Origin of the sequence: Agromyces sp. Root1464 (genome assembly GCF_001427265.1) — a bacterium.
GTDB lineage: Bacteria > Actinomycetota > Actinomycetes > Actinomycetales > Microbacteriaceae > Agromyces > Agromyces fucosus.
In genome coordinates this window covers 1,317,009-1,374,679 of record NZ_LMFU01000002.1, presented here as the reverse complement: position 1 = coordinate 1,374,679, position 57,671 = coordinate 1,317,009, and the positions used below count along the sequence as shown (strand labels likewise).

At 71.1% G+C, this 57,671-nt stretch carries 46 protein-coding genes and 1 riboswitch (2 of these 47 cut by a window edge); of the genes, 27 read left to right on the top strand and 19 right to left on the bottom strand.

All coding sequences use genetic code 11. The features are described from left to right. Positions 1 to 592 carry the 3' portion of a succinate--CoA ligase subunit alpha gene (sucD, locus tag ASD23_RS11960; protein ID WP_056010699.1) on the top strand. It extends 317 nt beyond the left edge of the window, so 592 of the gene's 909 nt are visible here — the last part of the coding sequence; its start codon lies off the left edge, out of view; its stop codon occupies positions 590 to 592. A 79-nt stretch (positions 593 to 671) separates the two neighbouring features. Here the strand turns inward: sucD and ASD23_RS11955 are convergent, their stop codons facing one another. Then, positions 672 to 2,645, bottom strand: coding sequence for a prealbumin-like fold domain-containing protein (locus ASD23_RS11955; RefSeq protein WP_056010695.1), 1,974 nt, complete (start codon positions 2,643 to 2,645; stop codon positions 672 to 674). A 412-nt stretch (positions 2,646 to 3,057) separates the two neighbouring features. On the opposite strand from ASD23_RS11955, the gene ASD23_RS11950 reads away from it, so the two are divergent. From ASD23_RS11950 to ddaH, 7 genes are all read left to right on the top strand, one after another. Then, on the top strand, positions 3,058 to 3,585 hold the full coding sequence (locus tag ASD23_RS11950) for a hypothetical protein (protein WP_056010692.1): 528 nt from the start codon (positions 3,058 to 3,060) through the stop codon (positions 3,583 to 3,585). Positions 3,586 to 3,668: 83 nt separating this feature from the next. Further along, positions 3,669 to 5,153 (top strand): hypothetical protein, encoded by a 1,485-nt coding sequence (locus ASD23_RS11945; protein WP_056010689.1) that lies wholly within the window; start codon positions 3,669 to 3,671, stop codon positions 5,151 to 5,153. 31 nt (positions 5,154 to 5,184) lie between these two features. After that, positions 5,185 to 6,525 (top strand): cell division protein PerM, encoded by a 1,341-nt coding sequence (locus tag ASD23_RS11940; RefSeq protein WP_056010686.1) that lies wholly within the window; start codon positions 5,185 to 5,187, stop codon positions 6,523 to 6,525. Between the two features lie 53 nt (positions 6,526 to 6,578). Then, the gene (purN, locus tag ASD23_RS11935) at positions 6,579 to 7,172 is read left to right on the top strand and encodes a phosphoribosylglycinamide formyltransferase (RefSeq protein ID WP_056010683.1); all 594 of its coding nucleotides are present in this window, start codon (positions 6,579 to 6,581) and stop codon (positions 7,170 to 7,172) included. Then, positions 7,169 to 8,779: a bifunctional phosphoribosylaminoimidazolecarboxamide formyltransferase/IMP cyclohydrolase gene (gene purH / locus ASD23_RS11930; protein ID WP_056010680.1), complete on the top strand. Its 1,611-nt coding sequence runs from the start codon at positions 7,169 to 7,171 to the stop codon at positions 8,777 to 8,779. Before purN ends, purH begins: the two co-directional genes overlap by 4 nt. A gap of 263 nt (positions 8,780 to 9,042) precedes the next feature. After that, positions 9,043 to 10,137, top strand: coding sequence for a Glu/Leu/Phe/Val dehydrogenase family protein (locus tag ASD23_RS11925; protein ID WP_056010676.1), 1,095 nt, complete (start codon positions 9,043 to 9,045; stop codon positions 10,135 to 10,137). Positions 10,138 to 10,256: 119 nt separating this feature from the next. After that, the gene (ddaH, locus tag ASD23_RS19435; protein WP_279387798.1) at positions 10,257 to 11,510 is read left to right on the top strand and encodes a dimethylargininase; all 1,254 of its coding nucleotides are present in this window, start codon (positions 10,257 to 10,259) and stop codon (positions 11,508 to 11,510) included. Here the strand turns inward: ddaH and ASD23_RS11915 are convergent. From ASD23_RS11915 to ASD23_RS11900, 4 genes are read right to left on the bottom strand one after another with little or no spacing between them, the layout of a single operon-like run. Next, positions 11,482 to 12,180, bottom strand: a complete 699-nt coding sequence (locus tag ASD23_RS11915; protein ID WP_056010673.1) for an ABC transporter ATP-binding protein — start codon at positions 12,178 to 12,180, stop codon at positions 11,482 to 11,484. The genes ddaH and ASD23_RS11915 overlap by 29 nt on opposite strands. Then, positions 12,177 to 13,370, bottom strand: coding sequence for an ABC transporter ATP-binding protein (locus tag ASD23_RS11910; RefSeq protein ID WP_442854321.1), 1,194 nt, complete (start codon positions 13,368 to 13,370; stop codon positions 12,177 to 12,179). The genes ASD23_RS11915 and ASD23_RS11910 overlap by 4 nt, the downstream gene beginning before the upstream one ends. 4 nt (positions 13,371 to 13,374) lie before the next feature. Then, positions 13,375 to 16,128, bottom strand: a complete 2,754-nt coding sequence (locus ASD23_RS11905; RefSeq protein ID WP_056010670.1) for an ABC transporter permease — start codon at positions 16,126 to 16,128, stop codon at positions 13,375 to 13,377. Next, positions 16,125 to 19,166 carry a hypothetical protein gene (locus ASD23_RS11900; RefSeq protein ID WP_056010664.1) on the bottom strand — a complete coding sequence of 1,014 codons (3,042 nt, stop codon included), beginning with the start codon at positions 19,164 to 19,166 and terminating at the stop codon, positions 16,125 to 16,127. Before ASD23_RS11900 ends, ASD23_RS11905 begins: the two co-directional genes overlap by 4 nt. Before the next feature lie 495 nt (positions 19,167 to 19,661). Here ASD23_RS11900 and ASD23_RS11895 point away from each other — a divergent pair, with 495 nt between their 5' ends. The 4 genes from ASD23_RS11895 (at position 19,662) to ASD23_RS11880 (ending at position 25,975) form a co-directional block, all read left to right on the top strand. Further along, positions 19,662 to 21,515, top strand: a complete 1,854-nt coding sequence (locus ASD23_RS11895; protein WP_424220018.1) for an ABC transporter ATP-binding protein — start codon at positions 19,662 to 19,664, stop codon at positions 21,513 to 21,515. Continuing rightward, the gene (locus ASD23_RS11890; protein ID WP_056010661.1) at positions 21,512 to 23,317 is read left to right on the top strand and encodes an ABC transporter ATP-binding protein; all 1,806 of its coding nucleotides are present in this window, start codon (positions 21,512 to 21,514) and stop codon (positions 23,315 to 23,317) included. Before ASD23_RS11895 ends, ASD23_RS11890 begins: the two co-directional genes overlap by 4 nt. A 205-nt stretch (positions 23,318 to 23,522) precedes the next feature. Continuing rightward, the gene (locus tag ASD23_RS11885; protein WP_056010658.1) at positions 23,523 to 24,188 is read left to right on the top strand and encodes a response regulator transcription factor; all 666 of its coding nucleotides are present in this window, start codon (positions 23,523 to 23,525) and stop codon (positions 24,186 to 24,188) included. Continuing rightward, complete coding sequence (locus tag ASD23_RS11880; protein ID WP_056010655.1) at positions 24,188 to 25,975, top strand: sensor histidine kinase; 1,788 nt, start codon at positions 24,188 to 24,190, stop codon at positions 25,973 to 25,975. Before ASD23_RS11885 ends, ASD23_RS11880 begins: the two co-directional genes overlap by 1 nt. 22 nt (positions 25,976 to 25,997) lie before the next feature. Here the strand turns inward: ASD23_RS11880 and ASD23_RS11875 are convergent, their stop codons facing one another. Both ASD23_RS11875 and ASD23_RS11870 read right to left on the bottom strand, forming a co-directional pair. Next, positions 25,998 to 26,315 carry an MGMT family protein gene (locus ASD23_RS11875; RefSeq protein WP_056010653.1) on the bottom strand — a complete coding sequence of 106 codons (318 nt, stop codon included), beginning with the start codon at positions 26,313 to 26,315 and terminating at the stop codon, positions 25,998 to 26,000. A gap of 41 nt (positions 26,316 to 26,356) precedes the next feature. Continuing rightward, complete coding sequence (locus tag ASD23_RS11870; protein ID WP_056010650.1) at positions 26,357 to 26,809, bottom strand: GNAT family N-acetyltransferase; 453 nt, start codon at positions 26,807 to 26,809, stop codon at positions 26,357 to 26,359. 235 nt (positions 26,810 to 27,044) lie between these two features. Here ASD23_RS11870 and ASD23_RS11865 point away from each other — a divergent pair, with 235 nt between their 5' ends. The 9 genes from ASD23_RS11865 (at position 27,045) to ASD23_RS11825 (ending at position 38,282) form a co-directional block, all read left to right on the top strand. Beyond that, positions 27,045 to 28,262, top strand: coding sequence for an NADP-dependent isocitrate dehydrogenase (locus ASD23_RS11865; RefSeq protein WP_056010647.1), 1,218 nt, complete (start codon positions 27,045 to 27,047; stop codon positions 28,260 to 28,262). A gap of 162 nt (positions 28,263 to 28,424) precedes the next feature. Then, positions 28,425 to 30,305, top strand: coding sequence for a heavy metal translocating P-type ATPase (locus ASD23_RS11860; RefSeq protein ID WP_056010644.1), 1,881 nt, complete (start codon positions 28,425 to 28,427; stop codon positions 30,303 to 30,305). A 137-nt stretch (positions 30,306 to 30,442) separates the two neighbouring features. Further along, on the top strand, positions 30,443 to 31,615 hold the full coding sequence (locus ASD23_RS11855) for an ROK family transcriptional regulator (RefSeq protein ID WP_200941733.1): 1,173 nt from the start codon (positions 30,443 to 30,445) through the stop codon (positions 31,613 to 31,615). A 68-nt stretch (positions 31,616 to 31,683) separates the two neighbouring features. Beyond that, positions 31,684 to 32,928, top strand: a complete 1,245-nt coding sequence (locus ASD23_RS11850) for a sugar ABC transporter substrate-binding protein (RefSeq protein ID WP_056010639.1) — start codon at positions 31,684 to 31,686, stop codon at positions 32,926 to 32,928. A gap of 141 nt (positions 32,929 to 33,069) precedes the next feature. Continuing rightward, positions 33,070 to 34,059 (top strand): carbohydrate ABC transporter permease, encoded by a 990-nt coding sequence (locus ASD23_RS11845; RefSeq protein WP_056010636.1) that lies wholly within the window; start codon positions 33,070 to 33,072, stop codon positions 34,057 to 34,059. Further along, on the top strand, positions 34,056 to 35,015 hold the full coding sequence (locus tag ASD23_RS11840; RefSeq protein WP_327019800.1) for a carbohydrate ABC transporter permease: 960 nt from the start codon (positions 34,056 to 34,058) through the stop codon (positions 35,013 to 35,015). Before ASD23_RS11845 ends, ASD23_RS11840 begins: the two co-directional genes overlap by 4 nt. Continuing rightward, positions 35,012 to 36,547 carry a glycoside hydrolase family 3 protein gene (locus tag ASD23_RS11835; RefSeq protein WP_056010633.1) on the top strand — a complete coding sequence of 512 codons (1,536 nt, stop codon included), beginning with the start codon at positions 35,012 to 35,014 and terminating at the stop codon, positions 36,545 to 36,547. The genes ASD23_RS11840 and ASD23_RS11835 overlap by 4 nt, the downstream gene beginning before the upstream one ends. Next, positions 36,544 to 37,518 (top strand): ROK family protein, encoded by a 975-nt coding sequence (locus ASD23_RS11830; protein ID WP_056010630.1) that lies wholly within the window; start codon positions 36,544 to 36,546, stop codon positions 37,516 to 37,518. Before ASD23_RS11835 ends, ASD23_RS11830 begins: the two co-directional genes overlap by 4 nt. Beyond that, on the top strand, positions 37,497 to 38,282 hold the full coding sequence (locus ASD23_RS11825) for a glucosamine-6-phosphate deaminase (RefSeq protein WP_056010627.1): 786 nt from the start codon (positions 37,497 to 37,499) through the stop codon (positions 38,280 to 38,282). Before ASD23_RS11830 ends, ASD23_RS11825 begins: the two co-directional genes overlap by 22 nt. A gap of 173 nt (positions 38,283 to 38,455) precedes the next feature. On the opposite strand, the gene ASD23_RS11820 is transcribed toward ASD23_RS11825, so the two are convergent. Beyond that, entirely contained in the window at positions 38,456 to 39,046 is a 591-nt protein-coding gene (locus ASD23_RS11820) for a TetR/AcrR family transcriptional regulator (protein ID WP_056010620.1), read from the bottom strand. Positions 39,047 to 39,147: 101 nt separating this feature from the next. On the opposite strand from ASD23_RS11820, the gene ASD23_RS11815 reads away from it, so the two are divergent. Further along, on the top strand, positions 39,148 to 40,203 hold the full coding sequence (locus ASD23_RS11815; protein ID WP_056010617.1) for a hypothetical protein: 1,056 nt from the start codon (positions 39,148 to 39,150) through the stop codon (positions 40,201 to 40,203). A 45-nt stretch (positions 40,204 to 40,248) separates the two neighbouring features. Here the strand turns inward: ASD23_RS11815 and ASD23_RS11810 are convergent, their stop codons facing one another. The 9 genes from ASD23_RS11810 to ASD23_RS11770 all read right to left on the bottom strand — a co-directional run bounded on the left by ASD23_RS11810 (position 40,249) and on the right by ASD23_RS11770 (position 49,828). After that, positions 40,249 to 40,614, bottom strand: coding sequence for a YrdB family protein (locus ASD23_RS11810; protein ID WP_056010614.1), 366 nt, complete (start codon positions 40,612 to 40,614; stop codon positions 40,249 to 40,251). Positions 40,615 to 40,637: 23 nt separating this feature from the next. Next, positions 40,638 to 41,519, bottom strand: a complete 882-nt coding sequence (gene purU, locus ASD23_RS11805; protein WP_056010607.1) for a formyltetrahydrofolate deformylase — start codon at positions 41,517 to 41,519, stop codon at positions 40,638 to 40,640. Then, positions 41,516 to 43,690 (bottom strand): sigma-70 family RNA polymerase sigma factor, encoded by a 2,175-nt coding sequence (locus ASD23_RS19395; RefSeq protein ID WP_056010604.1) that lies wholly within the window; start codon positions 43,688 to 43,690, stop codon positions 41,516 to 41,518. Before ASD23_RS19395 ends, purU begins: the two co-directional genes overlap by 4 nt. A gap of 446 nt (positions 43,691 to 44,136) precedes the next feature. After that, positions 44,137 to 45,297: an N-acetylglucosamine-6-phosphate deacetylase gene (locus ASD23_RS11795; RefSeq protein WP_056010598.1), complete on the bottom strand. Its 1,161-nt coding sequence runs from the start codon at positions 45,295 to 45,297 to the stop codon at positions 44,137 to 44,139. After that, a complete protein-coding gene (locus tag ASD23_RS11790; RefSeq protein WP_056010595.1) occupies positions 45,298 to 46,083 on the bottom strand; it encodes a DeoR/GlpR family DNA-binding transcription regulator in 786 nt (261 codons plus the stop codon). 67 nt (positions 46,084 to 46,150) lie between these two features. Beyond that, positions 46,151 to 46,999 carry a class II fructose-bisphosphate aldolase gene (locus tag ASD23_RS11785; RefSeq protein WP_056010592.1) on the bottom strand — a complete coding sequence of 283 codons (849 nt, stop codon included), beginning with the start codon at positions 46,997 to 46,999 and terminating at the stop codon, positions 46,151 to 46,153. Beyond that, positions 46,996 to 47,988, bottom strand: coding sequence for a 1-phosphofructokinase family hexose kinase (locus tag ASD23_RS11780; protein WP_056010589.1), 993 nt, complete (start codon positions 47,986 to 47,988; stop codon positions 46,996 to 46,998). The genes ASD23_RS11785 and ASD23_RS11780 overlap by 4 nt, the downstream gene beginning before the upstream one ends. Next, complete coding sequence (locus tag ASD23_RS11775; RefSeq protein ID WP_056010585.1) at positions 47,985 to 48,959, bottom strand: ROK family protein; 975 nt, start codon at positions 48,957 to 48,959, stop codon at positions 47,985 to 47,987. Before ASD23_RS11775 ends, ASD23_RS11780 begins: the two co-directional genes overlap by 4 nt. Then, positions 48,959 to 49,828 carry an SIS domain-containing protein gene (locus ASD23_RS11770; protein ID WP_056013087.1) on the bottom strand — a complete coding sequence of 290 codons (870 nt, stop codon included), beginning with the start codon at positions 49,826 to 49,828 and terminating at the stop codon, positions 48,959 to 48,961. The genes ASD23_RS11775 and ASD23_RS11770 overlap by 1 nt, the downstream gene beginning before the upstream one ends. A 416-nt stretch (positions 49,829 to 50,244) precedes the next feature. On the opposite strand from ASD23_RS11770, the gene ASD23_RS11765 reads away from it, so the two are divergent. The 3 genes from ASD23_RS11765 to ASD23_RS11755 are packed head-to-tail and all read left to right on the top strand — an operon-like array spanning position 50,245 to position 53,445. After that, positions 50,245 to 51,489: an extracellular solute-binding protein gene (locus ASD23_RS11765; RefSeq protein ID WP_056010582.1), complete on the top strand. Its 1,245-nt coding sequence runs from the start codon at positions 50,245 to 50,247 to the stop codon at positions 51,487 to 51,489. 58 nt (positions 51,490 to 51,547) lie between these two features. Next, positions 51,548 to 52,534: a carbohydrate ABC transporter permease gene (locus ASD23_RS11760; RefSeq protein WP_082571394.1), complete on the top strand. Its 987-nt coding sequence runs from the start codon at positions 51,548 to 51,550 to the stop codon at positions 52,532 to 52,534. 2 nt (positions 52,535 to 52,536) lie between these two features. Further along, positions 52,537 to 53,445, top strand: coding sequence for a carbohydrate ABC transporter permease (locus ASD23_RS11755; protein ID WP_235507728.1), 909 nt, complete (start codon positions 52,537 to 52,539; stop codon positions 53,443 to 53,445). Positions 53,446 to 53,519: 74 nt separating this feature from the next. On the opposite strand, the gene ASD23_RS11750 is transcribed toward ASD23_RS11755, so the two are convergent. Further along, entirely contained in the window at positions 53,520 to 53,909 is a 390-nt protein-coding gene (locus tag ASD23_RS11750) for a VOC family protein (RefSeq protein ID WP_056010579.1), read from the bottom strand. Positions 53,910 to 54,009: 100 nt separating this feature from the next. After that, positions 54,010 to 55,662, bottom strand: a complete 1,653-nt coding sequence (locus tag ASD23_RS11745; RefSeq protein WP_082571393.1) for a family 20 glycosylhydrolase — start codon at positions 55,660 to 55,662, stop codon at positions 54,010 to 54,012. A gap of 117 nt (positions 55,663 to 55,779) precedes the next feature. Beyond that, a riboswitch (ZMP/ZTP riboswitch) is annotated at positions 55,780 to 55,860 on the top strand. A 68-nt stretch (positions 55,861 to 55,928) separates the two neighbouring features. Here ASD23_RS11745 and glyA point away from each other — a divergent pair. Together glyA and ASD23_RS11735 are read left to right on the top strand one after the other, a co-directional pair. Next, positions 55,929 to 57,203 carry a serine hydroxymethyltransferase gene (gene glyA, locus ASD23_RS11740; RefSeq protein WP_056010576.1) on the top strand — a complete coding sequence of 425 codons (1,275 nt, stop codon included), beginning with the start codon at positions 55,929 to 55,931 and terminating at the stop codon, positions 57,201 to 57,203. An 8-nt stretch (positions 57,204 to 57,211) separates the two neighbouring features. Then, on the top strand, positions 57,212 to 57,671 hold the 5' portion of the coding sequence (locus tag ASD23_RS11735; protein WP_056010572.1) for a bifunctional methylenetetrahydrofolate dehydrogenase/methenyltetrahydrofolate cyclohydrolase. The gene runs 425 nt beyond the window's last position; only the first 460 of its 885 coding nucleotides appear in the window; it begins with the start codon at positions 57,212 to 57,214; its stop codon lies off the right edge, out of view.

Here is a 57,671-nt window from a genome sequence, read left to right as displayed (position 1 = left end):
CGAGGGCGTGCCCGTGCAGGACTCCGCGGAGTTCTGGGCCTACGCGCAGGAGAAGGGCAACGCGACGCGCATCATCGGCCCGAACTGCCCCGGCATCATCAGCCCCGGTGAGGCGCTCGTCGGCATCACGCCGGCGAACATCACCGGCAAGGGGCCGATCGGCCTCGTGTCGAAGTCGGGCACGCTGACGTACCAGATGATGTACGAGCTGCGCGACCTCGGCTTCTCGACCGCGATCGGCATCGGCGGCGACCCCATCATCGGCACGACGCACATCGACGCGCTCGCCGCGTTCGAGGCCGACCCCGAGACGAAGGCGATCGTGATGATCGGCGAGATCGGCGGCGACGCCGAAGAGCGCGCGGCCGACTTCATCAAGGCGAACGTCACGAAGCCGGTCGTCGGCTACGTCGCAGGCTTCACGGCGCCCGAGGGCAAGACCATGGGCCACGCCGGCGCCATCGTCTCGGGCTCCGCTGGCACCGCACAGGCGAAGAAGGAGGCCCTCGAGGCCGCTGGCGTCAAGGTCGGGAAGACCCCGTCCGAGACCGCCCAGCTGCTTCGCGAGGTCTACGCGGCGCTGGGCGCATAAGCGCTCAACCCGTGGCGAAGGCCCCGTCGGCGATGCCGGCGGGGCCTTCGTTCATTCAGTCGTTCGACTCATCCTCCCGTCACGGGTCGATCACGATCGTGCACGTCACGGTCTGCGGCTCCAGGTTGTTGAGGGTCAGCGAACCGTCGCCGTTCGCACCGGTCGACGTGTCCGGGTCCGGCAGGCCGGGGACGCAGTCGATGGTCGATGCCGTGCCGCCGTCGATCTGCGAGTCGACCGAGACCGTCAGGTTCGTCAACGGCATGTTCTTGAACGACACCGTCGCGGCGGGAGTGATCGGATCGCAATCGCCCTCGCTCTCGACGACTGTCGCCGTCTTGCCGTTCGCGCCGACCAGGTGGTAACCGGTCGGTACGGTCTCCGTGACGGTGTAGTCGCCGGCGAACGCGCTCACGAGCAGCCCGGGGACGCAGGCGACGCCGTTCGCATCGGTCACGGCCTGCACGCCGGCGGGTGGCAGGCCACCACCGGTGACGGTGAACGTGACGCCCTGGTGCGGGTAGTCGCCCGATCCGGTCGCCGCGTGCTTGCGCGTCTTCACGATCTTGATCGCGCCGACCTCCCTGCTGTTGGTGAACGTGCAGGTCACGGTCTCACCCGCGGACACGGCGATCGCCCCGACGGCGGAGCCGTCACTGCAGGTCGCCGACTGGAGATTCCAGTTCGCTGGCACGGTCTCGGCGGCATCGTACGTTCCGGGAGTCAGCTCGGCGAAGGTCTTCGAGTCCTTGCCGGCGGCCCCGGGTGCCGTCGTGGTGAGCGTGAATGCGGCGGGCGTCAGCGAGCTCGACGTGAAGTCGAAGGCGCCCTGTCCGTCAGCGGTGACCTTCTCGATGATGATCGTGCCGCGTGGCCGGTTCGTGAACGTGCAGTCCACGGTGTCGGTTGCGCTCGCGAGGTTGAACGAGACCGTGCGTGTGGCGACATCGGTCGTCACGTTCGCCCCGGCCGAGCTCGCACTGCAGTTGATGCTGAGCAGATCCCATCCGTCCGGTGGCAGGTCTTCGGAGACCGTACCGGCCTGGCCCGTGAGCACTCCGGGGATGACCTTCACGCCGTCATCCGTCAGGTTGAACGTGTTCGGAACCACCGGCGAGGTCGTGAACGCCTTCGTGAAGCCGAACGACGTCACGTTGGGGTTCTCCTCAGGGAGCGTCTCCTTGCGGATCGTCACCGAGCCGCAGTTCGAGATGTTCGTCGGCGCGGGTGCGATGAAGTCCTTCATCGCCGCTGAGAAGGAGTCGGAGGACCGGCTCTTCAGGTACGCGCTGCCGAAGGAGACGCACGTTCCCAACCCGCCTGTCAGGGCGGTGAAGTTCACGGATGCCTCGCCGAAGGTGCGAGCCGAGATCGCTCCGAGGCCGTCAGCAGCGCCGGCGGAGATCGCCGTCGTGTTGATCGAACCGGTCGCGTTGCCCGCGGACGTGAGGTTGTTGCGCGTGCTCCAACAGGGAACCGCATTGCTCGCCGCACACTGGTTGCCAGCTCCCGTCGTGATCCAGCTCGATACCCAGAGCACGGGGTTCGTGCCACCCTGCGACAGGTCGTACTGGATGAGCAGGTCGCCCGCGGTGCGGACCGGCGTCACGTTGTTGGCCGAGATGGTCGACGACTGGTTGAACTCGAAGTCCATGTTGGTCGTGCCGCTCGGATCCTGAACGCGGTGCCAGAACATGTGCAGGAACTTGGTGCCGTTCGCGGTGGTCTCGAGGTAGGTGCCGAAGTTCTTCAGGTCGCTCTTGTTCGGCGGGATGCTCCCGTCGACGACCGAGGGCACCGGGGTGTCCTCCTTCGAGCCCTGACCGAACGAATCGTCGCCCGAGCCGGTCGGCAAGTCGGCCTTGCGGTTCTCGGTGACGCCGGCCCAGTCGAGCGACGGTGCCCCGTCGTCGACCACGAGGTTCGCGTTCGTGTCGATCTCGAAGTTGCTGCCGGCCAGGCTGACCTCGGGGTGGGACGCCTGCGCGGGGCCGGCCGCGATCACTCCGGTGAGAACGAGAGCGCCGGCGGCCGAGGCCGCGACGATGCGCATAGGCCTGCGCACGGGGTGATCTGGTGGTGTGGGGCTTGGCAGGGTGTGGTCGCGTCGAAACATCGTCGCCTCCGTTGGGGGGTGTTGCAAACTTCCGATCGGTCGGGATGGCCGATCGGGTCCCCTTTGGGCGTGATGGGCGGCGGTGTGCCGGCGCGCGCGAAGCGCGTAAGTGCCTGTCGTCAGTCCGGCCGCCTCGGGTAAGCGACGACCGGCAGCATCAAGACCCGAAGAGGAGTCTTACGCTTGTCAGGCGCAGGCTACACCCGGCGAGGAATGGCCGGGCGGAAAGATGAAAGATCCTCACCCTCCAGAACGGGGGGTGTCGCTCTGCCGGACTGCCGGAAGCCGATCCGCCGCAGCCGCGCGGGAGCCGTTCCGTGCGACCGGGCTCCCATGCCAGAGTTGGAGGATGAACGAGCAGCAGCCGTCGGCGAAGGGCATGAGTCAGGCCCACAAGATCGTCCGGGCCACCTTCGTCACCGAGGAATCCGTCTACGGAGTGCTCCTCGTCTCGGGAATGATCGTCGCCTCAGGCGGCCATGGGGAGAGCTCGTGGCGCGTGTTCTGGAGCGTCGCGATCACCGTCGTGGTCTTCTGGGCCGCGCACGTGTACGCGGGAACCGTCGCCCACCACGGTCTCGACAACGACCGGGTCGTCGGCCTCCGGGAGTCGTTCGGTCTCGCACTGCTCCGCTCGCGCGGGCTCCTGCTCTCGTCGGCGATCCCGCTCTTCATCCTCCTGCTCGGCGCGACCCGGGCGATCCCCGACCCCGTGGCGATCTGGACGGCACTCTGGGCGGGCGTCGTCGTGCTCGCGGTGCTCGGGTACATCGCCTTCCACCGACGAGGTGCGTCGTGGCCGGTGAAGGTGCTCGGCTCCCTCATCACCGCCGGGTTCGGTATCGCCCTCATCGTGCTGAAGGCCGTCATCCACTGAATGACGCGACACGACCCCTTCACGCGAATGGGACGATGCGCCAAGGAACGGGCGGGCGCTAGGGTCAAGGGCAGGGGTGCCTCATGGCCAAGAACGGTGACAACGAGCTCGAGGCGCGGATCGCCGCGCTCGAGTCCGAGAACGCAGCGCTTCGCGCAGGCCTCGAGCAGGGGGTCGAGGATGCCGCGGCATCCGCTGCGCCGAAGCCCAGGCGCAGCTGGGGCCGGAGCCTCACGGCCGTCGTGCTCATCGTGGTCGGCCTCCTGCTCGCGCCGGTCGCCGTGATCACCGCATGGGCTCGCCTCGAGCTCGCCGACACGAACCGCTTCGTGGCGACCTTCGCGCCGATCGCCGAAGACCCTGCGGTCCAGGCGTACATCGGCGACGAGGTGACGGCTGCCATCGAGGAGCAGGTCGACATCCCGGGGCTCACGTCCGACGTGTTCGACGGGATCCGCTCGCTCGGGCTGCCGCCGAAGGCCGATGCGGCGCTGGGACTGCTGGAGGGCCCGGCGACGCAAGGCATCCAGTCGCTCGTCTCCGACGTCGTCGACCGGCTGGTCACGTCCGAGGCGTTCGAGGACATCTGGGCGAACACGCTGCGCATCACGCACACGCAGTTCGTGGCCGCCATGCAGGGCGATCCCGACGCCGCGCTGGACATCGGCAGCGACGGCACGATCTCGGTGCAGCTCGGGCCCATCGTCGAATCCGTGAAGCAGCGTCTCGTCGACCAGGGCGTCGGTTTCGCGCAGGCGATCCCCGACGTGGATCGGAGCGTGGTCATCGCGCAGGACGACTCGTTCGCGCTCATCCGCACGCTCTACGCGCTCGCCGTCGGCGTCGGCACCTGGCTGCCCTGGGTGATGCTCGCGTTCCTCGTGATCGGTGTCGTCGTGGCACGCAACCGCACCCGGGCGCTCGTCTGGACGGCAGGGGGCTTCGCCCTCTCGATGGCGCTCCTCGCCGCCGGCGTCGGCATCGGACGCTGGTACTTCGTCGGCACGGTGAGCCCGTCGGTGATGCCGGCGAACGCCGCGGAGGCGATCTACTCGGGGCTCATCGAGATCATGATGTCGACGGTCGTGGCGCTCCTCGTGCTCGGCGTGCTCGTGGCCGTCGTGGCCTGGTTCTCGGGCCCGTGGCGTCCGGCCCGTGCAATGCGCGGATTCGCCGGTTCGGGGTTCGCGGCCGTTCGGCGCGCCGCTGCATCGCACGGTGTCACGACCGGGCGGTTCGGCATCTGGCTCGATCGCTGGCGGGTCATCGCGTACATCGCGATCGCGGTCGTGGCATCGCTCGTGGTGCTGTTCTCGCGCCCCGTCTCGACGGGCTTCGTCGTCACGACCGTGCTGCTCGCGCTGCTCGCACTGCTGGTCGTCGAGCTGCTCCGGCGACCGGAATCCGAGGTGGAGTCGGCCGGCGATGCGTCGATCGATGGCGTCGAGGAGGTCGACGAGGCCGTGCTCGTCACGGTCGGGCCCGACGGCGACGCCGTCGCGACGGTCGTCGACGAGGTCGAGGTCGAGTCGCCGAGTCGCGTCGACCCCGCACGTCCTGCCGACTGAGGGGCGCCGGGCGGGATAGGCTCCCGGTGGAATGAGACGCACGACGATCGCCCTGCTCGCCGGCCTCGAGGCATCCGTCGCCGCCCTCATCGGCCTCGGCATCGCGCTCGTGCCGCTCATGCTGCTGTGGGCGGTGCACTTCGGACTCGCGATCGACGCGACCCTCTTCTTCCGCGCGGCGGCCGACGTGTGGCTGCTCGGCCACGGCGTCGACCTCGTGCTGCAACTCGACCCGATGACCGCGGAGCAGACCGGCCTGCCGGGCGCGGGCGACCCGTTCCCGATCACGATCGCACTCCTCGGCTTCGCGCTCATCTCGGTGGCCTTCGCGCGTCGCATCGGCCGGCGCTCCGCCGCCGAGGGGCACTCGTTCACCGGCGGCATCGCCGCCGTCGCCGTCTACGCAGTGGTCGGCTTCGTGCTCGCGAGCGCAGCGGGCGTCGACGGCGCCAGGTCCTCGCTCTGGCAGGCCGCGCTGCTGCCGGCGTTCGTGATGGCCGTCGGCGTCGTGATCGGAGCGGTCCTGGAGACGCTCCGAGACGACCCGATGACGGATGCCGCGGGCGGCTTCGTGCGCCGCCGGGTCGCCGACCTGCCTCCGGTGCTGGTCGACACGGCGCGCATCGTGGTGCGCATCGGCGCCGGTGCGGCGTTCGGTCTTCTCGCGGTCGCCGGGGTGCTCGTCGCGGGGCTCATCACAGTCGACTACGCGACGATCGCAGGGCTGTACCAGTCGCTCGGCAGCGGGATCGACGGCGGTATCGCCCTGACCGTCGCCGAACTCTCGCTCATCCCGAACCTCGTCATCTGGGGCGCGGCGTGGCTGCTCGGGCCCGGATTCGCGCTCGGCGCAGGATCCTCCGTCGCTCCGACGGGCACGCTCCTCGGGCCGGTGCCCGGCATTCCGCTGCTCGGCGCGCTGCCGAGCGAGGCCCAGCCGTTCGGGGCGCTCTGGCTCATCGTGCCGGTGCTCCTCGGGTTCCTCGGCGCGTGGGTCGTGGTGCCGCCTCAGTCGTCGCCGGCGTGGAATCCGCGTGGTCGCGACGATGTGCGCGCCGCCTGGTGGTTCCCCGCCGTGATCGGCATCGGCTCCGGGGCGGTGGCCGGACTCGTGCTGGGCCTCCTCGCCTGGTGGTCGGGCGGCGCCGTCGGTCCGGGCCGGCTCGCCGAGGTCGGCCCCGATCCGCTGGCCGTCGGCGGCGTCGCCGCACTCGTGTTCGGCATCGGCGCCCTCGCGGGCGCGTACTCGGCGAGGGCGCGCGGCCGGTCGGAGGGCGACCACGAGGCATCCGCTCGACCGTCGTTCGACCGCGGCCTGGGCGACGAGCCGCCGCCCTTCGACCCGAACACGACCGAAGTGCTCGGCCGTTAGCCCGAAGGGACGCGGCGCGGTATCGAACCTTCGGCGGCCGGTAGGCTCGAAGGGTGCTGAAGCTCGTCGTCCTCATCTCGGGCACCGGATCGAACCTTCGTGCCCTGCTCGACGCCTCCGCCGACGCGGAGTTCCCGGCGCGGGTCGTGGCGATCGGTGCCGATCGCGACGCCGAAGGGCTCGCCCTCGGGGAGGAGTTCGGCGTGCCGACTTTCTCCGTTCCCTTCACGGCATATCCCGACCGCAACTCCTGGGGCGACGCCCTCATCGCCGAGGTGGCGCGCTGGGAGCCCGACGTGGTCGTGCTCTCTGGCCTCATGCGGCTCGTGCCGCCCGCCGTCGTCGACGCGTTCTCGCCGCACCTCATCAACACGCACCCGGCCTACCTGCCCGAGTTCCCCGGCGCGCACGGGGTCCGCGACGCGCTGGCCGCCGGCGTCACCCAGACCGGCGCGAGCCTCATCGTCGTCGACAACTCCGTCGACGGCGGCCCCATCATCGCGCAGGAGCGCATCCCGGTGCTGCCTGGCGACACCGAGTCGAGCCTGCACGATCGCATCAAGCCCGTCGAGCGACGCCTGCTCATCCAGGCCGTGCTCGACATCGCCAACCAGCACCTCGACCTGAAGGAACTCGCACGATCATGAGCGGCGCCACGCACGACCCGAGCCTCTACCGCGACCGCGATGTCGTGCCCGTGAAGCGGGCGCTCGTCGCCGTGAGCGACAAGCGCGGCCTGGTCGAGCTCGCCACGGCGCTCGTCGGCGCCGGCGTCGAGATCGTCTCGACGGGCGGCACGGGCAAGGCCATCGCCGACGCGGGCCTGCCCGTCACGCAGGTCGCCGACGTCACCGGCTACCCCGAGCACCTCGACGGCCGCGTGCGCACGCTCCACCCGGCCGTGCACTCGGGCCTCCTCGCCGACCTCCGCCTCGAGAGCCACGAAGCCGAGCTCGCGGGCCTCGGCATCGCACCCTACGAGCTCGTGGTCGTGAACCTCTACCCCTTCGCCGAGACCGTCGCGGCGGGCGCTGCCCCCGACGCGGTCATCGAGCAGATCGACATCGGCGGCCCCGCGATGGTACGCGCCTCGGCCAAGAACCACGCGAACGTCGCCGTGGTGGTCTCGCCCGATCGCTACGACGAGATCGCCGCCGCGGTCGCGGCGGGCGGCACGTCCCTCGCCCAGCGCACCGAGCTCGCGCGCGAGGCGTTCCGGCACACGGCGTCGTACGACGTCGCCGTCGCCTCCTGGCTGGGCAGTGTCGTCGCGCCCGACCAGCCCGCCGACGAGTCGCCGTTCCCTGCGTGGGTCGGTGGCACCTGGACCAAGGACGCCGACCTCCGCTACGGCGAGAACTCGCACCAGAAGGGCGCACTGTACGCCTCGAACGGCGGGCGCCCCGGCATCGCGCAGGCCGTGCAGCTGCACGGCAAGGAGATGTCGTACAACAACTACGTCGACGCCGACTCCGCGGTGCGTGCGGCATTCGACTTCGCCGAGCCGGCCGTTGCGATCATCAAGCACGCGAACCCGTGCGGCATCGCGGTGGCCTCGGCCGGGGCATCCGACCCCATCGCCGACGCCCACCGCAGGGCGCACGAGTGCGACCCGGTCTCGGCGTACGGCGGCGTCATCGCCGCGAACCGCACCGTGACCGTCGAGATGGCGCAGACCGTCTCGGGCATCTTCACCGAGGTGCTCATCGCGCCGGCCTTCGAGGCCGAGGCGCTCGAACTGCTCTCGCAGAAGAAGAACATCCGGCTGCTGACGCTCCCCGAGGGATTCACGCCGACGGCGGTCGAACTGCGCCAGGTCTCGGGCGGCATGCTGCTGCAGCAGGCCGACCGTCACTTCTCGCCGGCATCGGAGTGGACCCTCGCCGCGGGTGAGCCCGCCGACGAGGCGACCCTCGCCGACCTCGAGTTCGCCTGGACCGCGTGCCGCGCGGTCAAGTCCAATGCGATCCTCCTCGCCGCAGGCGGCGCCTCGGTGGGCGTCGGCATGGGCCAGGTGAATCGCGTCGACTCGTGCAAGCTCGCAGTCGAGCGCGCGGGGGAGCGGGCGGCGGGTTCGGTCGCGGCATCCGATGCGTTCTTCCCGTTCGCCGACGGCCTGCAGATCCTCCTCGACGGCGGCGTGCGCGCCGTCGTGCAGCCGGGCGGCTCGGTCCGCGACGAAGAGGTGATCGCGGCGGCCCGCGAGGCCGGCGTCACGATGTACTTCACGGGCGAGCGCCACTTCTTCCACTGAGCTGCGGCGCGGTTCCGCCGCAGCTTCGGAGATCTGCACCCATTCGGATGCATCAGCGCATGTGATGCCGAATCTGCGGCGATCTCCGCACCTGTGGTTGGCGGGCGTCGTGAGTGCGTGGAGCGGGGTGCCAGGGCGCGCCCGACGGGCGGATGCCGCGGCATCCGCCCGGCCCTGACGGCGGTACCCTTGAATCGAACCCGTGCTCATGAGGCGCAGGGAAGGTTCCGCCCACGAAGCGGATGATTCAAGGAGAACGATCGATGACGATCACCCACGCACCGGCGACCCCCGCGACCGGCGCAAGCGCAGCACTGCCGACGGAGGCACCCGACCACGAACGGGTGCTCATCACCCGGGGAGCCCGTTCCGGGCTCACGGTCATCGTCGCCGTGCACTCGACCCGGCTCGGCCAGGCCCTCGGCGGCGCCCGGCTCTGGCACTACGGCCAGTGGACCGACGCCCTCGCCGACGCCCTCCGCCTCTCGCAGGCGATGACCATGAAGAACGCCGCGGCGGGGCTCGCGCGCGGCGGCGGCAAGTCCGTCATCGCGATCCCGGCCGGCACGACGATCGACGCCGCGACGACCCACGACGCCATGCTCGACCTCGGCGACGCCATCGAGTCCCTCGGCGGTGCCTACATGACCGCCGAAGACGTCGGCACGAGCGCCGAGCTCATGGCCGTCGTGCACGAGCGCACCGAGCATGTCTGCGGCCTCCCGCCCGAGCAGGGCGGCGTCGGCGAGCCGGCGGATGCCACGGCCGCGGGCGTGCACGCCTCCATCCTCGCGACCCTCGGCGAGGTCTTCGGTTCCAACGACCCGGCCGGCCGTCACTTCGTGATCGCCGGACTCGGGCAGGTCGGCGGACGTCTGGCGCGCAGCCTCGCCGCCGCAGGCGCCCGCCTCACCGTGACGGATGTCGCGGACGGCAAGCGCGCCCTCGCAGGCGACCTCGGCGCCGCCTGGGTCGACCCGGCGGAGGCGCACCTCGTCGAGGCCGACGTCTTCGTGCCGTGCGGACTCGGCGGCGTGCTCACCCCCGAGGTCGTCCGCGACCTCCGCGTCGCCGCCGTCGTCGGCGCCGCGAACAACCAGCTGGCCTCGCGCGACGTCGCCGCCCTGCTGCAGGAGCGCGGCATCGTCTGGGCGCCCGACTTCGTGGTGAACGCGGGCGGGGTCATCTACCTCGACGTGGCGAGCGCGCCCGGCGCCGACCAGGCCGCGCTCGACGCCCGCATCGAGGGCATCGGCGACACTGTGGCATCCGTGCTGCGCAGCGCCCGTGCCGATGGCACGACGACGCTCGAAGCGGCGGAGCGGCTCGCCCGCACCCGTCTCGACGCGGCACGCTGAGCTGCGTGCTGAAGCGGCATCCGGATGTTCCGGGTGCCGCTTCTCGGCGCGCCGATCAGCGCATGCCCGCGCGCCCGGAGGATGAGCGGAGGGCTCCGGCCCGCCAGTAGGCTCGTGCCATGACGTCCCCCGCCATGCCCCCGACCGCCCCGGCCAGGTTCACCCCGGCGATCACCCCGGGGCGGCGGGTGGCAGCGGTGCTCGCATCCTCGGCCGCCGTCGCGCTCGCGGCGATGCTCGTCTCGCTCCTCGCCTTCTTCATCGGCAGCGGGCAGTCGCCGCAGGTGCTCGGCGACGTGTTCGGCCACTTCGCGCTCGCCGCCTTCGTCGCGTGGGTGCTGCTCTCGCTCGCGAACGCCGTGGGGGCGACCCGGGCCTGGTTCCTCACGCTCATCACGGGCTTCACCTCGGGCTGCCTGGCGGCGCTCATCGCGACGACCGTGACCGCGAGTGCCGCGGGCTACCCGTTCTCGGGACCGATCTTCCTTTTCGTCGTCGGCTCCCTCGTGAGCCTCAACCTGATCTTCATCATCTCGATCATCGTCGGCGAGATGCTGCTCGCCCCCATCGTGTTCCGCGGCATCCTCGCCTATTCGCCCGAGGCGATCGAGCGGCGCATCGCGCTCGTGCGCATCCCGGCATCGAACCTCGACGAGGCGGTGCTCACGCATCGGGAGCGGCAGCCCACCGACCAGGCGCTCGCCGACCAGCAGTGGGACAACTACTGCGCCGCCCTCGTGGCCGAGGGGTGGGAGACGATCGAGGTCGACGCGGCGCCCGAGCTCGCCGACTCGGTCTTCGTCGAGGACACGGTCGTGATGTTCGGCGATCTGGCCGTGATCGCGAGCCCGGGCGCCGAGTCGCGTCGCCCTGAGGTCGAGGCGGTCGAGCGCGCGCTGCGCGAGGTGCCCGGACTCACGGTGACGCGCATCGAACTGCCGGGCACCCTCGACGGCGGCGACGTGCTGAAGGTCGGTTCGACGGTCTACGTCGGGGCGTCGGATCGCACGAACGCCGAGGGCATCCGGCAGCTGCGAACGCTGCTCACCCCGCATCGGTACACGGTCGTGGCCGTGCCCATCACGAAGGCACTGCACCTGAAGAGCGCCGCCACGGCGCTGCCCGACGGCACGATCATCGGCGACCCGGCGCTGCTCGACGTCACCAGCCTCTTCCCGCGATTCCTGCCGGTGTTCGAGCCCCAAGGGGTCGCCGTCGTCGAGCTGTCTCGCGAGTCGCTGCTCATGTCGTCGTCGGCGCCGCAGACGGCGGCGATGGTCGCGAGCCTCGGCTACCGGGTGGTGACCGTCGACATCTCCGAGTTCGAGAAGCTCGAGGGCTGCGTCACGTGCCTGTCGGTACGGGTGCGCTGAGCGAGACCGCCCGGCCGTCGTGCAGCTCGAGCACGTGGTCGGCGCGGCCGACGAGGGCGGGGTCGTGGGTCGTGACGACGGCGGCCACGCCGCGCGTGTGCACGAGCTCGCCGATGAGGTCCATGACGGTCGCGGCGGTGCCGCTGTCGAGCTGACCGGTGGGCTCGTCGGCGAGGAGCAGCTGCGGACGCGCAGCGAGCGCACGGGCGATGCCCACCCGCTGCTGCTGGCCGCCCGAGAGCTCGTACGGCCGCTGCGCCGCGTGACCGGCGAGCCCCACGAGGGCGAGCGACTCGGCGACGCGGGCGTCGCGTTCGGCGGGGTCCATGCGCTGGAGACGCAGCGGCACCTCGACGTTCTCCGCCGCCGAGAGCACGGGGATGAGGCCGAACGACTGGAAGATGTAGCCCAGCCGGTCGCGCCGCACGGCGGCGAGCTCGTCGTCGCCGAGGGCCGACAGCTCGTCGTCGCCGAGGAGCACGCGCCCGCTCGTCGGCCGATCGAGGCCGCCGAGCAGGTTGAGCAGGGTGGTCTTGCCCGCGCCCGACGGGCCGGTCACGACGAGCAGCTCGCCCGGCCGCACCTCGAGCGACACCTCGGCGACCGCGTGCACGGCCCCCGCCTTCGCCTCGAAGACGCGGCTGATCGATTCGGCGCGCAGCGTGCTCATCGCTCTTCCTCCGGTGCATCGGTGACGGATGCCTCAGCCGCGCGCTCCTCGGCGCGTCGAGCACGTCGGGTCGTGGGTGCGGCAGGCGGTGGGCTCGCCGGACCGGAGGCGGGCGACGCATCCGTGTGCGCGCCGCTCGGAGCACGGCCGGTGTCCGCCGCGCCGGGGGACGCCTGCTGATCGGTCGGGCGCCGCGCCGCGGCATCCGCTCGCCCCTCGTCGCCCGGCCACACGCCGACGTGATCGGCCTCGAGCGCGAGTCTCACCCGGTCGCGGAGCTCGAGGCTCTGCATGAAGTCGTGCGGCAGCTGGAGCCGCCCCACCCGGTCGAGCACGGCGAACTCCTCGGCGATGTGCTCCTCTTCGCCGTGCTCGTCGAGCCGCGTCGACCGCAGCACCTCGGTCGAGGTGCGTCCGTCGCGGATCTGCACGGTGCGGCGCACGTGATCGGACACCGTCGGGTCGTGCGTGACGATGAGCGTGGTGACGCCGAGCTCCTCGTTGACGCCGCGCATCGCCTCGAGTACCGCGGCCGACGTCGCCTCGTCGAGCTCGCCGGTCGGTTCGTCGGCGAGCAGCACCTGCGGCGCGTTCGCGAGAGCCACCGCGATCGCGACGCGTTGCTGCTGGCCACCCGAGAGCTCACCGGGTCGCCGGTCGTGCAGCTCTCCGACATCGAGCAGCTCGAGGAGCTCCGCGACGCGGCTCGCCCGCGCGGCACCGCGGAGCGTGCCCGCGACGTTCATCGCGAGCGCGACGTTCTCGGCCGCGGTCAGGTAGGGGAGGAGGTTGCGGGAGGTCTGCTGCCAGACGAAGCCGACCGTGTGGCGCTGGTAGGCGACGCGTTCGCGGGCACCCATCGTGAGGAGGTCGTGGCCGGCGACCCGGGCGACACCGGCCGTGGCGGTGTCGAGACCGGAGAGGATCGTCAGGAGCGTGGACTTGCCCGACCCCGAGGCGCCGACGACCGCGACCATCTCGCCCGGGTCGACCCGCAGGTTCAGGCCCTGGAGTGCCTGCACCTCCACACCGTCGGCGCTGAAGATGCGCACCAGGTCGGTGCAGAGCACGTGCGGCTGTGCCGCAGCGGCGGGGGAGCCGTGGTGCTGCGACGCCGGGGTCTGAGCCGGAGTCCGGGGCTGGGCCGGAGTCTGCGCCTGGGCCGAGGCGGGCTGGTCGGTGCTGGTCACGGGGTCATCCTTCCTCTTCCTTGCGCATCGCGCGAGCGGCGTTGACGCTGCCGTCGATGCGGGATGCCACGGTGGCCGCGGCGACCGTGACGAGCACGCTGCCAGCGAGCACCGCGCTGATGAGCCACGGGTCGAGCGTCACGGCCGGTTGGGCGTCTCCGTCGGTGAACGCCCGCAGGTCGATTCCGGCGAGCACGACGAAGGGCAGGGCCGCCCCGAGCAGCGCACCGGCGACGAGGGCGATGAGGGCCACCGGGCCGATCTCCCAGACGACGAGTGCCCGCTCGCCGCGGCGGCCGAGGCCGAGCGTCGAGAGCAGCGGGAGCAGACGGTCGCGGGCCGGGCGGCCCACGACGAGGGTGAGCACGATCGCGAGAGCCGTGAGCAGGCTCGCCAGCACGATCGCGATGACGAGCGAGATGACGAGGCCCTGCGTCGTCGGTCGCTCGCGCAGCTCGGCGAGCAGCGCTTCGGGCGTGACGACCACGGCATCGTCGCCGGCGATCGCTGCGAGTGCTGCGGTGACCTCGTCGGCGTCCGCGCCGGGTTCGAAGCGCACGAGCACGGTGCGCGGCACGAGCGTCGCCGTGAAGGGCTTCGCGTTGGCGACGTCCATGAGCACCCAGTTCGCGCGAGGCGAATACGCGGTGCGGCCGTCGACGACGCCGAGCGCCTCGAAGTCCTCGCCGTCGAGCTCCGCGGAGTCGGCCGCGGAGACGAAGTCGGCCACCGTCTTCGACAGCACCACCGGCACGTCGTCGGCGCCGGTCTGCGACAGCCCGTCGGGGAGGGGCGTGGCGGAGTCGCGGCCGGCCTGCACCTCGCGCATCTCGTCGGTGTCGACGACGATGAGCGTCGAGGTGCGGGTGCGCCCGTCGGCGGTGACCTTGGTCGGCTTCGCCGAGTACACGGGCGCGGTGGCCGCGACGCCCGGTACGGCCGCGAACTCGTCGAGCTGCTCGAGGGTGAACGGCGTGCCGCCGACGGCGGCGTCGGCTCCGACCTGGGCGTCGGCGGCGCGCTCGACGCCCGCCTGCACCGTGCCGAGCAGCACCGACGAGAACACGGCGACGGAGACGCCGACCACGACGGCGAGCACGGGCACGAGTCCGGCCGACGGGTCGCGGAGCGCCCGCGCCGAACCGAGGAACGGCACGAGGCCCGCCCTGCGCGCGGTGCGGCGGACGAGGGCGGCGAGCGGGATCGGGTAGACCCGCAGCACGATGAGGCACGCGAGCAGCGAAAGCAGGAGCGGCGCGGCCGCGAGCAGGGGATCGACCCCGGTCGAGGCGGTCGAGGTGGCGAGGCCCCGTCGGTAGAGCAGCACGACGGCGGTGACCGCGAGCACGGCGACGAGCACCTCGGCGATCCAGCGGAAGCGTCCGGTCGCCGACCCGCCGAGGTCGGTTCGGGCACGGCGGAGCGGACTGAGGCCCGGTTCGGCCGAGACGAGCAGCGCCGCTGGAGTGAGTGCGAACAGCGCCGCGATCGCCCACCCGGCGACGCCGCCGTCGGCTGCGACGAGCAGCGTGCCGAGCACGCCGCCGACGAGCGCGGCCGGCAGGCCGATCGCGAGCCCCTCGAGCGCGAGGATGCCGCGGAGCTGGCCGGGTGACGCGCCCCGTGCTGCGGCCAGCTCGAGGCCGGTGCGGCGTCGCTCGAACACCACGCGGGCCCCGAGCACGAGCACCGCGATCATCACCCCGATGGGCCCGGACGCGATCGTGGCGAGCACGGCGTCGCTCGCGCTCGCAGCGACTGCGGCGTCGTCGAGCGCTTCCGTGAGACCGCTCGTGAACGCGACCTCGCCGACGGTCGCGAACCAGTACTCCCATGAGCCGCCGCCGAGCACGAACACCTGGCTCGTGAACTCGCCGAGCTGCGCGGTGAGCTCGGGTGAGTCCGCGGCGCGGATGCGCTCGGGCAGCACCGGGAACCAGGCGTCCATGGTCGTGGGCAGCTTCGACTCCTGCAGTGCCGCCCACGAGACGGGGTCGGCGAAGCCGAGGCCGGTGACCTCGATGTATCCGCCCGGCGTGTAGGCGACCGAGGGTTCGAGCGCCACCGGCGGCACGTGCGTCCAGAAGCCGTCGTCGGGGTCGATCGCCGCGAACGTGCCGACCAGTCGCACGTCGTGCGGGGTGGTGCCGATGGGGATCGAGCGCTCCTCGCCGAGCGCCCACTCCATCTCCTCCGCGACGGCGTCGGCGAGGACCATCTCGAGCGGGGTCGGCCCCGGCACCTGGTCGGTCAGGCCGGCGGGCCACTCGCCGGCCGTGAGCTCGATGTGCTCCCGGATCCGCGGATCGAACGCCGTGAAGAGCTGATAGGAGGTCGAGCCCTCCGCAGCGCCCGCCACGCTCGCCTTCGTCGGTCCGGCGACGAGCACCGTGAGCGGGTCGGCGGTCACGTGCGTCAGCAGCTCGGGCATGCCGGCGCGGATGTCGAGCAGGCGCTGCTCCTGCGCGCCCCAGATCGCCTCGATCTCGGGTTCGAGGGAGGTGCCGCCGGTCGACGCCCCGAGCTCGGGCAGGTTGCGGCTGGAGGTGACGACGTCGATCTCGCGCCCCGGGAACTGCCCGAGCGAGTCCTCGAGCGCCGCGGTGTGCATCGCGGCGACCGCCCGCGGCACGCCGGTCGCGAGGAGCGCACCGCCGAGCACGAGCAGCGCGAGCATGATCGACGCGACCGGCCCGGCGAAGAACTGGCGTCGGAGGAGCCCGGCAGCGCTGAGCCGCGAACGGTGGCCGGCGGTCATCCTTCCTCCTGCCTGAGTCCTGGGCGCGAGGCGATGGCGCGAACGGATGCCGCGGCGCCGCCCGCGATCACGGCGGCGAGCGCGAGGAAGGCGGCGATGCCGAGGAGCCACGGCGCCGGGTCGACGGCGAACTCGACGGGCACGGCGGCGGGCACGTCGGCGACGGCGGCCCTCGCGAGCTCGCGCGAGGTGAGCAGCGCCGTCGCGAGGCCGACGATCGCGCCGATCACGACCGCCGTGCCGAGGGTCACCGCGAGCTCCGCGATGCGCGCTCGCGATTGCGTGCGCGCGGGAACCCCGAGCGCACGCAGCACGACGATCTCGCCGAAGCGGCTTGCACCGAGGGCGGCGACGAGCGCCACGACCGAGATGAGCGCGAAGAGCAGCGCTCCGCCGGCGCCGACCCAGAGGACGGCGATCGCCGGGGCGATGAACGGCGCCGACGACGCCGCCGACCTGGCGTCGGCGGTCACGGTCGAACCGTGCGCGCGGTCGAGATCGGCGGCGAGCCGTTCGGGCTCGGATGTCGCGATCCACCGTTCGCCGAACGCCGGCACCCCCGCATCGGCGTCGAAGGCGTACCGCTCGAGTGCTGCGAGATCGGCGAGCACGCCGTCGTCACCCGCGGTCGGCACGACCGGGATCACCCCGGCCACGACGGCGTCGACCTCGGCGCCGCCGGTGAGCACCCGGAACGCGAACGCGTCTCCGATGCCCGCCGAGATGCGCTTCGCGAGGTCGGCGCCGAGCACGACCGGTAATGGATCGCTGCCGCCCTCGGTGAGCGTCGCCCGGGCGGTGGGCGACTTCGAGGTGAGGAGGTGCTCGCGCTCGACCTCGAACCCGGGACCGGCGACGCTCGCGCCGTCGAGGGTGATCGCCCCGAACGAGACGAGCACATCGGTGCCCGCGGCTCCCGAGAGCGAGGCGTCGAGTCCGATGAAGCGCAGCCCCTCGGCATCGGGAACATCGAGGCGCACCGCGCCGCCGCCCTCCGCGACGCCGACCGGCACCGGGGTCACCGGAGTCGCCGCCCCGCTCCCGGTGAGGAACCAGGCGGTCACGGCGACGGCGCCGCCCGTGCCGGCAGGGGCGTCGAGTGCGACGGCGACCTCGAGTGCAGCCGTGCCCTCCGGCACTGGGGTTCCGGCGTCGGCCGCCGACTCGTCGAGCGCTGCGGCGCCGCCGGCCGCGCCCGTGCCCGGCGCGACACGATCGGCTTCGCCGGCGGGCAGTGCCACCACGGTCGCCTGCTCGGATCCGATCCGCACCTCGCCGCGGAAGACCGGGCCCTCCGCCGTGATCCCGTCGACCCCGTCGAGGCCGTCGTCGAGGGCCAGCGGGTCGGGGCCCTGCACGACGTCGCGACCCGCGTACGCCACGCGCACCTCGCCGCCCGTGGCGAGCGCGGAGGCGGTGCGATCGATGCCCTGCCATGCACCCGAGAACGCCGCCGACAGCGTGAGGCCCGCGACGGCGAGCATCGTCACGAGCGATGCGGCGGCGTAGAGCGACGCACGCCGAGCGAGCTGACGCATCGGCAACGACGGGACGAGCCCGGGGCGGGTCGCGGCCATTCGCTCGAGCAGCGCGTCGATCGGGCGCATGAGCCAGAGCGCTGCGAACGCGAGGGCGACGAGCACGAGCATCGGTGCGAGCACGGCGATCGGGTCGACCTCCATGGTGCCCGAGGCGTTCGCCACGAGGGGGGAGCCGTACAGTCGGAACTGCCAGACGGCGACGGCCGCGAGGACGACGAGCAGCACGCCGCCACCGGTCGCGAGACCGCGCGCCACCCTGCCGACCTCGTCGCCCGAGCCGCGGACGACGGGGCGACGGGCGTCGAGCCACGCGCGACCGGCGACGACGAGCAGGGTGCCGACGACCACGACGGATGCCACGACGACGGCGGTGCCAGGACTGCGGGCCTCGCCCGGGCGAACCGCCATGAGCACCGCCTCCGCGGCGACGGCGCCGAGGATCGCGGCGGGCACGCCGAGCACGAGCACCTCGATCGCGGTGTCGCCGGCGAGGCGGGCCGAGGAGGCGCCGCGGGCGCGGAGCAGCACCGTCTCGCCCCGCCGGGCCGATCCGAGCAGCATCGCGAGTCGGGTCACGGCCGCGAAGCCCGTGAAGGCGAGGAGCAGGAGCGGCAACGGGGCGATGGCCCGGACGGCACCGAGACCCGCCAGGAGCCGGGAGAGCGTCGCCTGCAGCCCGCCGACCGCGCTCAGGCCGTCGGTTCCGATCGCGGGTTCGGCGCGGAGGGCGGGCTCGACGTCGGGCAGTTCAGAGCGGAGCAGTCGCGCCGAGTCGGGGGTCACGGCGGCGGGGTCGACGACCGCGGTCCAGCGCACGACGATCGCGGCGGGCAGATCGAGGGTCGACGACTCGGCCACGAGGAACGGGCCGGCGCCGTCGGCGGTCGCCCCCGTGGCGACGACGCCCTCGCCGAACCACGCCGGGTCGCTCGGCTCGAGCGGCAGCCACGTGCCGACGACGAGGAGGCGCCGTGCCGAGGCGCCGGCGAGCTCGACGACGTCGCCCGGCGCGAGGCCGAGCGATTCGGCTGCAGCCGCGTGGAGCGTGGCGGGCTCGGCGGCTTCGTCTGCCGCTGCGGCGATCGCCGTCGGCTCCTCCGGCCAGTTCCCCTCGACGAGTTCCGAGCGCGCAGCTGCACCGGGATCGGCGAGCAGCACCGCACCGAACGCTGCACCGTCGCTGGTCGCGTCGACCGGCGCGGTCTCGATGCTGCGGCTCCAGGATGCGTGGTACGGGGTGATCATGCGATCGAGCACGGATGCCGCGGCATCCGCTTGCGCCTCCGGGTCCTGCGCCACGCGGATCTGCCACCGTGCCGCACCCGCAGCGCCCTGCGCCGACGAGAGGCCGCTGCGGAGCCCGCTCGTGGAGGACCCGGCGAGGGCGTCGATCACGGCGGTGGAGAGTCCGGAGAGCAGGAGGACGACCGCGGCGATCGCGACGAGCACACCGGCACGGGCGTTCGCACGGGCGAACGCTGTCCGTGCCGCTCCCACGCGCGCTCCTCGTCGATCGGGTCGCACGCGCGGCGGCATAGGGGCCGGGCCGAACGGTTCGCATCGGGTGTGAACGTCGACAGCGCGCAGCGACGAATCCGCATAGCCTAACGCCGTGGTGGGTCTTGCGCGCCACCTCGTCGAACCCATAGTCTTTAGGGCTGGCCGAGGAGTGAGTTCCGTCCGGCCTCGAGGGTTCGAGAGACGATGACGCAGGAGGACACCATGCAGACAGAAACCGACGCCCGCACGATTGCGGCCTCCGGCTCTGCCCGCCCGGCGTACCTCGTCGGGTTCGCAGGGTAGACCGCCCGTCCTTCGCGCAGGCTCCGCCTGCTCCGCGGTTTCACGCGATCTCGCGATCCGCGGCTTCCTCCACTCCTCTCCTTTTCGCCGACCTGGCCCTTCCATGGGCGTTCGGCGCTCCATTCCGATTGGAAACCGGCTGTGTCCGTAACCCTGCAAACGCCCACCGCACCTGACGCGCCCGAACCCGTGTCGCAGCCTCCCCGACTCTCCACGGTCCGCGCGCTCTGGCGGCTGCGCGAGTACGCCGGTCCCGCCATGCCGGCGTTCGCGGGCAGCATGGCCGCCGCGCTCGTGGCGCAGCTCATCGCCCTGACGATCCCGCAGGTGCTCCAGCAGATCGTCGACGGTCCCCTGGCCAACCAGGAGGCCGACGCCGTCATCCCGCTCGCCGTGCTCGTCTTCGTGCTCGGCGCCGTCGAGGCGATCCTCTTCGCAGTACGGCGCTGGCTCGTCGTCGGCCCCGGCACCAGGGTCGAGGCGCGCATGCGCAACGCCCTCTACGCGAAGCTGCAGGACCTCCCGGTCAACTTCCACGACCGCTGGCCGAGCGGCCAGCTGCTCTCGCGCGCCGTCAGCGATCTCGGGCTGATCCGTCGGTGGCTGTCGTTCGGCCTCGTGCTGACGGGTGCCAACGTCGTGATCATCGTCGTCGGCGTGGGCATCCTGATGTCGATGAACTGGTTCCTCGGGCTCATCTTCCTCGTCTGCTCCCTGCCGCTGTGGTGGGCGGGCTGGCGCTTCGAGGGTCGCTACTCCGAGATGTCGCGACTCAGCCAGGACCAGGCGGGCGACCTCGCGACCGCGGTCGAGGAGTCGGTGCACGGCATCCGCGTGCTGAAGGCGTTCGGCCGCGGCAAGCACGCCCTCTCGACCTTCCGTGCGCAGGCCGAGTCGCTGCGCAGCACCGAGATCGAGAAGGCGCGCCTCGACGCGAACATCTGGGTCTGGATCATGGTCGTGCCGGCGATCGCCCTGTCGCTCTGCCTCGTGGTGGGCGTCTGGCTCGCGTCGCAGGGTCAGCTCAGCGTCGGCGAGCTCGTCGCGTTCTTCGCGACCGCGACCGTGCTCGCCTGGCCGATCGAGTCGATCGGCTTCATGCTCGCGTTCGCCCTCGACGCCCGCACCGCGACCGATCGGTTCTTCGACATCCTCGACAGCGAGAACACGATCGTCGACCCGGCCGAGCCGCGTTCGCTCGAGCGGCCGCGCGGTGAACTCGCCTTCAGCGACGTGCACTTCCGCTACCAGGACTCGCCGGAGCGGTTCGGCGACCTGCTCGACGGCGTCGACCTCGTGCTCGAACCCGGCGAGACGATGGCGCTCGTCGGTCTCACCGGTTGCGGCAAGACGACGATGACCGCGCTCACCACGCGCCTCTACGACGTCACCGCGGGCTCGGTCATGCTCGACGGCGTCGACGTGCGCGCGTTCAGCCGCGACGAGCTCCGCACGCACATCGCGATGGCGTTCGAGGATGCCACGCTCTTCAGCGCCTCGGTGCGCGACAACGTGCTGCTCGGCCGACCCGAGCTCGCGGTCGACGACCCCGCCGTGCAGGCGGAGGCCGATCGCGTGCTCGACGAGGCACTGCGCATCGCCCAGGCCGGCTTCGCCTACGACCTGCCCGACGGGCTCGACACCAAGGTCGGCGAAGAGGGCATGAGCCTCTCGGGCGGCCAGCGCCAGCGGCTCGCGCTCGCGCGCGCCGTCGCGGCCAAGCCCGCCGTGCTCGTGCTCGACGACCCCCTGTCGGCGCTCGACGTCGCGACCGAAGCGCGGGTCGAGGCGGAGCTCCGCTCGGTGCTCGCCTCGACCACCGCGCTCATCGTGGCGCACCGCCCGTCGACGGTCATGCTCGCCGACCGGGTCGCGCTGCTCGAGAACGGCCGGATCACGGCGGTCGGCACCCACTCCGAACTCCTCCGGGAGAGCGAGCACTACCGCTTCGTCATCACGAGCCTCGAAGACGAGGAACGCAGGAGCAGCGGCGTCGATGCCGTCGACGTCGAGACCACGATCCGAGAGGAGGCGGCATCATGAGCGTCACCGGTGTGCAGGGCGAAGAACGCCAGGACTACTCGAAGGCCGAGTCGGCGCAGATCCGCGCCCGCTCGCGGCGGCTCCTCGGCTCGCTGCTCTCCCCGCTGAAGGGCAAGCTGTGGCTGACGGCGGTGGCCATCGTCATCTCGTCGGCCGCCCAGGTCGCGGGCCCCGCGCTGATCGCCTACGGCATCGACCAGGGCATCCCGGCGCTCATGAACCAGGACTGGTTCCCGGTCGCGTTCGCGGGCGTCGCGTACCTGCTGACGGGGCTCGCCGGCGCGTTCCTCATCTCGGTCTACATCCGGATGTCGGCGCGCATCAGCCAGGCCGTGCTCATCGACCTCCGCACACGGGTGTTCCTGCACACGCAGAAGCTCTCGCTCGAGTTCCACGAGTCGTACACCTCGGGGCGCATCATCTCGCGGCAGACGAGCGACCTCGACGCGATCCGCGAGCTCATGGACGAGGGGCTGACCCTGCTCGTGCGCGGCCTCATGTACATGGTGTTCACGGGCGTCATGCTCGTGATCGTCGACGCTCCGTCGGCCCTCGTGCTGCTCGTCGCGCTGATCCCGCTCGGCATCCTCACCCGCTGGTTCCAGGTGCGGTCGCAGTCGCTGTTCCGTCGCTCGCGCGTGGCGTCGGCGAAGCTCATCGTGCAGTTCGTCGAGACCATGACGGGCATCCGCGCGGTGCAGGCCTTCCGCAAGCAGCGGCGCAACGAGACCGAGTTCGGCGAGCTCGTCGAGGACTACCGCGACGTCAACGCGAAGGTGCTCGGGCTCTTCGCCGTCTACAACCCGGGGCTCGCCCTCATCGGCAACACCGCGGTCGCGGTCACCCTCGTGGTCGGCGGTTTCCGGGTCGTCGACGGCGCACTCGGAGTCGGCGTGCTGCTGGCCAGCGTGCTCTACACGAAGCGGTTCTTCGACCCGATGGAGGACATGGCGATGTTCTACAACGGGTACCAGTCGGCCTCGTCGGCGCTCGAGAAGATCTCGGGCGTGCTCGAGGAGGAGCCGAGCGTGCCCGACCCCGTGAAGCCGGTCGACCTGTGGAACGCTGAGGGTCGCGTGCAGTTCGACAGCGTCGAGTTCGCGTACACGAAGGACCGGGTCATCCTGCCGCGCTTCGACCTCGAGATCCCGGCAGGGCAGACGATCGCCCTCGTCGGGTCCACGGGAGCGGGCAAGTCGACGCTCGCCAAGCTCATCGCGCGGTTCTACGATCCGAGCGACGGCGCGGTCACGCTCGACGGCATCTCGCTCACCGACCTGCACCCGAAGGACCTGCGGCGCGCGATCGTCATGGTCACTCAGGAGGCGTACCTCTTCTCGGGGTCGGTGGCCGACAACATCGCGCTCGGCAAGCCCGACGCGTCGTCCGACGAGATCGTGCGCGCCGCGATGGCGGTCGGAGCGCACGACTTCATCGAGGGGCTCCCGAACGGGTACGACACCGACGTGAACAAGCGCGGCGGGCGGGTGAGCGCCGGGCAGCGCCAGCTCATCTCCTTCGCGCGGGCGTTCCTCGCGAACCCGGCGGTGCTGATCCTCGACGAGGCGACGTCCTCGCTCGACATCCCGAGCGAGCGGCTCGTGCAGGAGGGACTCACGAAGCTCCTCGCCGACCGCACCGCGGTGATCATCGCCCACCGTCTCTCGACGGTCGCGATCGCCGACCGGGTGCTCGTGATGGAGCACGGTCGCATCGTCGAAGACGGCTCGCCCGCCGAGCTCATCGCGGGCACGGGTCACTTCGCGGCCCTGCACGCGGCGTGGCGGGACTCGCTGGTCTGAGCCCGGCCGACCGATCAGGACGAGCGGATGCCCCGCGCCGAACCCTCGGCGCGGGGCATCCGAATCATCCAGCTTGACGGCCTTTCAACGTGCGCGCCTCCGGGCACCCCCTGAAGAGGGTGCGCGGCAGGGGCCCCGCTCACGATACGCTCGCCCCAGGCGGGCACATCGCCATGGTCACGCCTGCCCTCTGATTGGAGGAGACATGGAGACGCCCGAACGTCCCCTTCGCGTCGCGATCGCCGACGATGCGCTGCTCCTGCGCGAGGGCATCGCGAAGGTCCTCGCCGACGGCGGACTCGAGGTGGTCGCCTCGGTCGGCACGGGCGCAGAACTGCTCCAGGTCGCCGCGCGCGGCGGGCTCGACGCGGCCGTGCTCGACATCCGCATGCCGCCGAGCTACCGCGACGAGGGCATCGTCGCGCTCGAGGAGATGCGGGCACAGGGTTCGACCATCGGCGTGCTGCTGCTCTCGATGTACGCGACCCCCGAGTACGCACTGCGGGTCATGGGCGCCGGGAGCGGCACCGGTTACCTGCTGAAGGAGCGGGTCTCCGAGCCGCAGACCCTCGTGCGCGCGGTCGAGACCGTGGCCTCCGGCGGATCGGTCGTCGACCCCGAGGTCGTCGAGCAGCTCGTGCAGCGCACGCGCGCCGACGACCCGCTCTCGCGCCTCACCGAGCGCGAACGCTCCGTGCTCGAACTCATGGCGCAGGGCTACTCCAACGGCGGCATCGCGCAGACGCTCTTCCTCGGACTGAAGACCGTCGAGACGCATGTGCGCTCCATCCTGCAGAAACTCGACCTCGAGGAGTCGCCCGAGCACCACCGCCGGGTGCTCGCGGTGCTGACGCTCCTCGGCGCGAGGTGATGGCCCCCGGCCGCAAGGGCCGGATCATCAGGCGCACGATCGTCATCGCGCTCGTCGTCGCCGCGAGCCTCACCATGGAGATCACGGGCTTCATCGCGACGCCCGAGGCGCTGCGACGCGAGGTGTCGTGGACGACGCTGCACACGATCGTGCCGCTCGTCTTCGCCGCATGCGCCGGGGTGGCGTGGGCGATCGGCCCGTCGCGACTGCCGGCACGCCTCATGGTCGTCTTCCCACTCGTGTGGATCCCGCTCTCGTTCCTCCGCGTCATCGAACACGTCTCCTGGCTGTGGCCCTTCGTCTACGGCGTGCACCTGTGGTGGGCGGTGCTCACCGGCATTCTCGTGCTGCTCTACCCGCGCGGCCGGCTGATCGACGGCGTCGACCGCTGGATCGCCGGCATCGCACTCGTGACGTCGGTCGGGTACCTGCTCGGCGTGCTGCTGCTCGGCCAGCCCTCGCCCGACGTCTGCGACTGCACCGCCAACCCCTACCTGGTCGCCGACGCCCCGGGCGTGTTCGCGGTCATCGACGTCGGGTACCGCCTCATCGGCGTGCTGCTCGCGATCGTCATCGCCGTTCGGCTGCTCGTGCGATGGGTGCGGGGCAGCGTGCCCGCCCGTACCGTCGCCTTCCTCATGCCGATCGCCCTCATCGCCTGGGTGATCACGCTCGCCACGCAGGCCGCCGCGTACGCGTCGGGCGGAGCCGACCTCGTGCTCGACACGGTCTCGCTCGTGGCGATCGCCTCCATCCCGGTCAGCTTCGTCGCGGGCATCGCGCACGCGCGCAACATGCGCGCCCGGGTCGCCGACCTCATGCGCATCACCCGCGAAGGCGCCGACCGGGGACTCTGGGCGGAGTCGCTCGCCCGCACCCTGCGCGACGCCTCCGTGCGCGTCTACTGGTGGGACGAGGAGCGCGCCAGATACGCGGATGCCTCGGGGGAGCCGCTCGACGACGACACCCCCGCCGCCCGGCGCGGCGACCACGGCCTGCTGCCCGTCTCGTCGCCGACCGGCATGCCGATCGCCGTCATCCGCCACGACCGCGTGCTCACCGACAACATGCGCCTGCTCGACGGCGTCTCGAGCGCGCTGCGCCTCTCCGTCGACAACGGGCGCCTCCGCTCGGAGATCGAGCGCACCCTCGAGCAGGTGCGGCAGTCGCGGAGCCGTATCCTCGAGGCCGGCGACGAGGCGCGTCGCCGCATCGAACGCGACCTCCACGACGGGGCGCAGCAGCACCTCGTCTCGCTCGGCATGCGCCTGCGCCTCGCGGCGAACCAGGCGCGCGACCGCGGGGTCGAGCCGCTCGGGGTCGAGCTCGACGGCACCATCATGATGCTGAACCAGGCGCTCAAGGAACTCAGGGAGCTCGCGCACGGCATCCACCCCTCGCTCCTGTCGTCGGGCGGGCTCGCCCTCGCGGTCCCCGAGCTCGCGGGCCGGTGCCCGGTGCCCGTCGAGATCGACGTGCAGCCCGAGGGGAGGCTGCCCGAGGTCGTCGAGTCCACGGCGTACTTCGTGGTCTCCGAGGCGCTCGCGAACGTCGCGAAGCACGCGCAGGCCACCCGGGGCTGGGTGCGCGCCGCGCTCGTCGACGGCGAGCTCGAACTCGTGGTGCGCGACAACGGGGTCGGCGGAGCCTCGGCGGAGGGCAGCGGCATGCTCGGCATCGCCGACCGGGTCGACGCCGTGGGCGGACGGTTCCGCCTCGACAGCGAGCCAGGGGCCGGCACGACGATCACGGTGCGCATCCCGCTCGCGGGCTTCACCGCGCACTGACGGCGCGAGGGCGGAACTCGGGTCAGGCCTGCCAGCGGCACGCCGCGAGGTCGATGCGGTAGCCGTCGTCATCGGAGGTCGGCCGCAACGGCGTGCCCTCGTCGAGATAGTGCTGCCGCGCGCGGTCGGCGTGCCCGGCCGGCGGCCGCCCGCCGGCGCGCACGACCCGCCACCACGGCACGTCGCCGCCCGAGCGCGCCATCACCTGCCCGACGGCACGCGCGCCGCGCGAGCCGAGCAGCGCCGCGACGTCGCCATAGGTCGCGACCTGCCCCGGCGGGATGTCGGCGACGACCACGAGCACGGCCTCGACGAACCCTTCAGCGTGCTGCTGCGGCATCCGCTTCGCCCGGTCTCCCTCGTCGTGCTGCGGGGTCTCGGTCAGAGTTCGAGCGCGCCGATGACGTCGCCGTACGCGGTCTCGCCGACGTCGGTGAAGCCGATGCGGTGGAAGAACGCCTCGGGGCCCTCTTCGCCCGGCTCCCACAGCACGGTGATGCGGTCGAAGCCGCGACGCTTCGCCTCTTCGGCGAGCGCCGTCGCGAGGAAGCGGCCGACGCCCTTGCCCTGCACCTCGGCGTCGACGTTGATGCGCCAGATGCAGGCCCGGAACTCCTCGTGCTCGTTCTCGGGGTCGAAGTTGCCGTGGATGAAGCCGACCACGCGATCCTCGAGGAGCGCGACCCGCTGCCACGCGGTGGCCGGGTTCACGACCGACGACTCGGCGGAGTAGGTGACCGGGGCGATGAACTGCTCCTGGCCGGGCTTGAGCGACAACGAGTTCGCCGCCACGATGTTCGACGCCGACAGATCTTCCAGTCTCAGCTCAGCCATGCGCCAAGGCTAACCCGTGGGGCCGTCGCGTCGGTAGCCGAGACGACACATGCCCAGAGCGAACGAGCGGATGGCGCGGCCTCCGGGCCTCGGCATCGACCCGGGACGCGCTCGGGATCGGACCCGAACTCTCTCGAAGTCGAGACAGTCTCGTGGACGCGGTAAGCTGGCAGACGGCGTGTCCGACCGCCCAGAGGCTTTCCAGTTCCCCACCAGAATCAAGGAGACATCCACTTTGTCGAAGATCAAGGTTGCAGGCACCGTCGTCGAGCTCGACGGCGACGAGATGACGCGCATCATCTGGCAGGCCATCAAAGACACGCTCATCCACCCGTACCTCGACGTGAACCTCGAGTACTACGACCTCTCGATCCAGAAGCGCGACGAGACCGACGACCAGATCACGATCGACGCGGCCCACGCCATCCAGAAGCACGGCGTCGGCGTCAAGTGCGCGACGATCACGCCCGACGAGGCGCGCGTCGAGGAGTTCGGCCTGAAGAAGATGTGGAAGTCGCCGAACGGCACGATCCGCAACATCCTCGGCGGCGTCATCTTCCGCGAGCCGATCATCATCTCGAACATCCCGCGCCTCGTGCCGGGCTGGAACAAGCCGATCATCATCGGCCGCCACGCCTTCGGCGACCAGTACCGCGCCACCGACTTCCTCTTCAAGGGCGAGGGCACCCTCTCGGTCTCGTTCACCCCGAAGGACGGCGGCGAGCCGCAGCAGTTCGAGGTCTACCAGTCGCCGGGCGACGGCATCGCGCAGGTGCAGTACAACCTCGACGCCTCGATCCGCGATTTCGCCCGCGCCTCGCTCAACTACGGCCTCTCGCGCAACTACCCCGTGTACCTCTCGACGAAGAACACGATCCTGAAGGCGTACGACGGCCGCTTCAAGGACATCTTCCAGGAGATCTTCGACACCGAGTTCAAGGCGCAGTTCGACGCCGCCGGCCTCACCTACGAGCACCGCCTCATCGACGACATGGTCGCCTCGGCCATGAAGTGGGAGGGCGGCTACGTCTGGGCCTGCAAGAACTACGACGGCGACGTGCAGTCCGACACCGTGGCACAGGGCTTCGGCTCGCTCGGTCTCATGACCTCGGTGCTCGCCACGCCCGACGGCAAGGTCGTCGAGGCGGAGGCCGCGCACGGCACCGTGACGCGTCACTACCGCCAGCACCAGGCCGGCAAGCCGACCTCGACGAACCCGATCGCCTCGATCTTCGCCTGGACGCGCGGCCTCGCGCACCGTGGCAAGCTCGACGGCAACCAGGAGCTCATCGAGTTCGCCGCGACCCTCGAAGACGTCGTCATCACGACGGTCGAGTCGGGCGCCATGACGAAGGACCTCGCGCTCCTCGTCGGCCCCGAGCAGGGCTACCAGACGACCGAGGAGTTCCTCGCGACGCTCGCCGACAACCTGAAGGCGCGCATCGCCGCGTAGTCGATACGCCTCGAGACGGGGGTCGGATGCCGCTGGCATCCGACCCCCGTTCGCATTTCTGCGCCTCGCAGCTGCGGGCGCACCGAATGCGTCGGCTTCGCGTTTCCGCGCCTCGCAGCTGCGGGCGCCCCTGATGCGTCGCTTCCGCGGGAGGATGGACGCATGGCACGCCTCCTGAAGCTCGCCCGCAGGTACTGGATCGTCACGCTGACGCTCGGCATCGGCCTCCTCGGCATCGTGCTCGCCCTCACCGGGGCCGGCGCCGCCGTGCCGTGGATCTTCAGCGTCTACGCCCTCGGCGTCGCGACCTGGCAGGCCGTCGGCATGGTGCGCGACATTCTGCGGGGGCACTGGGGCCTCGACATCCTCGCGGTCACTGCGATCGTCGCGACGGTGCTCGTGGGCGAGTACGTCGCCGCACTCCTCGTCGTGCTCATGCTCTCGGGCGGCGCGGCGCTCGAGGACTACGCCAACCGCCGGGCGAAGCGCGAGCTCGACGCACTCCTGACCCGCTCGCCGCAGCACGCGCACCGCATGGAGGGCGAGTCGATCGTCGAGGTGCTCGCGAGCGACGTGCGCGTCGGCGACGTGCTGCTCGTACGACCGAGCGAGATCGTTCCCGTCGACGCGACCCTGCGGTCGGATGAGGCGAGCTTCGACGAGTCCTCGATCACGGGGGAGTCCGTTCCCGTCGAGAAGCATGCAGGCGACCTCGTGTTGAGCGGCTCGATCAACGGCCAGGCCGCCGTCGAAGTCGTCGCCGCTGCATCCGCCGCCGACAGCCAGTACCAGCAGATCGTCGCCCTCGTCACCGCGGCCGCCGACTCGAAGGCGCCCGTCGTGCGCCTGGCCGATCGATACGCTGTGCCGTTCACCGTCTTCTCGCTCGCGCTCGCCGGGGTGGCCTGGTGGGCCTCGGGCGACCCCGCGCGCTTCGCCGAGGTGCTCGTGCTGGCCACGCCGTGCCCGCTGCTCATCGCGGCGCCCGTCGCGTTCATCGGCGGCATGAGCCGCTCGGCGAGGAACGGCGTGATCGTGAAGGGCGGGGGAGTGCTCGAGCAGCTCGCCGCCGCGAAGACCGCCGTGTTCGATAAGACGGGCACGCTCACCTACGGCTCGCCGACGCTCGTCGCGATCCGGCCCGAACCGGGTTTCGGGGAGGACGAGCTGCTCGCGGCAGTCGCCTCGGCCGAGCAGTACTCCTCGCACGTGCTGGCGACGTCGATGATCGAGGCGGCGAAGCAGCGTGGACTCCCGCTCGCCGAGGCGGACTGGGCGCGCGAGGCCGCGACGAACGGGGTCACGGCCAAGCTCGACGGGCGGGAGGTCGTGGTCGGCAAGTTCGCGTTCGTGCAGGAGCACGCGCCGGAGGCCGGGCGCACGGACATCGCACCGGGGCAGCTCGCCGTCTACGTCGCGGTCGACGGGCGCTTCGCCGGGGCGATCCTCGCGAGCGATCGGCTGCGCGACAACGCGGCGGCCACGCTCGCGCGCCTCGGCGAGCTCGGCGTGCACCAGACCATGATGCTCACGGGCGACGCGAAGGCGACGGCCGATCACATCGCCGCAGAGCTCGGCATCACCCGAGTGCGCGCCGACTGCCTGCCCGCCGACAAGGTCGCTGAGGTCGCGGCGATCGCCGAGCGACCCGTCATCATGGTCGGCGACGGCGTCAACGACGCACCCGTGCTGGCGGCCGCCGACGTCGGCATCGCGATGGGCGCGAAGGGCGCGACGGCGGCGAGCGAGTCCGCGTCGGCGGTGATCCTGGTCGACGACATCTCGCGTACCGCGAAGGCGGTCGAGATCGGGCGCGACACCGTGCGCATCGCGCTGCAGAGCATCTGGATCGGCATCGCGGTGAGCATCGGGCTGATGGTCATCGCCGCGTTCGGGGTGATCCCGGCGACGATCGGCGCGCTCCTGCAGGAGGTGGTCGACCTCGTGACGATCCTCGCGGCGCTCCGCGCGATCGGCGGGCGACTCGATGCGAAGGCCGAGGCGGCGGATCGCGACATCCGCTCACTGGTCACAACTCGATAACGCCCCCGGGAAATCGACGCGCACTCTTGCGTCGGGTTTGTTCGTAAGGTTTACTAACAAACGTGACTGCAACGGATGCGCAGCGAGGCCCGGTCACCACGGAGCCGACGCCCCCCACCTCCCCGGTGGCGTCCGAGCTGCATGCCGCATCCGCTCCCGGCGCTGCGATCTTCGGTCGCTCCCGCGCGCTCCGGCCGACCGGCAAGGTCCTGCCCGAGCACGCCCGCACGCACAACCGCGCCCTCGTGCTGCAGACGCTCTACACGGCAGGAGCCCAGAGCCGAGCGGATGTCGCGCGCGGCACCGGTCTCACCCGGGTCACGATCTCCGACCTCGTCGGCGACCTCATCGCCGAGGGCCTCGTGATCGAACTCGGCCAGCGCGAAGACGCCCGCCCCGGCAAGCCGGCCACGCTCATCGACATCGACCGCGAGGCCTTCCACATCATCGGCGTCGACCTCTCGGAGCACGAGGTGTTCCGTGGCGCGGTGGTCGGCCTCGACGGCCAGATCATCGGGCGCGACGAGGTCGCCCGCGACGGTGCCACCGCCGAAGCGGCCGAACTGCTCGTCGAGCAGCTCGTCGAGCGACTGCTCGCCCGCACCACGACCCCCGTGCTCGGCATCGGCATCGGCTCGCCCGGCGTCGTCGACGAGCACGGCGTCGTGCGCTCGGCCCCGAACCTCGGCTGGGGTGACGTCGCCCTGCAGGATCGCATCGGCGCCCGGTTCGCGCTGCCCGTGCACGTCGCGAACGACGCGAACGTCGCCGTCCTGGCCGAGCACGGCTCCTCCCACCACGACGACCTGCTGCTCGTGAAGGTCGGCCACGGCGTCGGCGCCGGACTCATCATCGGCGGGCGCCCCGTCGTCGGGGGAGGGTTCGCGGCCGGCGAGATCGGGCACGTCGTCGTCGGCACCGACGGCGGCCCGCGCTGCGCGTGCGGCAAGGACGGATGCCTCGAGGCCTGGCTCGCCGTGCCGCGGCTCACCGCGCAGCTCGCCGAGCTCGACGGGGCGGGTCGCACCGCGGCATCCGCTCGCGACGACATCCTCCGCGAAGCCGGCCGACGACTCGGCATCGTGCTCGCACCGGTCGTGGGCGCGCTGAACCTCTCCGAGGTCGTGCTGAGCGGCCCGACCCAATTGCTTGACGGACCGCTGCACGAGGCGACCGTCGACACGCTCCGGACCCGGACCATGGCGGAATTCAACCGTGATCTGAGGCTCCGGATGACCGAGCACGGGCAGGACATCGTTCTGCGCGGCGCGGCCGTCATGGTCCTCTCCGGACAACTCGGAGTCTCGTGAGGGACTCCACGCATCAAGGGTGACAGCGAACCCCCGCTGCCTCCCACACCCCACGAAAGGAAACGACAATGAGGAAACTCGGCATTGTGGCGCTCGGCGCCGTTGCTGCCCTGACCCTCGCCGGTTGCAGCGCCGGTGGTGGCAGTGACTCGGCCGACGGTGGCAAGATCACGGTCTGGGTCGTCGGCACGGACACGCCCGACACGGCTCGCGAATACCTCAAGGACACGTTCGAGTCCGAGAACGAAGGCTGGACCCTCACGGTCGAGGAGAAGACCTGGGCCGACGTGAGCGACACCTACGCGGCCGCCCTGCAGTCGAACGACTCGCCCGACGTCGTCGAGGTCGGCAACACCCAGACCGCGAGCTTCGCGGACCAGGGCCTGTTCCTGCCCCTGAGCGACTTCGCAGCCGACGACTACCTGCCCGGCCTCGTCGAGTCCGCCACCTACGACGGCGACCTCTACGCCGCGCCGTACTACGCCGGCGGGCGCATCGTGTTCTACAGCGAGCAGGTGCTCGGAGCGACGCCGCTTCCGGCGACGCTCGACGAGTACGTCGCGACGGGCACGGCGCTGAAGACCGACACGGTCTCGGGCATCTGGGCACCGGGTCGCGACTGGTACAACGCGCTCCCCTACGTCTGGGCTCACGACGGCTTCATCGCCGAGCAGGAGGGCGACGAGTGGAAGGCCGGCTTCTCGAGCGAAGGCGGCATCGAGGGCCTGACGCAGCTGCAGGGCGTCTACATGAACGCGTCCAACGCACCGAAGGACGGCGACGAGACCGACCCGCAGGTGCCGTTCTGCGCCGGTGAGATCGCACTGCTCTCGGCTCCCGCGTGGGTGCAGTGGTCGATCACGGCTCCGGCCGACGCCGAGGCGCCGGGCTGCCCCGACACCTACGGCTCCGACCTCCGCGCCTTCCCGCTGCCGGGCCTCGAAGCGGGCGAGACCGCCCCGATCTTCGCCGGCGGCTCGAACATCGCCGTCGCGACGAAGAGCGCCAACCCCGAGCAGGCTCGCGCCGCGCTCGACATCATGGCCGGCGAGGGCTACCAGACCCTGCTCGCCGAGGGCGGCCTGACGCCGGGCCTCACCGCGGCGGCATCGTCGCTGCCCGACACCGAGATCGCGAAGGCACAGGCCGTCGCGCTCGAGAACTCGAAGGTCACCCCGACCACGCCCAAGTGGGCCGAGGTCGAGGCTGCGCAGATCATCCAGGAGGCGCTCGTGAAGATCGCCCAGGGTGGGGATGTCGCGGCGATCGCCGCCGACCTCGACGCGCAGATCGAGGAGATCCTCAACAGCTAGCCTGTTGAGCCCCGCGGGGGCGGAGTCCCACACAGCTCCGCCCCCGTTCCCGCGATTTCCTCCGGCCCGCCGCCGTCGCCGCGCCCGAGACGTACCATCAGTCAAACCGCGATTCCCCCGCGATACATCCGAGGAGCAGCCATGAGCGCAACCCTCACCGAGCCTGACGCAGCGCCGCGCACGCCGAACACCAAGCCACCCCGTCCTCCCAAGGGCTCCGCCGCGGGCCCCCGCAAGAAGAAGCCCCTGCCGTGGGCTCCGTGGCTGCTGCTCGGCCCGAGCATCGCGCTGCTGGGCGTCATGGTGGTCTACCCCACGATCGTGATGTTCGTGAACTCCTTCACGAACCTCGAGATCAAGAACAAGATGCTCGGCACCGCGCCCGACTTCGTGGGCTTCGACAACTACATCGAGGTCTTCACGGAGTCCGACTTCCCAGCAGTGCTCGCCCGCAGCCTCGGCCTGATGGTCGTGCTCACCGTGCTGATCACCGCGATCGGCATGGTCGTCGCGCTGCTCATGACGAAGCTGTCGAAGGGCTGGCGCCTCGCCGTGTCGATCGGACTGATGCTCGCGTGGGCGATGCCGCCGCTGTCGGCGACCGTCGTCTTCGGCTGGATCTTCGACACCGACTACGGGCTCGTCAACTGGGCGCTGAACACGATCACGGGCACGCAGGACTTCCGGGGCCACTCCTGGCTCATCGACCCGTGGTCGTTCATGATGGTGCTCGTCATCATCGTCGTGTGGCAGAGCGTGCCGTTCGCCGCGGTCACCTTCTACGCGGGTCTCGGGCAGGTGCCCGACGAGGTGCTCGAGGCGTCGTCGCTCGACGGCGCCGGCCCGTGGCAGCGGTTCCGACTCATCGTCCTGCCGTACATGCGGGGCGTGCTGACCGCCGTGCTGGTGCTCGAGACCATCTGGAACCTCCGGATCTTCACGCAGGTGTACGCGCTGCAGCAGCAAGGAGGGCTCGCGAGCGAGACGAACATCCTGCCCACGTACCTGTTCCGGCAGGGTCTCGGCGAGTTCGGCGTGACCGCCGCGATCGGCGTGTTCATGGTCATCCTCCTCATGGCCATCTCCTACTTCAACGTCCGTTCCTCCCTGAAGGATGAGGCAGAGCTGTGACCGTCAGCCCAGGAATCCAGGTCGCCGAGACTCCGGCGTCGACCACGACCTCCACGCGTGCCGCCTCCATGATCGGCGACGGAGGTCGCCTCGGGCGACGCGCGGGCCGCGCCAAGGGCCGCGCCGGCCGGTTCGGCCTCAACGCCTTCGCATTCATCGTGATCGTCTGCTCGATCTTCCCGGTCTACTGGATGGTGAACATGTCGTTCACCCCGCCGAACCAGATCATCAGCCGCAACCCGAGCTTCCTGCCCTTCGACTTCACGTTCAAGAACTACGTCACGGCATGGACGCGCGAGGCAGCGCCGGGGCAGACGGACTTCCCGCACGCCCTCCTGTCGAGTCTCGCCGTCGGCCTCGCCGTCGTCGTGGCCGGCGCCCTGATCGCGTTCCTCGCCTCGATCGCGATCGCGCGATTCGCCTTCCGCGGTCGATACGTCTTCATCGTGAGCGTGCTCGTCGTGCAGATGGTGCCCAGCGAAGCGATGATGTTCACGATCTACAACATGATCGACGACTGGCGCCTCATGAACACCCTGGTCGGGTTGTTCATCGTGCACCTCGCCACGGTCGTGCCCTTCACGATCTGGACCCTGCGCGGCTTCGTGCGAGGTGTGCCGGCCGAGCTCGAAGAGGCGGCCCAGATCGACGGCTGCTCGAAGGCGCAGGCCTTCTGGAAGGTGACGTTCCCGCTCCTCGCCCCGGGGCTCGTCGCCACGGGCATCTTCGCCTTCATCCAGAGCTGGAACGAGTTCCTGATGGCCCTCCTCCTGCTCAAGGGCTACAACCTGACCCTGCCCCCGTGGCTGAACTCCTTCCAATCAGCCACCGAGGCGACGAACTGGGGTGCCGTCATGGCCGGATCCACGCTCATCGCCCTCCCGGTCGTCATCTTCTTCCTGTTCGTGCAGGGCCGGATGGTCGGCGGGCTCGTGAGCGGCGCGGTCAAGGGATGACCCGGCTCGATTCGACCGGCGCGGGCACCGACCTCCGCCGGGACATCCTCACGACGTTGCTTCCGGGCTTCGAGGGGCTGCAGGCGCCCGACTGGGTGCTGGAGCTCCTCCGTGAAGGCCTCGGCGGCGTCTGCCTCTTCGGGCCGAACGTGGAGACTCCCGAGCAGCTCCGCGCGCTGAACGCCGAGCTCCGGGAGGCCAATCCGCTCGCGGTGATCGCGATCGACGAAGAGGGCGGCGACGTCACCCGGCTCTTCTACGATCGCGGGGCGCCCTTCCCGGGCAACGCCGTGCTCGGCCGCATCGACGACGTCGAGCTGACCGCTCGCGTCGCCAGGGCGGTGGGCGAGGCGCTCGCCGCGACCGGGTGCACCGTGACGTTCGCGCCCGACGTCGACGTGAACGCGAACCCCGACAACCCCGTCATCGGCGTGCGCAGCTTCGGGGCGGATCCCGAACTCGTCGCCCGCCACTCGGCCGCCTGGACGCGTGCGCTGCAGGAGACGGGCGTCGCCGCCAGTGCGAAGCACTTCCCGGGGCACGGCGACACCGCGACGGACTCGCACCTCGCCCTGCCCGTCGTCGACGTGCCGCTCGCCACCCTGCGCGAGCGCGAGCTCGTGCCGTTCCGGGCCGCGATCGCCGCGGGCAGCCGCACGATCATGACCTCCCACATCCTGATCCCCGACCTCGATCCCGAGAACCCGGCCACCCTCTCCCCGCAGATCCTGAACGGCCTGCTCCGCGGGGAGCTTGGGTTCGAGGGCGTCATCGTCACCGACGCCCTCGACATGAAGGGGGCGAGTGGCGTGCACGGCATCCCCGAAGCCGCTGTGCGCGCCCTCGCCGCCGGTTGCGACCTGCTCTGCATCGGCTCCGACAACTCGGCCGCCGAGATGGCGGAGATCGTCGGCGCGGTCGAGACCGCGATCGCGACCGGCCGGCTGCCGGAGGAGCGCGTGCGCGACTCCGCCGCGAGGGTGCGCGCGCTCGCGGTCGACTCCGTGCGGGTGCCGGCCGGGCCGGCCCTGCCCGCCGTGATCGAGCCGCAGCACGACGCCGACGAGATCGGCCGGGTCATCGGCGCGTTCGAGGTGACGGATGACTCGCGCGACCGTCTCGCCCGATCGGCACGAGTCGGCACGGTCGTGCGGGTCGACACCGTCGCGAACATCGCCGTCGGCGTCGCGCCGTGGGGTCCCTTCGCGGCCGAGGACGTCGCGACGCGGCCGTCGTGGCTCGCCGAGGCCGTCACGGTCGCCGTGTCCGAGCGGCAGGGCCTCGTCGATCCCGCAGCACTCGAGGGCACCGTGCTCGTCGTGGGCAAGGACCTGCACCGGTTCGCGTTCGCCCGGGCGGCGATCGACGCGCTGCGCGCCGTGCGCGACGACGTCGTGACGATCGACATGGGCTGGCCGTCGAATGATCGTGCCTACGCCGACATCTCGACGTTCGGCGCCTCGCGCCTCCTCGGCGAGGCCGTCATCGAGTTCGTCGACGACGCGCTCAGGGCTGCGGTGGCGACGCCGTGAAGCTCGGCATCGACATCGGCGGCACGAAGACGGCGGCGGTGGCGATCGGTGCCGACGGAGAGCTGAGCGACCAGGTTCGCATGCCCACGGGCTTCGGCGCGGAGGCGGTCGTCGCGACCGCCCTCCGCACCGTCGAGCGCATGAGCGAGCTCGCCGGCCTGCGCACGGCGTCGTTCACCTCGATCGGCATCGGCATCCCCGGTGCGGTCGACAGCGCGACGGGTCGGGTGGAGCACGCGGTGAACCTCGGGCTCGAAGGGCTCGACCTCGGCCGTCGCCTCTCCGACCGTCTCGGCATCGACGTGCGCGTCGAGAACGACGTGAAGGCGGCCGCCCTCGGGGCCCACCACCTGCTCGGCGCGGCGGCTGGCGCCGGTGCCCGGGCGGGTGCCGACTCCGGCGACGAACTGGGACGCACGGCGACGTCGATGGCCTACCTGAACCTCGGCACCGGGCTCGCGGCGGGTGTCGTGCTCGACGGCCGGCTGCTGCGCGGCGGCCACGGCATCGCCGGCGAGATCGGGCACATCCCGATCGACCCGGCGGGCGTCCGGTGCGGATGCGGTCAGCGCGGCTGCCTCGAGACCGTGGCATCGGGCCTCGCGATCGCCCGTACCTGGCCGACGGCCTCGGAGCATCCGGCCCGGGAGCTCTTCGACGCGGCGGACGCGGGCGACGCGCGGGCGATCGCCGTGCGCGAGGAGTTCCTCTCGGGGGTCGCGACCGCGGTCAGGCTGCTCGTGCTGACCGTCGACGTCGACGCGGTGGTGATCGGCGGCGGGCTCGCCGCGCTCGGCGGGCGACTCATGGACGGCACACGCCGTATCCTGAATCGGTGGGCGGCCGACTCGGCCTTCCTCGCATCGATCGACCTTGCTGCTCGCGTGCAGGTCGTCCCACCCGGATTCCCAGCGGCCGCCGTCGGCGCCGCCCTCGTAGGAGAACACCCATGGCTGAAGTCGTCGTCGTAGAGAACGAAGACGCCGCAGGCGCACTCGTGGCCGACACGATCGTCTCGCTCATCCGCTCGAAGCCCGATGTCGTCCTCGGCCTCGCGACCGGTTCGACGCCGCTCGCGAGCTACCGCGCTCTCGCGCGACGCATCGCCGACGACCGGATCGACGTGCGCGGCGTGCGCGGTTTCGCGCTCGACGAGTACGTGGGGCTGCCCGCCGGCCACCCCGAGAGCTATCGCGCGGTCATCTCGCGCGAGGTCGTCGAGCCGCTCGGCCTGACCCCGGAGCTCGTACGCGTGCCGAACGGCGATCCCGCCTCGATCGAGCACGCAGGGGCCGACTACGAGGCGGCCATCACGGCGGCCGGCGGCGTCGACCTGCAGATCCTCGGCATCGGCCGCACGGGCCACATCGGGTTCAACGAGCCGGGCTCGTCGCTCGCGTCGCTCACGCGGGTGAAGACCCTCACCGAGCCCACCCGCCTCGACAACGCCCGATTCTTCGATTCCCCGGCCGACGTGCCCATGCACTGCATCACGCAGGGCATCGGCACGATCCTCCGCGCCCGCCACCTCGTGCTGCTGGCGTTCGGTGCCGCGAAGGCCCACGCCGTCGCGGCGGCCGTCGAGGGAGCGGTGACCGCCAGCCAGCCGGGCTCGGCGATCCAGCTGCACCCGCACGCCACCGTCATCATCGACGCAGCCGCAGCGGCCGAACTCGAGAACATCGACTACTACCGGCACGCGTGGGCGAACAAGCCCGCCTGGCAGGGAATCTGACCCGAGCGGTCGTCGACGAAGAGCGGATGCCACGCGGCATCCGCTCTTCGTCGCGTCGGGCGAGTGGATGGCACGCGGCGTCTGCTCTTCGTCGCGTTTGGTGAGTGGATGGCACGCGGCGTCTGCTCTTCGTCGCGTCTGGCGAGTGGATGCCACGCGGCATCCGCTCTTCGTCAGTGGGGGAGTGCCTCGATGAGGGTGCGCAGGTACGCCTCGTCGTCGAAGTCGTCGACGATCAGTCGCTGCACCATGTAGCCGGGACCGAGGCCGAGCACGACCGGAGCGAGCCGCGTGGCCCACTCTTCGGGGTCGCCGTCGACGCGCCGCGGATCGGCGGCGGCCCATTCGAGGAGCCGGGCTCGCACGGTCTCTCGCAACCGGTGGAACACGCCCTGTACGAGCAAGCGCATCTCGTCGTCGACGGCGGCTTCGGCCCAGAGTTGCACGATGACGTTGCTGAACGGCTCGCGGCGCATGCCGTCGAGGAGGGTGGCGATGATCTGACCGGGCGGGAGCGGCTCCCCGCCTCCGCGCTGGGCCTCGAGTTCGGTGCTGCGGGAGTCGAGCACCCGGCCGGCGACGGCGGCGAACAACTCCTTCTTGCCGGCGAAGTGGCCGTAGATGGCGCCCGCCGACAGGCCGGTCTCTGCGATGACGTCGGCCATCGAGGTGCCCTGGAACCCCTTCGCGGCGAAGGCGCGGAGGGCGGCGTCGATGATCTCGTCACGGCGGGCCTCGCGGTACGCGGCGGTGACCTTCGGCATGCTCGGCTTCCCCGTCGATGAGCTGGATGTGTTCTTGACAAGCCTAGACGGCGGCCTCAGAATTATAAAGAACGAACATTCGTTTTTCTTCGGAGGAGATCATGGCCCACCCGGATGCCGCCAGCAGGCACACCCCGATCGGCCGCGTCGTCGGCATCGCACTCGCACTCGCGGCCGTCGTCGCGGTCATCGTGCTCGCGTTCTCATGGCCATCGGTGACGGCCGACGCGAAGAACCTTCCCATCGCGATCGCGGGCCCCGACGAGGCGGTCTCAGCGGTCGAGGCGACGGTCGACGAGCAGTCGCCGGGCGCCATCGCCTTCGACACCGTCGACGATCGCGACGCAGCCGTGGCCGCGATCGAATCCCGTGAGGTGTACGGAGCCATCGTGCTCGGTGCCGAGCCCGAGGTGCTCACGTCGTCGGCGTCGAGCCTCGTCGTCGCCCAGTTGCTCACCGGCATCGCGAGCGGACTTGAAGAGGGCGTGAACGCCCAGGCCGCAGCCGCAGCTGTGGCGGCGGGTGCTCCCACGGCGCCGCCGCACATCGAGGTCACCGTCACCGATGTCGTGCCGCTCGCCGAGAGCGACCCGCGGGGCACCGGTCTCACGGCCGCGCTCTTCCCGCTCGTGCTCGGCGGCATGCTCGGTGGCATCGCCATCTCGATCGCCGTCATCGGCGCGATGCGCCGGGTCTTCGCCGTGCTCCTCTACTCGGCGGCGGGCGGGCTCGTGCTCGCCGGCATCCTGCAGGGCTGGTTCGGCGCGCTGCAGGGCGAGTACCTGGTGAACGCTGCGGCCATCGGGCTCGCGCTCGCGGCGATCGCCGCACCGATCACCGGGTTCGTGGCGCTCATCGGCCGGGCCGGAATCGCCGTCGGACCGGTGGTGATGCTCCTCTTCGCGAACCCGATCTCGGGCGCGGCGGTGCCGAAGGAGTTCTATCCGGCGCCCTGGGGCGATATCGGGCAGTGGTTCCCACCGGGAGCGGCTGCGACCCTCGTGCGCGAGCTCTCCTACTTCCCGTCGGCCGACATGACCTTCCCGTGGCTCGTGCTCGGGGCGTGGGCCGTCGGCGGGCTGCTGCTCTCAGTCGTCGGCCACTTCCGCACCGCGGGCGGCGCCGAGCCCGACGCGGAGGCGGCCGTCGCCGACTGAGTCGCAGGCGACGGGGCAGCCCGGTTCAGGCCGGGCCGTCTCCGGTCAGCCCGCGAGTTCCTTGCGGCCGTTGATGATGCCGCTCACCGCGGCGACCACCGCGAAGACGACGGCGACGACGGGCTGGCCCAGGGTCCACCAACCGATCGCAGCGGCCGAGAAGACGGCGATCTCGACGATCGCCTTGCCGAACGGGTCGATGCGGAAGACCGCCTTCGGCGAGACGAAGAGCGCCCACGCGAGAATCGCGAGGAGCGGTGCGCCGATGCCGACGAGCACGCCCGGCCACGGCAGCGGGAAGGCCAGGAAGCCCCAGACGCCGAGCGAGACGAACGCGAAGAGCTCGAGGAAGAACCGCAGGATGTCGTTCGGTCCGATCTTCGGCTGCTGGTGCTGTTGTGCGTCGCTCACAACCCTCGATCCTACCGGCGGGTTCAGCGGAAGATGATCGTGCGGACGCCGTCGAGCAGCACCCGGCGTTCGGCGAACCACTTCACCGCCTGGCTGAGCGTGCGGCTCTCCTCGTCCTGGCCGATGGCCACGAGCTCACCGGGACTGCGCGAGTGGTCGACGCGCACGACGTTCTGCTCGATGATCGGCCCCTCGTCGAGGTCGCTCGTCACGAAGTGCGCGGTCGCGCCGATGAGCTTCACGCCGCGCGAGTGCGCCTGGCGATACGGGTTCGCGCCCTTGAATCCGGGCAGGAAGGAGTGGTGGATGTTGATGCAGCGGCCTTCGAGGGCGGCGCACAGCTCGGGCGACAGGATCTGCATGTACCGGGCCAGCACGACGAGCTCGATGTCGTGCTCGTCGACCGCGTCGAGCACGCGTCGTTCGAAGGCCGCCTTCGACGCGGCATCCGTCACCGCGAGGGATTCGAAGGGCACGCCGTAGAAGTCGACGAGGTCGCGCAGCGTGCCGTGGTTCGAGAGCACGAGCGGGATCTCGACGGGCAGCTGCCCGGCGCGCTGGCGGAACAGCAGGTCGTTGACGCAGTGACCGGCGGTCGAGGCGAGCACGAGGGTGCGCAGCGGCCGGCCGACCTCATCGAGGTGCCACTGCATGTTCCACCGCTCGGTGACCGGCGCGAGCGCGGCCTCGAACTCGTCGCGCCCTGCCGAGGACTCGACCTGCAGGCGCATGAAGAAGTTGCCCGTGTCGAGGCTCGCGAACTGCTGGCTCTCGGTGATGTTGCCGCGCGCCGCGACGATCGCCCCGCTGATCGCGTGCACGATGCCGGGGCCGTCGGTGCAACTGAGCGTGACGACCCAGTGGTGGAGGTGCTCGGGTGCTGCGCCGGGAACGTGCTCGGTCATCCCGTCAGACTACCGGGCGACGGTTCGCGAGTCGGCGTCGGCGACAGCGTCGGCAGCGGCGCCGGTGTCGGTGTCGGTGTGGGCGTCGCATCGGTCGTCGTATCGGGCTCGGCGAGCGCTGGAGCGAGGTCCGTCGCGGGCGCCGGAGGAGCCGTCTCGGGCGCGCTCGCCGGTGCGCTCGCGCGGTCGGAACCCCACGTCGGCGTCGCGACGGTGCTCGGGCCCGTTCTCCCGTCGTCGGTGACGTAGCGAACGGTCACCGTGCTGAACATCCATCGCCAGGAATCGTTCGACTCGCGGGCGCGACCCTTCGCGTCGAGCACGAAGGTCCGATACGGCGTGCCGTCGATGTCCATGCGGATCGTCGCGCCCGGGACTCCCGTGAAGTCGAGCCTGAAGGGCACGCGCTTCGCCGTCGGGGCCTGCAGGGTCACTTCGATCGGCGCGCTCGGCTCGGAGCGGTTGCCCGCCACGTCGGTCTGAGTGACGCTGAGCACGTGCCGACCGGCCGACAAGCCCGAATAGACGAGCGACCAGCGGCCGGCGGCATCGGCGACGGTGTCGGGCGCAGGTTCTCCGAATGCGGAGGCGAGAGCCATGCCACCCGACTGGGCGGTGACGCGGATGGCCGCGCCAGGCTCCGCCGTGCCGGAGAGGCGAGGATCGACGAGTCCTCCGGCGGTGTCCGGTGCCGAGACCCGGGGCGGCAGCGCCTCGGTGTCGACCGGATCAGGAGTCGGCGTAGGGGTCGGAGTGGGCGTGGGCGTCGGGGTGGGCGTCGGGGTCGGCGTCGGCGTGGGGGTCGGAGTCGGGGTCGGCGTCGGAGTCGGGGTCGGCGTGGGCGTCGGAGTGGGTGTCGGGGTCGGCTCGGGGGACGGGGCCGATGAGGGCTCCGGGAGCGCCTGCAGGGACTCGAGCGGGGCCGGGTCCGTCGTCGGCGCGTCGCCGTCTTCAATCGCATCCGGTGCCGGATCGACGACGGGTGCCGGTGCCGGAGGCGCCGGCGGAACCACGACCTGGGCGTCGATCGACCCGTTCGTTCCGGCATCGGCGGGCGCAGCGGCCACCGCAGCGGGCGGCGACTCCGGCACGACCGGATTCACGAGGCCGGGCACGACGATGACTGCGGCGACCGCGGCGGCGGCGACGAGGGCACCGGCTCCGACGCCGACCACGACTCCGGTGCCGCCCAGTGCGCCGAGGCCGGTTGCCGAGGCGGCCCCGCCGGCCGCGCCCGCAGTGCCTGCGCCGCCGGCACCCGCGCCTGCCGTCGAGCCGGCTCCTGCGGCGGAGCCCGCGGTGCCGGACGCGCCGGCCCCTGCGCCGTGCCCGATGACGGCTGCGGGCATCGCGGCGGCGCCCATCGCGACCTCGGCGACCGGTGCTCCCTGCGAGAGCCACGCAGAGTAGGCGGTGGCGCCGCCGATGCCGGCGGTGAGCGGCAGCAGCACGAGCGCGAGACGGGAGCCCACCTCGCGTGCCTCAGCGGCGACGATCGTGCAGCGGGCGCAGTCGTCGAGATGCGCCTCGAGACGCGTCGTCTCGCGGGCTCGGAGCTTGCCGCGCGTGTACGTGCCGAGCCGGTCGATGCTCCACTGGCACTCGGGGGCGTTGGCCGGGTTGCGGAGGTGCACCCGGATCCAGGACTGACGGAGGCCCTCACGGGCACGGTACGCGAGCGCCGCCGTGCTGTTCGCGCTCATGCCGAGGAGCGGTGCGATCTGCTGCGGAGTCATGTTCTCGACCTCGGAGTACCAGAGCACCTCCTGCCAGCGCGTGGGCAGGGCGCGGAACGCCTGCGCGGTGGCGCTACGGTCGAGGGCGTCGAGCGTGGCGGACTCGGTGGTCGTGGGGTCCTCGAAGGACTCGAGGGTCTCGAGCGTGGTCTCGTGGCGTGCGCGGCCCCAACCGGCGGCCGTGTTGCGGATCGTCGTGAAGAGGTACGGGCGGAAGGCGCCCGTGGGCCCGCCACCGGCGAGGATCGCGCTGTAGATCTTCGTGAAGGACTCGGCGACGAGGTCGTCGGGGTCGAGTGAACTGTACGAACGCGCAACGGTGCGTGCCGACGCGGCATGCCGTTCCCACAGTTCGGCATACGCGGAGCCGTCGCCCTTGCGCGTGCGCTCGATGAGCGCGGCGTCGGCCGATCGGTCGGTGCGCAGCGGCGGCACGACGGTCTCCTTCGGATAGCAGGTGGGATGCGCTCGGATGGGGAAGCGGCTCACCTGAGGTTGCGCCCGGACTGGATTCATGACGCGCGCGATTCGGGTGCCCCTATTCCAGCAGAAATCCCTGAGAAACGGGTGCGGAAAGTTTTCTCCGGATCTCGCGTCATAGAAGTGCCGATCCGCCGTCTCTCAGGTGGAAGGCACTCAACCGCCTTCCGGAACAACCGCCGTCTCAGGCGACCCGAACCCCCGAGACGGATGCCGGCAGCCCAGTCGGCGAATGAGCGGAGTGCATCGGGGGAACGATGCGATCCGCTCGAACGGGCGAGGGTCTCGGAGGCGAAGGGGAACACGCCTCCGGGCCCCGTCTCGCCCGAGCGTCCACACGGCGGGCCGGTCGATCCCCGTCTCGCCCGAACGTGTCATGGCGCGGCGAGGGCTCGGCGTGGTCAGGCCAGGCGTACCCCGGCGCCCCACACGGCCTCGACGCCGAGCTCGGCATCGAGGAGCACGGCGTCGGCGGCGAACCCGAGGTCGAGACGGCCGAGGTCGCCGGCTCGACCGATCGCCGCAGCGGGCGTCACGGTGAGCGCGCCGACCGCCTCGTCGATCGGGATGCCGCAGTCGAAGACCGCCCGGCGGAGCGCGTCGTCCTGCGTGAGCGTGGAGCCGGCGATCGATCCGCCCTCGCGGAGTCGGGCGACGCCGTCGGTGACGACGACCTCGAGCGAGCCCAGGATGTAGACGCCGTCGGCGGAACCCGTCGCCGCCATCGCATCCGTGATGAGGGTGACGCGGCCCGGCGCGCCCGCGAAGGCGAGCTTCACGACATCGGGATGCACGTGCACGCCGTCGTTGATGATCTCGAGCGTGACGTGGTCGGCGTGCATCGCCGCGGTCACGGGACCGGGAGCGCGGTGGTGGATGCCCCGCATGCCGTTGAACGCATGCGTCAGGATCGAGGCGCCGGCGTCGAACGCGGCGAGGGCGGTCTCGAAGTCGGCGCCGGTGTGGCCGACGGCCACGCGCACGTCAGCTGCCACGAATCGGGCGATCGCCTCGAAGGCTCCGGGGTGTTCAGGTGCGATGGTGATCTGCCGCAGGGTGCCGGCGGCTGCCTCGAGCAGGCGTTCGACGGATGCCTCGTCGGCGCTGCGCAGGAGGCCCGGGTCATGCGCTCCGCGGAATTCGGAGTCGAGGAACGGCCCCTCGAGATGTGCGCCGAGCACGCGCGGGTTTCGCTCGGCGAACCCGGCGATCGTCGCGAGATCGCGTCCCAGTCGATCGACCGAGGAGGTCACGAGGGAGAGCACGGAACGGGTCGTGCCGTGGGCGTTGTGCACCGCGAGGGCGGCCTCGATGGCCGCATCGCCGTCATCGACGGACGAGCCGCCGGCACCGTGGCAGTGGAGGTCGATGAATCCGGGAGTGAGGAAGCGCCCCGCGGCATCCGTCACCGTCGCCGACGAGGCGGCGAGGCCGTCGCGCCATCCGTCGCCGATGCCGCGCGCGGTCACCTGATCGCCGTCGAACCGCACCCACGCGTCGGTGACGGTGTCGGCGCCGCTCACGAGGCGTGCGGAGTGGATGACGACGGGTGGGGTGCTCACCTAAGCAACGATAACGTCGTAGCCCGCGTCGGACAGCCGCTCGAGCTGCTCCTGCGTGGCCCCGGCGTCGGTGATGACGGTCGAGAAGAGACGCCTCGGGCCGATCGCCGCGAATGCCCGCTTGTCGATCTTCGAGGAGTCGGCGACGAGCACCGCCTGCGTCGCGCGCGCGGCCATGAGGGCGTTGACCGCGGCTTCGCGTTCGTCGTGCGAGGTCGGCCCGACGATGGGGTCGATGCCGTTGACGCCGATGAACGCGAGGTCGAGGGTGATGCTGCCGAGCACCGCGTCGGTATAGGCGCCGACCAGTTCGTACGAGCGGGCGTGCACGACGCCGCCGGTCACGACGGTCTTGATCTGCGGACGCATCGCGAGCTGCATGGCGATGTTGATCGCGTTCGTGACGACGGTCAGGCTCGGGTCGGGAGCCGGTTCCATGATGTCGGCGCGAGACATGAGCGCGTCGGCGATCGCGGTCGACGTCGTGCCGCCGCAGAGGCCGATGACGGCGCCGCGCGGCACGAGCGCGCTCGCCGCCAGGGCGATGGCGGCCTTCGCGTTCGGGTTCTGCTGGTTCTTGTACCGGATCGGCAGGTCGTAGGCGACCGAGTGCGCGACGGCTCCGCCGCGCGTGCGGGTCAGCAGCTGCTGACTGGCGAGGGCGTCGAGGTCGCGACGGGCGGTCGCGGGCGACACCTCGAGGCGCTCGACGATCTGGTCGACATCGACCTGACCGCCCTCCGCGAGGAGGTCGAGGACTGCACTCAGACGCTCGGCACGATTCATCCGTTGGGGTCCTTCCCTGCGAGGAGATCGAGCACGGCGCTCAGCCGCCAGTCGGCTTCCGAACGATTCATCCGTTGGGGTCCTTCCCTGCGAAGAGGCGGAGCAGGCGGGCCGCCTCCGCCTCGATGGCGTCTCGTCCGGCGGCGAGGTACTTTCGCGAGTCTACGACCGTCGGATGCTCGTCGAGGAATCTGCGGATCGCGCCGGTGAACTGCGCGTTCAGGTGCGTCGAGACGTTGATCTTCACCAGACCGGCGCGGATGCCCGCGACGATCGTCTCATCGGGCACGCCCGACGACCCGTGCAGCACGAGCGGCACGGGCACCGCCGCCCGGAGGCGGGCGATGAGTTCGAGGTCGAGCGCCGCGTTCCGCTCGGTCATGGCATGCGACGACCCGACGGCGACGGCGAGGGCCTCGACGCCCGTCTGCGCGACGAACTGCGCGGCCTCGGCAGGGTCGGTGCGCACGCCGGGCGCGTGGGCGCCGTCCTTGCCGCCGATCTCGCCGAGCTCGGCCTCGACGAGCACGCCGGTGGTCGCGGCGTGCGCGACGACCCTGCGCGTCGTCTCGACGTTGTCGGCGAAGTCGAGCTTGGCGCCGTCGTACATGACCGAACCGAAGCCGTGGTCGATCGCGAGGAGTGCGAGCTCGGGGTCTTCGGCGTGGTCGAGGTGCACCGCGACGGCGGCACTCGATGCCTCGGCCACGGCGAGCGTGGCGCGGGCGATCGGCTCGAAGCCGCCGTGGTACCGGATCGCGTTCTCGGAGATCTGCAGGATCACCGGCAGTCCGGTCGACTCGGCCGCCCGCACGAGGGCCTCGGCGGTCTCGAGGTGCAGCACGTTGAAGGCGCCGACGGCACGGCCGGCGACGACGGCGTCGGTGAGGATGGCGCGAGTGGGGGTGAGGGTCATGCGGTCGCTTCCCGATCGGATGGTCCGGCGTTGCCGGTGCTGGTCGTGGTCACGACGACCTCGTGTTCGAGGGCGGCGTGTTCGGGGGAGAGGTCGCCCGCGAGCGGCATGAGCACGGCCGAGGCCGACCAGGCGGTCGCGCGGCGAGCGAGTCGTGCCCGCGCATCGGCGGAGGCGGGGCTGTCGGCGGCGAGGTCGGGGGTCTCGGCGAGTGCCGCGGCCATCGCGGCGACCGCGGCGTCGCCCGCGCCGGTCGCGTTGCCGTGCAGCCTGCGGGGCAGGCCGGCGCGGATGCCGCCGGGAGCATCCGCCGTCTGGATCAGGAGGCCCTCGGAGCCGAGCGAGGCGACGACGATGCCTGCGCCGAGCGCGAGCAGTGCACGCGCTCCTGCTGCGGGGTCGTCGAGCCCGGTCTCGGCGCGGAGCTCCTCGGCGTTGGGCTTCAGCGCCGAGGCGCCGGCGCGCGCGGCGGCGGCCAGGCCGGGCCCGCTCGTGTCGACGATCACGGGCACGCGGGCGTCGCGCAGCGCCCCGACGAGTGCGCCGAGCTCGTCGGGGCCGAATCCCGCAGGCAGGCTCCCGCAGATCGCGACGGCATCGGCGCCGCGGCCGAGCTCGAGTGCGCTCGCGGTCAGCGCGGCGACCTCATCGGGCGCGAGGCCGTCGCCGCGTTCGTTCAGCACCGTCGTCTCCCCGCTCGACTCGTCGACGAGGGCGATGCTGCGCCGGGTCGCGCCCGCGACGGGGACGAGGCGATGCGGGATGCCGCTCGACTCGAGCTCCGCGGCGAACTCCTCGCCGACCGCGCCGCCGGAGGTCGTGAGGGCGAGCACCTCATGTCCTTCGGCGTGCAGCACGCGGGCGACGTTCAGCCCCTTGCCGCCGGCGCGCGCTGCGCCGGCATCGACGCGGTGCGTCTCGCCGGGCAGCAGGCGGTCGGCGTGCCAGGTCAGGTCGAGTGCCGGGTTCGGCGTCACCGTGAGGATCACGCGGCACCGCCGCCGAGCCGGGCGGATGCGAGATCGCGGGCCGCGAGCGCCGTGCCGAGGAGGCCGGCGTCGTCGCCGAGTTCGGCGTGCACGAGGGCCGGGCGCCGGTGGAAGCTGAGCAGGGCGTCGAGCCGTGCCCCGAGCGGGCCGAAGAGCGCGGGACCGGCCTGGGCGAGGCCCCCGCCGATCACGACCGCCTCGGGCGCGACGACGGCGACGAGACGCGCGATCGCCTCCGCGAGCGCCTCGACGGCGTCGTCCCATACCCTGCGCGCGAGCGCGTCGCCCGCGGTCGCGGCATCGAGCACCTCACGAGCCCCGCTGACGGGCGTGCCCGTCGCGGCGGAGTATCGGCGGGCGATCGCACCGGCCGAGGCGATCGTCTCGAGGCATCCGATCGCACCGCAGGGGCAGCGCTCGCCGAGCGGGTCGGCGAGGGAGTGGCCGATCTCGCCCGCGAAGCCGCCGCCCGCGTAGGGGTGGCCGTCGAGCACGAGCGCGCTCGCGATGCCCGTGCCGATCGCCAGCACGACGACGTCGCCGTAGCCGCGAGCGGCACCGAGCCGGTGCTCGGCGTCGCCGGCGGCCCGTACGTCGTGGCCGAAGGCGACCGGCAGGTCGAGGGCGGCCTCGGCGAGAGAGCGGATCGGGGCGTCGCGCCAGCCGAGGTTCGAGGCGAACATGCCGACGCCGGTGAGTTCGTCGACGAGTCCGGGCACGCTGACCCCGGCCGCGACCGGAACGATGCCGGGAGCGGCCGCGAGGTGCTCGCGCGCGAGGACGGCGAGCGACGCGACGATCGTGCCGGCGGGATCCGCGGGGTCGAGGGGCGTCGGCGTACGGCGGAGGCCGAGCACCCGCCCCGACGCGTCGACGAGCGCGGACTTCGTGTCGGTGCCGCCGACGTCGAAGGCGAGCACCGCATCGCCCGGGCCGAGCCGGGTCGCGTCGAGGGAGGGGCGTTCGGTCATCAGGCGTCGAGGATGACGGAGCGGGTGAGGTTGCGCGGAGCGTCGGGGTCGAGGCCCTTCGCGCGGGCGCGGGCGAGCGAGACCCGCTGCGCGCGCACGAGTTCGGCCATCGGGTCGAGCGTGCCCGCCTCGAAGTGGGCGCCGGTGGCGGCGACGTCGCCGGCGAGGCCCTCGGGCGTCTCGCCGAACTGCCAGGTGACCCGGCCCGGAGCCGCGATCGCGATCGGTCCGTGGCGGTACTCCATCGACGGGTACGACTCGGTCCACGACTGGGAGGCCTCGCGCATCTTCAGGGCGGCCTCGTGCGCGAGCCCGACCGACCAGCCGCGGCCGAGGAAGGTGTACTGCTCGGCATCGGTCAGTTCGGGTGCGAGTTCTTCGGCCACGGCGCGCTCGGCGTCGGCGATCGCACCGCTCAGGTCTTCGCCGAGCGACGCGCGGAAGAGCGCCAGCGCGGTCGTCGCGAAGCGGGTCTGCACGACCGACTGCTCATCGGCGAACGGCAGCAGCACGGCGTCGTCGACGAGGCCGACGAGCGGCGAGGATGCGTCGCCGATGACGCCGACGGTGCGCACACGGCCGCGCAGGCCCTCGACGAGCTGGAGCACCTCGGTGGTCGTGCCCGACCGGGTGAGGGCGACGACGGCGTCGTAGCCGCGGTCGACGAAGGCCTCGGATGCCGCGAAGGCGTCGGTCTGGCCGTGGCCGCCGGCTTCGCGGAGCCAGGCGTACGACTGCGCGATGAACCAGGAGGTGCCGCAGCCCACCACGGCGATGCGTGCTCCGCGAGCGGGGAGCAGCGCCTGCTCGGCGCGGAGCGACTCCGCTTTCGCCCACGTCTCGGGCTGCGAGTCGAGCTCGGCCGACATGTGTTCGGCAGCGGTGTGTTCGGTGGTCGAATGCTCGGTCAAGACGGCTCCAGACGGGTGTTCGGCGGCCGGCGCACGATATCGGCGCCGACATGACTACTCATGATTGCAGATGACTGCAATCCATGTCCAACGATCAGTCAAACGATCGATTCGATCACATCGATCACAGTTGCGAATTTGTGAGGGATCTGAACAAAATCTCATAACGAATCAGTTGCACGGCTTGACGGCCGATCCGGATTCGACATAGATTTCGTGCGTCGAGTGAACGAACATGATCGTTTACACGGCGAAACGTTCAGGAAACAGCACTCGGGCAGAGTCGTCGGGTGCGAGGTTCTCGAACACACGCACCGTCGCGCGAGGCTCCATCCGGGCGTAGGTGCACCATCCACCACAGTGAGGAAGCATCCATGAAGAAGTCTCTGCGCCTCGGCACGGCCGTCGCGCTCGCCGCCACGGCGTCGCTCACGCTCGCATCCTGCGGCTTCGGCGGCGGTTCGGGTGACGACGCGAGTGGCAAGACCACGCTCGACCTGCTCGTTCCGAGTTATTCCGACAACACCCAGGACCTCTGGGACGGCATCATCGAGGGATTCGAAGCCGAGAACACCGACATCGACGTCAAGCTCGAGGTGCAGTCGTGGGACAACCTCGAGACCGTCATCGCCACGAAGATCCAGGGCGGTGAGGCACCCGACATCTACAACGGCGGCCCCTTCGCCGGCTTCGCAGCAGACGAGCTCCTCTACCCCGCCGAAGACATCGTCTCGCCTGAGACGTTCAGCGACTTCCAGGAGTCGTTCCTCGCGAACGCCGAGGTCGACGGCACGGCGTACGCGCTGCCGCTCATCGCCTCGGCCCGTGCACTGTTCGTGAACAACGCGCTGCTCGAGCAGGCGGGCGTCACGGCGCCGCCCACCAACTGGGACGAGCTGCTCGACGCCGCGACGAAGGTCTCTGCGCTCGGCGGCGGCATCGCCGGGTACGGCATGCCGCTCGGCTCTGAAGAGGCGCAGGCCGAAGCGGCCGTCTGGCTGTGGGGCGGCGGCGGCACGTTCGGTGACGAGTCCGCGATCACAGTCGACGACCCGGCGAACCTGCCCGGCGCCGACCAGATCAAGAAGATGATCGACGCGGGTGCGACGCAGGCCGACCCCGGCTCGACCGACCGTTCGCCGCTCATGGACATCTTCATCCAGGGCAAGATCGGCATGCAGGTCGGCCTCCCGCCGACCGTCGGCCAGATCGAGGAGAACAACCCCGAGCTCGACTACTCGATCGTCCCGATCCCCACGCAGGACGGCAGCCCGATGACGGTCGGCGTCATGGACCAGATGATGGCCTTCGAGAACGACGGCGACAAGCAGGACGCCATCACGAAGTTCCTCGACTACTACTACTCGGCCGACGTCTACGTGCCGTGGGTGCAGGCCGAGGGCTTCCTCCCGGTCACCAAGTCGGGCGCAACCGAGCTCGCCTCCGAAGAGGCGCTCGCGCCGTTCCTCGAGGTCCTGCCGGACGCGAAGTTCTACCCGACCACCAACCCGCAGTGGTCGGCGACGGATGCCGCGTTCAAGGCGCTGTTCGGACAGCTTCAGACGAAGCCCGCACAGGACGTGCTGACCGAGATCCAGGCGCAGGCCGACGCGGGCTGATCCCGCCTCGACCAGCAGTTCGTTCGCACTACCCGGAGGGATCGGTGACCACCGAACCATGAGCACCACATCCGATGCGTCACCGATCCAGGCGGGGGCGGCCGACGGCCGCCCCCGCCCCGGGCGCGGAGCACCCGCCAAGGGTGGAGCCGCCGCTCCTCGCCCCAGGGGCCGCGACCTGCTCCACGCGCTGCCGTGGATCGGCCCCGCCCTCATCCTCATCTTCGGCGTCGTGCTGTTCCCGGCCGTCGTCATGTTCTACAACTCGACCCGCGACATCTCCCAGAGCGGCGTCGACAAGGGATCGGTCGGCCTCGACAACTACATCGAGGTCTTCAACTTCCCCTACTTCTGGCCGATCTTCGGCCGCACGATCATCTGGGTCGTCGTGGTCGTCGTCGCGACGGTCGTCATCTCGCTCGGCCTCGCGCAGATCCTGAACAAGGCCTTCCCCGGCCGGCGCATCGTGCGCCTCGCGGTCATCATCCCGTGGGCGGCATCCGTCGTCATGACGACGATGGTCGTCTACTACGGTCTCGAGCCGTACTTCGGCATCATCAACAAGTTCCTCGTCGACATCGGCCTCGTCGACACCCCCGAGGGCTACGGCTGGACCCGGAACCCGGCGACCGCCTTCGCGTGGTCGATCGTCGTCGCGATCTTCGTGTCGCTGCCGTTCACGACGTACACGATCCTCGCGGGGCTCCAGACGGTGCCGGGCGAGGTGCTCGAGGCCGCCAAGATGGACGGCGCCGGGCCCATCCGCACCTACTGGGGGGTCGTGCTGCCGCAACTGCGCAGCGCCCTCGCCGTCGCGGTGCTGATCAACATCATCAACGTCTTCAACTCGCTGCCGATCCTGAAGGTGATGACCGGGTCGATCCCCGGCTACGACGCCGACACGATCATGACGATGATCTTCAAGTACATCCAGAACCAGCACAAGGTCGATGTCGCGAGCGCCCTCTCGGTCGTCGCGTTCGTCATCGTCATCGTGATCGTCGCCGTCTACGTGCGCGTGGTCAAGCCCATGAAGGAGGTCTGATCGTGGCCGTCACCGCACCCGCGTTCGAGACGATCGCCCCGCCCGCGGCATCCGCTCGCAAGCGCCGTTACACCGAAGACCAGGTGCCGCTCCGCAAGGTGATCGTGCGCATGATCGCGGGCTTCATCGTGCTCGCGATCTTCGTCCTCCCGTACGTCATCATGTTCTTCGGATCGGTGAAGACGAAGGCGCAGATCCGCTCGGTCGACCCCACCTACTTCCCCACGGAGTGGCACTGGGAGAACTACGTCAACATGTGGTCGACGCCCGAGACGCCGCTGCCGCAGAACCTCATCTCGACGATCATCATCTCGGTCTTCGCGACGCTGATCGTGCTGCTCGTCGCGATGCCGGCCGCCTATTACACGGCCCGCTTCAAGTTCCCGTTCCGCATGGTGTTCCTCTTCCTCGTGATCGTCACGCAGATGCTGCAGCCGGCCGTGCTGACCTCGGGCCTGTTCCGCCAGTTCCTCGCGTTCGACATGATCGACACGTGGGCCGCGATGATCTTCATCAACGCCGCGTTCAACCTCTCGTTCGCCGTGTGGATCATGCACTCGTTCTTCGCCGGCATCCCGAAGGAGGTCGACGAGGCTGCTCAGATCGACGGCGCGGGCCGGCTCCGGGTGCTGTTCACCATCAGCCTGCCGCTCGTCTGGCCCGGCATCGTGACGGCGATCGTGTTCACCTTCGTCGCGTGCTGGAACGAGTTCGCGGCCTCGCTCGTGATCCTCTCGACGGCGGGCAACCAGCCGCTCTCCGTGGCCCTCACGAAGTTCGTCGGCCAGTACGAGACCTCGTGGCAGTACGTGTTCGGCGTCTCGATCGTCGCGATCGTGCCGGTGGTCATCCTCTTCATGATCATCGAGAAGCGCCTCGTCGGCGGCCTCACCGCCGGCAGCGTCAAGTAACCACCAGAACCAGCGGATGTCGCGGGTGCCGCCTGCCCCGCGACATCCGCTTCTCTGTGCTCGGGCGAGGGCGCTCAGGAGGCGTTGGCGTCCGTGGTCCAGAGCCCGAGCACGTTGCCCTCCGAGTCCTCGAAGTACGCGAACCAGCCCATGCCGGGCACCGGTGCGCGCGGGGACACGACGGAGCCGCCGATCTCGACGATCCGTTCGAGCGAACGGTCGATGTCCTCGACGTCGACCGTGAGGATCGGCGTCGTCAGCCGATCGGCTCGCTGGAACATCCCGCCGTTGATGGCACCGGGCTCCAGCGGCTGCTGGGTGGCCTCGTCGACCGGCGTCGTGACGACATTCGTGTAGTCCATGCCCGGAATGGGGTCGAGCGACCAGTCGAACGCCGCACGGTAGAACTCGCGCGCACGATCCTGGTCGTCGGCCGGAATCTCGAAGTGCACGATGCCGGGCATCTTCGCCTCCTTCGTCGGGGCGCGGCACGACCGCGCCTGCCGGGAGGATAGACCCGGCGGAGCGACGCCGACAGTGCACGCGGGACGGGCTGCCCCGGACTCACTCGGCCCAGGGCACCCCGCCGACCTTGCGGTAGGCGACGCCGAGCGCGTCGAGATGGGTGCCGAGCGAGGCGAGCCGGGCGTGGAACGAGGCCTCGTCGCGCGCCCCACCGCCGGCCGGCGCGGGAGACCACCCGATCTCGGCGATCGCCGCGATGCGCGGGAACACCATGAACTCGAGGTCGGTCGCCGTCGCGATCGTCTCGGTCCAGACGGGCGCCTCGACGCCGAGGATGTCGGATTCGGCGAGGCCGGGCACGATGGCCGACGGCTCCCACGAGTACGACTCCTCGAGGGTCGTCGGTCCGTCGGCCCAGAGCTGCCCGACCTTGCCGCCGAGCGGGCCGTCGGGGTCGTCGGGGTACTTCATGTCGAGGTAGGCGACATCGGCGGGGGAGAGGATGACGCTGCCGCCCTGCTCCACGAACGAGTTCGTGAGCTCGGCCGCTTCGTCGCGCGGGGTGACGAAGTCCCAGTACTGTCCGACGGTCCCCTCGGGCAGCTCTCGTGACGCGCCCATCTCGTGCCAGCCGATGACGGTCTTGCCAGTCGCTGCGCCGGCCGCCGTGATGCGCCGCACGAGGTCGAGGTAGTCGGCCTCGGAGGTCGCGAGCGACTCGTCACCGCCGACGTGCAGCCACGGCCCGGGCGTCATCGCCGCGACCTCGCCCAGGACATCGGCGAGGAACCGGTCGGTGGCCTCCGCCCGCTCGGGCGAGGCGCAGAGCGACGAGAAGCCGACCTCGATGCCCTCGTAGGGCTTCGTCGCGACGCCGCTGCAGTTCAGCTCGGGGTAGGCGCTGAGGGCGGCGTTCGTGTGGCCGGGCAGGTCGATCTCGGGCACGACGGTCACGAACCGCTCTGCGGCGTACTCGACGATCCGGGCGTAGTCGGCCTTCGAGTAGAAGCCGCCGCCGTCGCCTCCGGTCGAGGTCGACGCCCCGATGCCCGTGAGCTCGGGCCATGCGTCGATCTGCAGTCTCCACCCCTGGTCGTCAGTGAGGTGCAGGTGCAGCACGTTGAGCTTCAGCAGCGCGATGCGGTCGATGTGGTCGAGCACGTCCTCCACCGGGAAGAAGTGGCGCGCCACGTCGAGCATCGAGCCGCGGTAGGCGAAACGAGGGGCATCGACGACGGATGCCGCGGGCACGATCCATCCCTCGGTCGGTGCCCTCGCGGCATCCGTTCGTTCGATCTCGGCCGGCAGCAGTTGCCGCAGTGTCTGGGTGCCCCGGAAGAGCCCGGGCGCGGCCGGTGCGGCGATGCGGACGCCGTCGGCGCCGCTCTCGAGCGTGTACGCCTCGGGATCGTCGCCGACCGTCGGGTCGATGGCGAGCGCGAGGTCGGATGCCCCGGCCTCGCCGCCGACCACGGGCAGGTCGAACCCGGTGGCGATGCGCGCCTGCGCGGCGAAGGTCTCCGCGACGGCCGCCGCCTCACCGTCCGCGACGAAGCGCGACTCCTCCGTGAGCGTGAACGGGCCACCGCCCGTGAGCTCGAATTCGACGGGGGCCGGGATGATGCCGGTCACGGCGTCTCCGTTCTGTTGGGCGGTGCAGCCGGTGAGGGCGAGGGTCGTGCCGATGAGCGCTGCGGCGACGAGGTGCGCGGCGGTGCGGGTGCTCGTGCGGGTGCGGGTGCGGCGCTGCATGCGTCCTCGCTCGGTCGGGAGGCGAACAAAGGTAAGGATTCCTAACCGTCATCGTGGCACGAATCACCGCCGGGCGGCAGTGCGGTCGTCGTCATGCAGGCGCATCCGTTGCTAAGCTTCGAGGGTCGCGACTGGCGTTGAGATGGATACCATCGGGGAGCGACTGGCACGGACCGACCGCACGCCTGGGCCGGTACGCATACCTCGGCGCTGGCGCGCGCGAGGCAGCACCCCACGTAGGTCCGTTTGTCATGAAGGAGCCAGTCTTGGCCGAGTCCGTTTTCAATGCGCCGCTTTCCGAAGTCGACCCCGAGATCGCCGAAGTTCTCGAGCTCGAACTCGGTCGCCAGCGCGACTACCTCGAGATGATCGCGAGCGAGAACTTCGTTCCCGTCTCCGTCCTGCAGTCGCAGGGCAGCGTCCTCACGAACAAGTACGCCGAGGGCTACCCCGGCCGCCGCTACTACGGCGGCTGCGAGTACGTCGACGTCGCCGAGTCGCTCGCGATCGAGCGGGCGAAGTCGCTCTTCGGCGCCGAGTACGCGAACGTGCAGCCCCACTCGGGCGCCACCGCGAACGCCGCGGTGCTCTCCGCGATCGCGACCCCGGGCGACACCATCCTCGGCCTCGAGCTCGCCCACGGCGGTCACCTCACGCACGGCATGAAGCTGAACTTCTCGGGCAAGCTCTACAACGCCGTCTCCTACGGCGTCGACCCCGAGACGTTCCTCGTCGACATGAACGTCGTGCGCGACAAGGCCCTCGAGCACAAGCCGCAGGTCATCATCGCCGGCTGGTCGGCCTACCCCCGCCACCTCGACTTCGCCGCGTTCCGCGCGATCGCCGACGAGGTCGGCGCGAAGCTCTGGGTCGACATGGCGCACTTCGCCGGCCTCGTGGCGGCGGGCCTGCACCCGAGCCCCGTTCCCCACGCCGACGTCGTCTCCTCGACCGTGCACAAGACGATCGGCGGCCCCCGCTCGGGCTTCATCGTCTCGCGCGACATGGAGCTCGCGAAGAAGCTCAACTCCAACGTGTTCCCGGGCCAGCAGGGCGGCCCGCTCATGCACGTCATCGCGGCGAAGGCCACGGCGTTCAAGATCGCGGCATCCGAGGACTTCAAGAACCGGCAGGAGCGCACCATCCGCGGTGCGCAGATCCTGGCGGCTCGCCTCACGTCCGACGACTCGCGCGCCGCGGGCATCGACGTGCTGACGGGCGGCACCGACGTGCACCTCGTGCTCGCCGACCTCCGCAACTCGAAGATCGACGGCCAGCAGGCCGAAGACCTCCTGCACGAGGCGCTCATCACGGTGAACCGCAACGCCGTGCCGTTCGACCCGCGCCCGCCGATGGTCACCTCGGGCCTGCGCATCGGCACGCCGGCGCTCGCGACCCGCGGCTTCGGCGACGCCGAATTCACCGAGGTCGCCGACATCATCGCGCTCGCGCTCCAGGGCGAAGCGGATGTCGCGTCGCTCCGTTCGCGCGTCGAAGCCCTGACGGCGGCGTTCCCGCTGTACCCGGGCCTCGCGCAGTAGGGATTCCCATGACCGCGATCACGCTCGACGGCGTCGCCACCGCGTCGGCCGTCAAGTCCGAACTCGCCTCGCGCATCCAGCTGCTGAAGGCGCATGGCGTCGTGCCGGGCCTCGGCACGCTCCTCGTGGGCGACGATCCGGGTTCGCGGTCGTACGTCGCGGGCAAGCACCGCGACTGCGCCGAGGTGGGCATCGAGTCGATCCGCATCGACCTGCCCGCCTCGGCCACCACGGCCGATGTGCGCGCCGCCATCCGCGACCTCAACACGGCCCCCGAGGTCACCGGCTACATCGTGCAGCTCCCGCTGCCGGCAGGGCACGACGAGAACGCCATGCTCGAGCTCATCGACCCCGACAAGGACGCCGACGGGCTGCACCCGACGAACCTCGGGCGTCTCGTGCTCGGCATCGAGGGCGAGCTGCAGTCGCCGCTGCCGTGCACGCCGGCCGGCATCGTCGAGATGCTGC

Bases quoted from the DNA above. Each gene is read 5' to 3' on its own strand.
- ASD23_RS11955 (WP_056010695.1), bottom strand. From the start codon at position 2,645: ATGCGCATCGTCGCGGCCTCGGCCGCCGGCGCTCTCGTTCTCACCGGA.
- ASD23_RS11950 (WP_056010692.1), top strand. From the start codon at position 3,058: ATGAACGAGCAGCAGCCGTCGGCGAAGGGCATGAGTCAGGCCCACAAG.
- ASD23_RS11945 (WP_056010689.1), top strand. From the start codon at position 3,669: ATGGCCAAGAACGGTGACAACGAGCTCGAGGCGCGGATCGCCGCGCTC.
- ASD23_RS11940 (WP_056010686.1), top strand. From the start codon at position 5,185: ATGAGACGCACGACGATCGCCCTGCTCGCCGGCCTCGAGGCATCCGTC.
- purH (WP_056010680.1), top strand. From the start codon at position 7,169: ATGAGCGGCGCCACGCACGACCCGAGCCTCTACCGCGACCGCGATGTC.
- ASD23_RS11925 (WP_056010676.1), top strand. From the start codon at position 9,043: ATGACGATCACCCACGCACCGGCGACCCCCGCGACCGGCGCAAGCGCA.
- ddaH (WP_279387798.1), top strand. From the start codon at position 10,257: ATGACGTCCCCCGCCATGCCCCCGACCGCCCCGGCCAGGTTCACCCCG.
- ASD23_RS11915 (WP_056010673.1), bottom strand. From the start codon at position 12,180: ATGAGCACGCTGCGCGCCGAATCGATCAGCCGCGTCTTCGAGGCGAAG.
- ASD23_RS11905 (WP_056010670.1), bottom strand. From the start codon at position 16,128: ATGACCGCCGGCCACCGTTCGCGGCTCAGCGCTGCCGGGCTCCTCCGA.
- ASD23_RS11890 (WP_056010661.1), top strand. From the start codon at position 21,512: ATGAGCGTCACCGGTGTGCAGGGCGAAGAACGCCAGGACTACTCGAAG.
- ASD23_RS11885 (WP_056010658.1), top strand. From the start codon at position 23,523: ATGGAGACGCCCGAACGTCCCCTTCGCGTCGCGATCGCCGACGATGCG.
- ASD23_RS11880 (WP_056010655.1), top strand. From the start codon at position 24,188: ATGGCCCCCGGCCGCAAGGGCCGGATCATCAGGCGCACGATCGTCATC.
- ASD23_RS11875 (WP_056010653.1), bottom strand. From the start codon at position 26,315: ATGCCGCAGCAGCACGCTGAAGGGTTCGTCGAGGCCGTGCTCGTGGTC.
- ASD23_RS11870 (WP_056010650.1), bottom strand. From the start codon at position 26,809: ATGGCTGAGCTGAGACTGGAAGATCTGTCGGCGTCGAACATCGTGGCG.
- ASD23_RS11860 (WP_056010644.1), top strand. From the start codon at position 28,425: ATGGCACGCCTCCTGAAGCTCGCCCGCAGGTACTGGATCGTCACGCTG.
- ASD23_RS11850 (WP_056010639.1), top strand. From the start codon at position 31,684: ATGAGGAAACTCGGCATTGTGGCGCTCGGCGCCGTTGCTGCCCTGACC.
- ASD23_RS11845 (WP_056010636.1), top strand. From the start codon at position 33,070: ATGAGCGCAACCCTCACCGAGCCTGACGCAGCGCCGCGCACGCCGAAC.
- ASD23_RS11835 (WP_056010633.1), top strand. From the start codon at position 35,012: ATGACCCGGCTCGATTCGACCGGCGCGGGCACCGACCTCCGCCGGGAC.
- ASD23_RS11825 (WP_056010627.1), top strand. From the start codon at position 37,497: ATGGCTGAAGTCGTCGTCGTAGAGAACGAAGACGCCGCAGGCGCACTC.
- ASD23_RS11820 (WP_056010620.1), bottom strand. From the start codon at position 39,046: ATGCCGAAGGTCACCGCCGCGTACCGCGAGGCCCGCCGTGACGAGATC.
- ASD23_RS11815 (WP_056010617.1), top strand. From the start codon at position 39,148: ATGGCCCACCCGGATGCCGCCAGCAGGCACACCCCGATCGGCCGCGTC.
- purU (WP_056010607.1), bottom strand. From the start codon at position 41,519: ATGACCGAGCACGTTCCCGGCGCAGCACCCGAGCACCTCCACCACTGG.
- ASD23_RS11790 (WP_056010595.1), bottom strand. From the start codon at position 46,083: ATGAATCGTGCCGAGCGTCTGAGTGCAGTCCTCGACCTCCTCGCGGAG.
- ASD23_RS11785 (WP_056010592.1), bottom strand. From the start codon at position 46,999: ATGACCCTCACCCCCACTCGCGCCATCCTCACCGACGCCGTCGTCGCC.
- ASD23_RS11775 (WP_056010585.1), bottom strand. From the start codon at position 48,959: ATGACCGAACGCCCCTCCCTCGACGCGACCCGGCTCGGCCCGGGCGAT.
- ASD23_RS11770 (WP_056013087.1), bottom strand. From the start codon at position 49,828: ATGTCGGCCGAGCTCGACTCGCAGCCCGAGACGTGGGCGAAAGCGGAG.
- ASD23_RS11765 (WP_056010582.1), top strand. From the start codon at position 50,245: ATGAAGAAGTCTCTGCGCCTCGGCACGGCCGTCGCGCTCGCCGCCACG.
- ASD23_RS11760 (WP_082571394.1), top strand. From the start codon at position 51,548: ATGAGCACCACATCCGATGCGTCACCGATCCAGGCGGGGGCGGCCGAC.
- ASD23_RS11750 (WP_056010579.1), bottom strand. From the start codon at position 53,909: ATGCCCGGCATCGTGCACTTCGAGATTCCGGCCGACGACCAGGATCGT.
- ASD23_RS11745 (WP_082571393.1), bottom strand. From the start codon at position 55,662: ATGCAGCGCCGCACCCGCACCCGCACGAGCACCCGCACCGCCGCGCAC.